21 protein-coding genes are annotated in these 42,928 nt (G+C 45.8%); 13 read left to right on the forward strand and 8 right to left on the reverse strand.

The genetic code is table 11. The features are described 5' to 3' along the window. Nucleotides 1–289: 289 nt before the first annotated feature. From QZ135_RS15925 to QZ135_RS15960, 8 genes are all read left to right on the forward strand, one after another. Nucleotides 290–2,824, forward strand: a complete 2,535-nt coding sequence (locus QZ135_RS15925; protein WP_294611378.1) for a hypothetical protein — start codon at nucleotides 290–292, stop codon at nucleotides 2,822–2,824. Between the two features lie 176 nt (nucleotides 2,825–3,000). Then, nucleotides 3,001–6,255 (forward strand): TonB-dependent receptor, encoded by a 3,255-nt coding sequence (locus QZ135_RS15930; RefSeq protein ID WP_294611381.1) that lies wholly within the window; start codon nucleotides 3,001–3,003, stop codon nucleotides 6,253–6,255. Nucleotides 6,256–6,266: 11 nt separating this feature from the next. Further along, the gene (locus tag QZ135_RS15935; protein WP_294611384.1) at nucleotides 6,267–8,213 is read left to right on the forward strand and encodes a RagB/SusD family nutrient uptake outer membrane protein; all 1,947 of its coding nucleotides are present in this window, start codon (nucleotides 6,267–6,269) and stop codon (nucleotides 8,211–8,213) included. 24 nt (nucleotides 8,214–8,237) lie between these two features. Then, nucleotides 8,238–8,993 carry a DUF3823 domain-containing protein gene (locus QZ135_RS15940; RefSeq protein WP_294611387.1) on the forward strand — a complete coding sequence of 252 codons (756 nt, stop codon included), beginning with the start codon at nucleotides 8,238–8,240 and terminating at the stop codon, nucleotides 8,991–8,993. Nucleotides 8,994–9,085: 92 nt separating this feature from the next. After that, nucleotides 9,086–11,299: a glycoside hydrolase family 76 protein gene (locus QZ135_RS15945; protein WP_294611390.1), complete on the forward strand. Its 2,214-nt coding sequence runs from the start codon at nucleotides 9,086–9,088 to the stop codon at nucleotides 11,297–11,299. 14 nt (nucleotides 11,300–11,313) lie between these two features. Next, nucleotides 11,314–12,339 (forward strand): hypothetical protein, encoded by a 1,026-nt coding sequence (locus QZ135_RS15950; RefSeq protein ID WP_294611393.1) that lies wholly within the window; start codon nucleotides 11,314–11,316, stop codon nucleotides 12,337–12,339. Between the two features lie 31 nt (nucleotides 12,340–12,370). Then, on the forward strand, nucleotides 12,371–13,498 hold the full coding sequence (locus QZ135_RS15955; protein WP_294611396.1) for a glycoside hydrolase family 43 protein: 1,128 nt from the start codon (nucleotides 12,371–12,373) through the stop codon (nucleotides 13,496–13,498). 72 nt (nucleotides 13,499–13,570) lie between these two features. After that, the gene (locus tag QZ135_RS15960) at nucleotides 13,571–14,560 is read left to right on the forward strand and encodes a family 43 glycosylhydrolase (protein ID WP_294611399.1); all 990 of its coding nucleotides are present in this window, start codon (nucleotides 13,571–13,573) and stop codon (nucleotides 14,558–14,560) included. Nucleotides 14,561–14,669: 109 nt separating this feature from the next. Here QZ135_RS15960 and QZ135_RS15965 read toward each other — a convergent pair whose 3' ends face one another. From QZ135_RS15965 to QZ135_RS15985, 5 genes are all read right to left on the reverse strand, one after another. Continuing rightward, nucleotides 14,670–15,932, reverse strand: a complete 1,263-nt coding sequence (locus QZ135_RS15965; RefSeq protein ID WP_294611402.1) for a glycosyl hydrolase family 8 — start codon at nucleotides 15,930–15,932, stop codon at nucleotides 14,670–14,672. A 148-nt stretch (nucleotides 15,933–16,080) separates the two neighbouring features. Continuing rightward, on the reverse strand, nucleotides 16,081–18,672 hold the full coding sequence (xyl3A, locus tag QZ135_RS15970) for a xylan 1,4-beta-xylosidase (RefSeq protein WP_294611405.1): 2,592 nt from the start codon (nucleotides 18,670–18,672) through the stop codon (nucleotides 16,081–16,083). A 161-nt stretch (nucleotides 18,673–18,833) separates the two neighbouring features. After that, on the reverse strand, nucleotides 18,834–20,063 hold the full coding sequence (locus QZ135_RS15975) for an SAM-dependent methyltransferase (RefSeq protein WP_294611408.1): 1,230 nt from the start codon (nucleotides 20,061–20,063) through the stop codon (nucleotides 18,834–18,836). Between the two features lie 48 nt (nucleotides 20,064–20,111). Then, complete coding sequence (locus QZ135_RS15980; protein ID WP_294611411.1) at nucleotides 20,112–21,269, reverse strand: M50 family metallopeptidase; 1,158 nt, start codon at nucleotides 21,267–21,269, stop codon at nucleotides 20,112–20,114. Nucleotides 21,270–21,331: 62 nt separating this feature from the next. Beyond that, on the reverse strand, nucleotides 21,332–21,997 hold the full coding sequence (locus QZ135_RS15985; RefSeq protein ID WP_294611414.1) for a M15 family metallopeptidase: 666 nt from the start codon (nucleotides 21,995–21,997) through the stop codon (nucleotides 21,332–21,334). Between the two features lie 167 nt (nucleotides 21,998–22,164). Between QZ135_RS15985 and QZ135_RS15990 the strand changes: the two genes are divergently transcribed. Then, nucleotides 22,165–23,631, forward strand: coding sequence for a catalase (locus tag QZ135_RS15990; RefSeq protein ID WP_294611417.1), 1,467 nt, complete (start codon nucleotides 22,165–22,167; stop codon nucleotides 23,629–23,631). A 669-nt stretch (nucleotides 23,632–24,300) separates the two neighbouring features. Here QZ135_RS15990 and QZ135_RS15995 read toward each other — a convergent pair. Beyond that, complete coding sequence (locus QZ135_RS15995; RefSeq protein WP_294611420.1) at nucleotides 24,301–27,183, reverse strand: glycoside hydrolase family 2 TIM barrel-domain containing protein; 2,883 nt, start codon at nucleotides 27,181–27,183, stop codon at nucleotides 24,301–24,303. 351 nt (nucleotides 27,184–27,534) lie between these two features. Between QZ135_RS15995 and QZ135_RS16000 the strand changes: the two genes are divergently transcribed. The 4 genes from QZ135_RS16000 to QZ135_RS16015 all read left to right on the forward strand — a co-directional run bounded on the left by QZ135_RS16000 (nucleotide 27,535) and on the right by QZ135_RS16015 (nucleotide 39,450). Then, nucleotides 27,535–30,666: a TonB-dependent receptor gene (locus QZ135_RS16000; RefSeq protein WP_294611423.1), complete on the forward strand. Its 3,132-nt coding sequence runs from the start codon at nucleotides 27,535–27,537 to the stop codon at nucleotides 30,664–30,666. Nucleotides 30,667–30,686: 20 nt separating this feature from the next. After that, nucleotides 30,687–32,285: a RagB/SusD family nutrient uptake outer membrane protein gene (locus QZ135_RS16005; RefSeq protein WP_294611426.1), complete on the forward strand. Its 1,599-nt coding sequence runs from the start codon at nucleotides 30,687–30,689 to the stop codon at nucleotides 32,283–32,285. 249 nt (nucleotides 32,286–32,534) lie between these two features. After that, nucleotides 32,535–35,084, forward strand: a complete 2,550-nt coding sequence (locus QZ135_RS16010) for a glycosyl hydrolase family 28 protein (RefSeq protein WP_294611429.1) — start codon at nucleotides 32,535–32,537, stop codon at nucleotides 35,082–35,084. Between the two features lie 97 nt (nucleotides 35,085–35,181). After that, a complete protein-coding gene (locus QZ135_RS16015; protein ID WP_294611432.1) occupies nucleotides 35,182–39,450 on the forward strand; it encodes a hybrid sensor histidine kinase/response regulator transcription factor in 4,269 nt (1,422 codons plus the stop codon). 35 nt (nucleotides 39,451–39,485) lie between these two features. On the opposite strand, the gene QZ135_RS16020 is transcribed toward QZ135_RS16015, so the two are convergent. Then, entirely contained in the window at nucleotides 39,486–42,083 is a 2,598-nt protein-coding gene (locus tag QZ135_RS16020; RefSeq protein ID WP_294611435.1) for a glycoside hydrolase family 2 protein, read from the reverse strand. Between the two features lie 241 nt (nucleotides 42,084–42,324). Beyond that, nucleotides 42,325–42,928: sodium ion-translocating decarboxylase subunit beta (locus QZ135_RS16025; RefSeq protein WP_294611438.1), on the reverse strand; the 604-nt coding region annotated here is incomplete at its 5' end.

Raw genomic sequence — 42,928 nt, forward strand, 5'->3', positions numbered from 1 at the left:
GCATGGAACCTTGTTCCCTTGTCAACTTGTCCCCTCGTCAACTGATTCAAATCCGAGAAGAAATGAACCAATATAACCTTCTGATTCCCCTGTTTGGATAGAAACAGCACTTTTTTGGAAGAATAGAGCGCATCACCTCTTATCCCCTTCCGGAAGCTGTTTCAGGCCTGTTTTGTAAATAGGCAGATTAGAGCAATTTTTTGGAACAGCAGGGACGGTCGCTTATTCTATTTCACGTTAGATTTGCATCATCAAAAAACGAATGTTACATCGTAATCGAAATACTATTATGAAAACGCTGAATCTTCTTTTCTTATTAAGTTGCTTGTTTCAAAGCTCTTTTGTTTTCTCCCAAGAAGCATCCCTGGCATCCGGTGACGTTACACTGAATGTTACCCGACAGAAAGATAACACCTATAATGTGACCTTTTCCGCATACGGCAAAGAATTCAATGCAGGTACCGATATGAACCCTGCTCTGATGATTGATGTCAAGATGAATACTTTTTATCCCACTTATACCTCTTACATGAAGTCAGACGGCAAAGTAGAGTTAATAGCAAATCTGGTTGCTGCTCCCCGGACTACTGTTTTCGAAATAAATGATGTATATATCGCAAACGGAAACGGAGAATTTGAACTGAAACGGAGTGTGGAGGTGGTTGAATTGGGAGCTGATTCTTATGACGATGGTTTCTCTTCATCCTTTGGTTTGCAATTTGCTCCGAAAGATGTGCTGGCGAACAGTGAATACTTCATTCCCGCTGTTTGGTACAAAGGTAACTTCGAGAAAGAAGGAAATATCCCTTCCGGTATTCCGGTAGCCACCGATCTGAACTTCCTTTATAGAGAAGACCGTATTCCTCTCCCGGTAGTGATGATGCGTGAAAAAGCAAGTGGATTGACTTTTACTTTAGTGCATAAAGACTCTAAATGTGAAACTGTGCTGAACGACTCACGCGGTGTAGCAACTGATGCGAACTATCAGTTTGGTGGCGTGGGTGTTGTCAACTGGAAGAAGTCCGACACTTTTGCTGCTGTAGTCACTTATCCGGGTTCCGACTTGCGCACCGGCGGGCTGGGTAGACGCATGCATCCCATAACGAAGGGGTTTGATAAACATGCTTATAATGTATATTTCAAGATAGACAAGACTTCCAACTATGCAACTGCCGTAAATGAGGCATGGGAACTGGCTTTCAATCTGTATAATCCGAAGATTTATGATGTCAATCTGACTTCTGCTTATCAGGGATTAATAGAAACCGTCAACCATTACTATTTGGACTCTTCAGTTGATAAGGCTGTAAAAGGTCCCGGATTCCCATGGAGTGTAAAGCTGACCGACTTCTCTTTAAATAAGAATACCTATGAGATAGGTTTTGTAGGTTCGCAGCCAGTGGCCGGTTATGCCCTGTTTCGTGCAGGTGTGGAGACTGGTAACGAAGAATATAAGGTAAGAGGAACCAATGTGCTGAACTTGTGGGCTTCTGAAAGCTTATCAGAATTAGGACTTCCCAAGACACGTTATGCTGCCCTGTGGGGTACATGGGATGATTGGGCACTGACCTCTATGCGCCAGGCTTGCAACGGAATGGTAGGATTGTTGAATGCATGGTGTTATGCCAAGCGTAATGGAATCGATATTCCTTCATGGCTGGCTGCCAGCAAGAAGTTCGGTGACTTCCTGGTAACCAATCAGAATGCTGACGGCAGTTACTATCTGGAATACGATCCTTTCAAAGTCGTGAACGGCAAGCACCCGGCAGGTAATCAGAACAAATTCCTCACTATTTGTGCTGTTCGTTATCTGGTGGAACTGTACATCGCTACCAACGACGAACGCTACAAAACGGCTGCCGTGAAAGCTGCTGAGTTTTCTTATGCCAATATTCATGAGAAATATCTGTATGTGGCTTGTGTAGTAGACAATCCGCAAACTATCGATAGTGAATCCGGTCAACAAGCCATCAATGGTTTCCTTGCTATTTATGATCTAACAAAAGACCCCAAATGGCTGGTTGCTGCAGAGCAAGCGGCTACCTACACCGAAAGCTGGAGCTATATGTTCGAGGTACCTGTAGAAAAAGATCAGACAGCAAAAACCGATTGGCCCAAAGACAGAAGCATCGTCGGACAGCATATTATTGCCATCGGTCATTCGGCTACTGATTTAGGCTTTGCCTGGTCTTCATTCGTGTACTATCGTTTGTACTTGTTGACGGGTAAGGAACACTATCTGCACGTTGCACGTATCAGCGCCCACAACACCAAGCAATCCATGAACTTGGGGCAGGAACTTTATCCCGGACAACCTGAAGGTTTGCAACAAGAAGCTTTCCAGGTAAGGGTAACCAGTGGTGCAGGACGAAGAATGAATTCCATCATGGAAGCATTGACCTGGAATTTTGCTGCTCATTTAGATCCTATGATTCGCTTTAAGGATGCTTTTGGCACCTATGACTTGGAAGAGGTGGAAGCAATGCCTAAATCGAAAGTGCAGGAGTTGAACAATAGATACTCACTGTATCAGTCTTCCGATTACGGACAGGACCCGGAGACCGGAATCGAAACAATCGACAAGAACGCCTTTTCAGTGTATATTTCAGGCGATCAGCTTTTTCTGATAAACAAAGGCAAAGAAGATATTTCAAAGGTAGAATTGACAGACTTGGCAGGCAGACGGTTGTGGACTGAAGATATAAAGGTGGCGAATGAGCAATACACATTTCCGATGTATGGAACGTTCTCCGGGTTCTATATTTTGGATGTACGTCTGGCCTCGGGGGTACAAAAGGCATTTAAAGTTTATAAGAATAAATGAATATTCACTTTTTTAGGATCAGGAAAGGAGGGAGTTACGTGACAATTGAAACAAACGTGATAATAGGATAATCATATTAGGGTAAGATAATAAGTTTTCAGATAAGTTCTCATTTTTCAGTTTTCAATATTACACAGATAGATAACCAATTTATGTTTAATTTTAAATAATAACTTATGAAGCACTTTTTAAATGAGTTAATCTCAGCTGGTAATAGAAGGAAGAATTTCTTCTTATTATTAGTTGCTTTAGTGTCTTCCGCAATGCTTCAGGCACAAAATACAAGTGTGTCGGGTATAGTGAAAGATGTTACAGGCGAATCTTTGCCTGGAGTAAACATTATGGAGAAAGGAACTACCAATGGAACGATTACCAATCTTGATGGTAAGTTTACACTTTCTCTCAAAGGAGCCAATCCTGTTTTGACGGTCTCTTTTGTGGGCTATGCATCACAGGAGATCAGCGTAAAAGGAAAACGAAACTTCGACATTACACTGAAGGAAGATACGGAACTGCTTGACGAAGTTGTGGTAGTGGGATATGCTACACAGAAAAAGGCTACAGTGGCTGCGGCAGTAAGTTCGGTGAATAATAAAGATTTATCCCGTTCTACGTCTACTTCGGCTGCCAATGCTTTGGTAGGTAAGGTTTCAGGTATCACGGCACGTCAGAAGTCCGGTCAACCGGGAACTTCTACTAATCTTGAGATTCGTAACATGGGTACGCCTCTTTATGTTATTGACGGTATCATGAAAGATGAGACAGCATTCAATGCTCTGGATATTCATGATATTGAGAATGTATCTATTCTGAAGGATGGTGCGGCTGCTATCTATGGTGTAAAAGCTGCTAATGGTGTGGTTTTGATTACTACAAAAACCGGTAAGAAAGGACAGAAACCTCAGATAAACCTGAATGCTCACATGGGCTGGCAAGGATGGACTAAGTATCCTGAATTGTTGAATGCTTACCAGTGGAAATGGGGTAACTACATGAAGCAGGCCAATGATGGCAACCTGACTGGAGCTGATAACATTGCCAATGCCAAAGCTGATTTGGAGAAATGGAGAACTGGATATTATAATCCGGCTACAGGTGAAGATTATCGCGGCTACGACTGGAAAGATAACTTTGTGAGCAATTCTGCTCCTCAGTATTATGTAAATGCTAACATCAGCGGTGGTACAGAGAAGACTGATTACTATATTTCAGTAGGACATATCGATCAGGATGCCGTATTCAAGGAATATAACTATAACCGTACGAACTTGCAGGCCAACTTCAATATGCAATTGACTGATAAGTTAAAGGTTGGTTTTCAGACTCTGGGTAAGATAGAACAGAATGTCAATCCGGCACTTCCGGGCGGTGACGACTACTTCCAGATGCGTAACTCTATTTTCAACTTGATTCCGACCATGCGCCCTTATGCCAATGATAATCCGGATTATCTGAATTATATCAGTCCGACCCATGATGGTGCCCGTAATATGGCTGCTTATACAATTGATAATGCAGGTAAGCATCAGAAAGACTTCCGTACTATTCAGCTTAGTGCAAATTTGGAATATAAGACACCGCTTCCGGGATTAACAGCTAAAGGTTTGCTGTCTTACTATTATGAAAATATGCGTCAGGAAGATAATGAGAAGAGCTGGAATGAGTATAGATATAATGCTGCAACGCAGGAATACAAAGTAGCCTCTACCAAAACGGATACTTATCGTGGAAAGGAGACGAACCAGAAAGTTGAAATGATGGGGCAGTTCACTTTGAACTACGACCACATATTTGCTAAGGATCATCATGTGACGGCTGTTGCCGGCTTCGAGTTCTTCAAAGAAGATATCAAAAATTTAAATGTATATCAGAGTCCGGTAGAGAATCCATTTGTGAACGTAATTACGAAGAATGCCAATAATGATGTGAAAGAATATCTGCGTACCGTTACTACGGCCAGTTTCATTTTTCGTGCAGGCTATTCTTATAAAGAAAAATATATCATTGATTTTGCTGGTCGTTATGATGCTTCCTGGCGTTTCTTACCAGGTAATCAATGGGGCTTCTTCCCGTCAGTTTCCGGTGCATGGCGTCTGTCTGAAGAAGAATTTTACAAAGATTCTAAGGTGGCTGATTGGATTTCCAGCATTAAGTTGAGAGCTTCTTATGGTGAAATGGGCGATGACATGGCTAGAAACTTTAATGGCAGTTATCGGGATTTTGCCTACTTGCCTGGCTATACATTTAACAATGGAGGAGCTATCATAAGCAATAACCCTTTGGGTAATGGCCCAGATGCTTATACTACAGGTTCTGCTTACAGAGGAATTCCTCAAACCGGACTTTCTTGGATGAAGATTTCCATGATGAATGTCGGTTTCGATATGGGTTTCCTGAATGATCGTTTGAAACTTGAAGTGGACTTCTTTAAGAGAAAAAGAAGTGGTATTCCTGCTGAACCGACTGATATTATCTATCCTTATGAAGCTGGCTATGGTGCACAGAAACGAAATCTGAACTCCGACCAGGTAAGTGGCATTGATGGTATGGTGAGATGGAACGACCGTGTTAACGATTTCAACTATTTTGTAGGCGTAAATCTGACTTTGGCCCGTCAGAAGACGATTAACAACTACGGTGAACTGTTCCTGAACGGATGGGACCAATACCGTTGGGGACAAGCTAACCGTTGGTCTAATGTGAAGAACGGTGCAGTATGGATGTGGGAAACTATCGGTGTGTTCCAGACTCAGGAAGAGATTGATAATTATCCGGTGAATATCGATGGCGCCAACAACGTGAACCTGCGTCCGGGTGACTTGATTTTTAAGGATGTTAATGGTGATGGACTGATCGATGATTATGATAAACGTCCTTTAGGATATGCAGCTACCGACTATGATTGGGATAACGGCAATGCCAACAAGAATCCTTTGCTTTCAATGGGTATCAACTTAGGTTTCGAATATAAAGGTATTGACTTTGCAGCCGACTTTGCCGGCGGTTTCATGAATACATTTATCGGTGACTGGCATGTGAAGTATGGTATCGGTACTGACCAGATGGGATATGTATACAACGTAGTAGATTCCTGGCAGCACGAAGACATCTTCGACACGAAGTCTGCTTGGAAACCCGGTAAGTTCCCCGCTGTTCGTAGCAATAACCCTTCTATCAGAGACTGGAACGACTTTTATGCAAAGGAAATCAACTATTTGCGTCTGCGCAACTTAGTGGTAGGATATACATTGCCTGTTAAGTGGACAAAGAAGGCTTTGATACAGAAGCTCAGAGTTTACTTTGAAGGTTCTAACCTGCTTTGCTGGGATAGCTTGAATGACTTTGGCTTCGACCCTGAAATTTCTTCAGTTACCGGATTCGACTATCCGCAGCACAAAGTGTACACTGTTGGAGTAAACGTAACCTTTTAATTGAACGTAACATGAAAAAAAATAGATTATCAATAGCATTATTATCAGGCTTATTGCTTTTCTCCTCTTGCGACAATTGGTTGGAACAAGAGGATAAGATGTCTTTTACAGAAAATCAGGCCTATACATCGGAGGTTGGTATTAACAGTATTGCTGCCAATTTGTATGGGCGCATGAAGTACTGGCAGGATTTTGGAACTGATGGCGATACTTATGATCTTACCCGTTGGGATGAAGCATCCAATAACAGTCAGTATTGGGCATTTGCAGGAAACGTAGGAACCGATTACAGAAACTATTATGATTATGGTTTTATCCGTGAGTTGAACCTCCATATTCGTAATCTGAATACGGTGTCTGCCGGCTCGATTGCTGCCGATAAGTTGAAGTATTTTCAGGCGGAAGCCCGTTATCTGAGAGCTTATACTTATTTCAAGATGGTCATTCAGTATGGTGGCGTGCCTTTGGTTACTGAGGTAACAGAATATATGGAGGACCCGAAGCCATTGGCTGTGCCCAGAAATAAGGAATCGGAAATCTACGATTTCATCATCAGTGAGATGGATGCCCTAAAAGAGGATTTCGGAACTGCCCGGGTTAAAACCCGTGCTACAAAGGGGGCTGCTATGGCTTTGAAGTGTCGTGCAGCTCTATACGCCGGAACTTTGGCATACAATTATGATAAGAGTGCTACCAAAACGTTGAACTTGTCGAGTGGTGCTACAGGTATTGAGAAAAGTAAAGCAGAAGGTTATCTGAAAGCTTGTCTGGATGCTTGTGCCGAATTGGAAACTATGGGCTATCAACTCTATCAGAAACAGGCGGATCTGGCAACCAACTATGCAGAAGCATTTATTGCTAAACATGCCGAAAACCCGGAACTGATTCTCTGTAAGGCGTATGATGGTGTGAATGTGATGAATAACTTTACTACCCGCACCCTTACACGTAAGTTAATACGTGTTTCAAATAATAAGGCAGGTTGTGAGGTTAATCCGGTATTGAACTTGGTAAATGATTATGAGATGCTCAACACGCACGAGGCGAAAGAGATGGATGCCTATGTGGGTGATGAAGTGATAGAAGACATGAATGTGTATACGTCTACTTATCAATATAACCTGTACAATAAACCGGAAGATATTTTTGCAGGACGCGATCCTCGTCTGTCTGGTACGGTTCTCTATCCGGGAAGCTCATTCAGAGGTGTTCCTGTCGATCTTCAAGCGGGTTTGGCTATTCCTACTGCCGATGGTTATAGGTTTGAGACTGCACGTACCATACAGGAGGTTGATACTAAGTTGTACAATGATGTAGGTCCGAAATTGACCGGAGAAGACGGACCGCTTCGTGGAGATGATGGTAGTAGTAACTGGTACATTTCACATTCCGGCTTCTTGCTGAGAAAGTTTGTTGATACTGCCGCTGGAAGTGAAATAAAGGGTAATAGCTCTGTTCCTTATATCGTGTTCCGCTATGGCGAAGCTTTGCTGAATGCAGCTGAAGCTGCTTTTTATCTGAATGAACTGGGAGTAGCCAGCTATAACGGACGTCCTACAAAGAGTCTGGCATTGGATTATATCAACCGCGTACGTCAGCGTGCAGGTGGCGATGTGTTCAAATTGACTGAAAATGAGCTGACATTCGATCGCATCGTAAACGAAAGGCGCGTGGAGTTGGCATTCGAAGACCATCGCTATGAGGACTTGAAGCGTTGGAGAATAGCCGATGAAGTGTGGTACAATGATCAGGCCAATAAGAGTGCTACTATCTATGTGTTGTGGCCGTACAAGATTTATGCTCCGGGCACGCCCGAAGATGGTAAGTGGATTTATCGGAAAATGAAAGCTCAGAACAGAGCAAATAATGCTATTTTGTACTTCGACAACAAGATGTATTATAATGGATATCCGATGAATGAAGGTAACCCGAATATTGAGAAGAATCCTAACCATTAATTTACCAACTAAAGCTTAAAAACAATGAAACTAAAATCTATAATTGCAGCAGCATTTGTCGTATTGGGTTTTGTTATGACATCCTGCGAATATGATAATTATGATGCTCCGTCTTATGTTTTCAGCGGTCAGTTGAAATGTGACGGTGAGAACTTCCCTTTTGATTCGAATAAAGGACTATTAAGAGTCTTCCAGAGAGGTTATGGTAAAGTGGACGGCGGCGGCACGGGGATACGTGTCGATGATCAGGGACACTACCAGCAACTCTTCTTCGATGCAGAGTATAAAATGACACTGGTAAATGAAACATTGCCTTTTGAACTTCCTGATTTTGAATCACTGGGTGCAGGTAAAGGTTATGACTCCATTGCCTATCATTTTAACTCGAATGTTACAAGAGACTTTGAAGTGCGTCCGTACTATAAATTGAAGAACCTGAAGGCTGAACTGAAGAACGGCAACATCGTCGCTACTTTCAACATCGAAAAGATGACCAATACGGTGAAGGCAGCTCCGAAGATTGTAAAGACCCGTATTTGGCTGAGCACAAGTTCTTTGGTGAATAGTGGCATCAAGTGTACACGCAGTAGCGATGTGGAATACATCGATGATACTACCTTGCAAGTATATATTCCACTATCTGAGTATCGTAAGAAGGAAAACTACGTAGATAACTACCGTACTTATGCTTTCTATCGCGTAGCTATCGAACTGGAGGGAATGAACCAGTATTTCCTCTTCTCAACGATACAGAAGATAGAAAACCTGCCGGTAGAGTAAACTCTATATTTTGATATGAAGACTCTGTCGGTTTGTACCGGCAGAGTCTTTTCAACTCAATTATTTATTATATCTCTGATAATATCTAAAACATGAAATATCTATTTATACTAATCAGTTTTCTCTCATCCGTCCAGCTTTCCCAGGCTGCTGAAAAAGAATATGCATTGCAGAGTGGCGATGCCGGTCTGTCCATAGCCAAAGACGGAAAACGCCTGAGCTTGCAAACTGATGACGCCCATTATTTGAGTTTAAACGCTCCTTATGTAGTTACATTGGAAGTGAATGCGGAAACGTTGAACGGTTACTATTCTTCTGTGAAGGAAGAAAAAGGATTACTGGTCTGTGTCGCAAAGTTAAAGTCAACTCATGGAACCGTATTTCATGTAAAAGATGTGTTCACCCCCGATACGGAGAACCATTTTCGCATAGATAGGGAGGTGACGATTGACAAAACCGGAAAAGGAGACGATTACTTCAACTCTTATTTCGGACTGACCTTGCAACGTAAAACACAAATAAACGATTTCGAGTTCTTTGTTCCGGGCATCTGGTACAGGAACAACGAAAGCCTCAGACGCGGCTCACTTGCCAGCGATTATACCGATAATTATTTCTATTTCCGCGAAGACCGTTTGCCCTTGCCATTGGTATCTGCCCGTGAGAAGGCTTCCGGATTAGCTATTGATATGATACACCTCAATGCTAATCCTGAAACTTTCTATGGCGAAAACGGAGTAAACAGAATTGTGGATGAACGTATGCAATTTGGTAGCCTGGGTTTCACAGAGACAGATTCACACTCTATTCTCTTTGTCTTCCCCGGAATTGAGGGAGAAACTACTTATGTAGGTCGCCTCCCCGAACAGAAAAGAAAAGGCTTCGCCTATCGTAGCCATCCTGTGAAAGCCGGAGTTAAACATGCCTATAGCCTGACCTTTGGCTTCAACCGGACCAAGAACTTCCCCGAACTGGTGGAAACCGTATGGAAGCAAGCTTGGAATAAATATACCCCTGCTGTGCATAAAGTAGACGTAAAAGACGCCTATGAAGCCAGTATCGAAGTGCTGGATGCTTACCTGCTGAACTTGAATGGTGCACCTGGCTGGCCTTTCTCCGTCTACCTTCCCAACGGCATAGCCCGTGCCTATAACTATCAGATGGGCTTCATCGGCTTCCAGATTTCCAATGCTTACTTCCTGTTGCGGAAAGGACTGGAAACAGATAATAAAGAGTATGTCCGTAAAGCTTCGGAGGTCGTTGATTTCTGGGTGAATAACTCTCAGCTTGAAAGTGGCATCGTGCGTCCCTGGGCAGATGCCTACGTAGACCGCAAAGCAACCTGGCGCGATTATGAAGCCTACATGCGTGTCACCGGTGGAGGTATGGAGGGTATGATGGGCGCATGGAATACCATGAGGAAACATGGCATCGACAAACCCGAATGGCTAGCTTACTGCAAGAACTTTGCCGGTTGGCTGATACGGACTCAGGAAAAGGACGGCAGCTTCTATCTCCGCTATGACTGGAGGACCGGAAAACCCATCCATGACAGTAAATATACCACAACCAATATTATCCGCTTCCTCATAGAACTTTATTCAGCCACGCAGGATAAGCAATATCTGGATGCTGCCCTCAAAGCAGGCGAATTCAGCTATGACTTTATCCACCACGACTACCTTTATGTAGGCGGAGTGATTGATAATCCCAACGTAAAAGACCGCGAATCCGGTCAAATGGCTATTTATGCTTTTCTGGCACTTTATGATGCCACTGGTGATGCCAAGTGGAAGGAGGCTGCCATACAGGCCGCCCGCTATACGGAAACCTTTATGTTTGCTTACCATGTGCCGATGGCCATCAATGATACACTGACCGATTTTCCTAAAGATGTGAGCATCGTAGGGCAAACCCTCATTGCCACCGGACATTCAGCTATAGATAACGGACTGGCTTTCTCCTCCTTTCAGTACTACCGCCTGTACCTGATGACGGGGGATATCCATTTCCTTGAAATGGCAAAGATAATCCAGAACAACACCCTCTCCATCATGGACCTGGATGGTGACATGCGCTACCGTTACAGAGGTTTGCTGACAGAATGCTTCAACCCGCAATCCAATCGTGGACACAGCGTGCGTCAGCAGCTTCCCTGGAATCAGGCTTCCATTCTCGAACCTATGCACCGCTTTATGGATGCTTTCGGCGAGTGGGATATCGACGTCATAGAACAGTGGCCGATGGAGAAGCGGCAAGAGATGATAGAACGCTATGCGCGTACACAAGGTTTGGAAAAAGAATAAAAAAAGAACGCACTATGAGATACTATATCGTAACCATGCTATTATGGGTTGGAGCCGTACAGGCCTTTGCACAGCAACCCCGTTTGAAACAAGTGGACGAATATCTGGCAGCAACCGGGCAACCTGTTGAAGTCGGTAAACCGTTGGAAAAGGAGTATTGTCTGTTGTCTACTCTTTATAAAGGAGACAAAAGTCTGATGCTGAATTTGCCGAACTTGGGAGATTATGGAACGCGCGAAGTCATCCCTTTCGGGTTCAGACTGAACGAGGCTTCTGAGTTGGAACTTACCAGCCGGGAGGGTAACAAGGCTGAGAGCACTGTCCGTTCGTTCTATAGCCAAAGTATGTTTTCCGGAGTTTCCTATCAGTTCTGTGATAGTGTAGTATATGGAATTACTTTATACTATGATAATCAGGACGGAGTGAAACAGGATATACATCAGAATCTGCTGAAACACTTCAAACAGGCTGATTATGTGCAGGGAGAGATCACGGTATATTCTGATCCCGACTATGTGGTAAGAGTATTGCCCGGTAAAGTGGAATTTTACTCTTTGTTTCATTTCCCTATAGTTGAGACTTTCTATCCGGGAGTGTCCCATAAAATATGGTACGGGCCTTACAATTATGAAGCGGACGGCGCATCTGTGATGCTTGCTTTCTACAACCAGGAATCCAAGGAGAATAATATCCAGTCCGCCTTTAAGGTGAGCTATAAGTATCCTGCCGGCAAGCCTTTTAAAATGAACCTCATCCGCTTCATTCTTGACGACGAGACGATTGAACTTCCTTTAGAAGTGGAATATGCTGATATGGTAGACGGAGGAAAGTCGATAGAAGAACGTGATACGCGCACTTTCGTCTTCCCCGAAGTGTTGAAAGCGATAGACCGCTCGGCAGAGGTCGGTGTGGAACTGGTGGGCGAGGGTGGACGTTTCCTCTACAAGATGCCTGCCTTCCAGCGTGCATCCGTTCATACTGCCTATGAATATTTCCGTTGGAATGTAACCAATCCGATGGCTAAATATAGGGCCTGGTAGAAATAATATAACTCTAATATCATAATTGAAGATGAAAATTAAGAATTGTTTCGTAGTGGTGCTGGGAGTCGCAGCATTACTTACCGCAACTTCCTGCGGAAACACCAAAGTAAAAAAAGACGCGTCGGCAGAGGCTGATTCACTTGCAACTACGTATGTTAATCCTCTGTTCCCGAAGGGACCCGATCCCTGGGCTTTGTTCCATGAAGGTACTTACTATTATATGCATACCCTGCAAGATAGTCTGGTACTTTGGAAGACAACCGACATTACCGACGTACAGAACGCTCCCCGGAAAACCGTTTGGATTCCTACCGAGCCTTCCAATAAATACCATCTCTGGGCACCGGAGATACATAACATTGATGGAAAATGGTACATCTACTATGCTGCCGACGATGGCAATACGGACAACCATCAGATGTATGTGCTGGAGAATGTGAACAAAGACCCCTTCGACGGCGAGTTCGTGATGAAAGGCCGCATCAGCACAGATAAGGACAACAACTGGGCCATCGACGGCTCCGTATTCCAGAATAAGGGTGAACTGTATATGGTATGGTCCGGCTGGCAAACCCGCCGCGTGGATACCGAAACCCAATGTATCTACATCGCCCGCATGGAGAACCCCTGGACGCTTGGTTCCGAAAGAGTACTCATCTCTAAGCCAGAACTGGAATGGGAAAGACATAACAAGAATGAAAACGGCTGGAATCCCAGCTACACCATCTATGTGAACGAAGGTCCCCAGCCTTTGAAGAGCCCTAAAGGAAAGTATATCCACCTGGCTTACTCGGCAAGCGGTGTATGGACTCCGTACTATGCACTGGGCCTGTTGACTGCAAGCACCGACAGCGATTTGCTCGATCCGAGTTCGTGGTCCAAATCACCACAACCGGTATTCCATCAATCACCCGAAAACGGAGTGTACGGCACAGGGCATAATAGTTTCTTCCCCTCTCCCGATGGTACGGAGTCTTATATCCTTTATCATGCACGCGATACACAGGTAGACCCCGAAGGGGCCGGAGATACCCGTTCACCCCGTGCGCAGAGATTCGTGTGGCTTGAAGATGATTATCCCGACTTCGGAACTCCGCTTCCTACCTCGACTCGCCTGAATAAACCTTCGGGGACGGTAGTAACTTTTGCGAAGTAAAACCGTCTTATTGTAGGAAGAGCTTCTCGTAGCTCTTCCTTCGTAAGAGATGATTTTAAAACCATAAATTATATGAGAAAGAGTACTATTGCTTTAGCCCTATTGATGTCTGCACCCCTCTGTTGGGCGATAAATCCCGGTGTACCGCCTGAAGGCGAGAATCCTGCCATGCTGTTTGCGGATAGCACTCGCACAGGTATACCTTTTTCAAAAGACCCGCATGTTGTTCCCTTTCACGGGAAGTATCTGATGTATTATTCGGTACCTCCCAAAGGTGGTTCGGGCTGGGGCATAGGCATAGCCGAAAGCCGCGACCTTGAGCACTGGAAACCGATAGCTGCATTGTCTCCTGCTGCCGATTATGAGGCTAAAGGACTATGTGCTCCCGGTGCATTGCTGCGCAACGATACGATTCACCTGTTCTATCAGACGTATGGAAATGGAAAGAAAGATGCCATCTGTCATGCCTGGTCGGTGGACGGAGTTCATTTCACGCGCAATGCCACCAATCCCATCTTTGCACCGAAGGCTGGTGACTGGAATTGCGGACGGGCGATTGATGCGGAAGTGGTGTTTGCCAACGGGAAGTATTTTCTTTATTATGCCACCCGCACTCCTGACTATGAAAAGCAGATAGTGGGTGTGGCTACAGCTCCTGCCGGTACTAACTTTAACCGGGAGGCATGGACGGAAGCTTGCGACCGGGCTGTCCTTGTTCCCGAATGGCCTTGGGAGGAAACTTGCATAGAGGCTCCTTCGGTGGTGGAAATGGATGGTACGTTGTATATGTTCTATGCCGGGGCCTATAATAACCGTCCCCAGCAGGTAGGTCTGGCAACCAGCAAAGACGGTATTCATTGGAAGAAAGCATCAAACAAACCTTTCATGACGAATGGAGATCCGGGTACGTGGAATTATTGTGAATCCGGTCATCCCCATATCTTTAAGGATAAAGATGGGCAGACTTATCTCTTTTATCAGGGTAATAAGGACTTTGGTAGAACCTGGTTCCTGTCACAACGGAAGGTGGTCTGGAAGGATGGGATGCCACAACTGAAATAAAAGAGAGGCGTATCAGGACAGAGATTCACATCTCATCCTGATACAGCCTCTTCTCCATTCAAACCTAATTATAAACCTAATCTATAAACCTAACTTAGTGACTTTTTATTTATTCTTCCGGGAAAATAATCCGGTAATTTCCGCTCAGATGCATGAAGGCGAAAAGACGGAGCAGTCCGTCATAGTATGCATCGAAGTAACCATCCTCATACGGCTCATGTCTGGCATTCCATAGCTTATCTACAAATTCCCGACTCTTCTCGTGCGTACACATTAGCGATGCGGCGGCAGAAGTGGCAACCAGACCTAATGAGTGTCTCAACGCCTTATATCCTCCGGCTCCGAGAGTGTCTTTCACTTGGGTCCCGTCTACATTATACTGGTCTACGAAAGTGTCGATGCCCTGGCTGTAGAGGAAATCTTGAATCTTATTCCCGTATTCTTGTTGCCATTCTTTGTCGGCACATGCCCAGGAGTAATCTAAAGCCATGTTCATGGGTACGCGCCAGGAGTCGAAGCGGAAGGCGTCACCGATGATACGGTTGTTATTCAGCAGGGTGCCGTCATAGTTATTGTAATCGGGATTTAATCCGGTCACGGGATGGATGCTCTTATGCAGATACTCGCGGCTGCGTTCGGCACACTCCCGCCAGAGGTCGGCTCTGCCGTCATTGGCCCAGCGCGCCCATACTTCGTAGAAGGCGGGAACGTGATAGGACGGGTCGGTGAAGAGTCCGCCGCGTATGTCGGGAACGAAGGTGATGAGCTTATGTTCCAGGTTGATGAATGGCATTACGCGGTCGGTTCCGTCTTTCTGCATGGAGCAGTCCAGGATGTTCCGGGCTTCGGCAAGGTAATCGATACCAGTGTCGTTTCCCCAGAGGTTGGAGGCGAAGATGAGGGCGGTGACGTAATAGAGTTCCCCGTCGGAGGCGGGACCTTGGGAGTTACGGGTTCCGTCTACCTGGCAACTCCAGGCGAAGTAGCCTTTCAACGGGCCTTCCTGGTGCTGCATGTGCTTCTTGCCCCATCGCCAAAGGCGGTCGAAGATGTCCTGGCGATTGAACTGTACGGCAATCATTAGTCCGTAGGACATGCCTTCGGTGCGTACATCGTGGTTTTTGATGTCACTGATGTAAGCCATAGAGTCGCCCACTTCAAAGTAAACTTTGTTGGGACCATAGAATACATCGTCGAAGGCCGACTTGAGTTTGGCATCTATATCCGCTTGCTTATACCCCATCTCGGCGAAGAGGTTCCGGTACTTCTGTGTTTCGAAAGCGCCTTTATCCCAAGGCTTTGTCGGGTCTGCCTGCTGCGAACAGGATGTTCCAGCAATGAGGCAGAGGAGGAGGTAAAATAAGTTCTTCATAAAGGAACGTTTTATATTATGTGATTTTCAAGATGATGTAGTTAAGTGATAATTTAATGAGGAATGAAGAATGAAGAATTACCTTGCGGCATGTTCGCATAGCGCAGCCCAATTTTTTATTCTTCATTCCTCATTCTTCATTAAATTGTCATTTAACAGTGACTGGTATTGCCTTCAACTGTTTCAGCTCCGACGTACCACCATAAAGTATTTCATAATCACCTTCTATCGGGCGCATCGTGTTGGTTTCCGTATCGAACCATTCGAAATCTTCTTTGCTTAATGATACGGTCACATTGTTGGTTGCCCCTTTGGCGATATTTACACGCTTAAAGGCGCGGAGTGCATGCGACGGACCTTCTTTATCGCTCGGACGGCGGAGATACACCTGTACCACTTCTTCCCCGTCGCGTTCACCCGTATTGCTCACGGGGATGGTCAGGATGGTTTGTTCTCCATCTTTCACTTCTTGTGTATTTAAAGAAGCGTCTCCGTAACGGAATGTGGTATAGCTCAAACCATGCCCGAAGGGGAAGAGCGGAGTTTCCGTCATGTACCGGTACGTGCGCCCTTTCATGGAATAATCTTCAAAGCCAGGCAGTTGGCTCGTGCTTTTATAGAAAGTAATCGGAAGTCGTCCTGCCGGATTGTAATCTCCGAAAAGGACATTGGCGATATCCGTACAACCGGCCTGACCTGGATACCAAGCCTGTAAAATGGCGTCGCATGTCTTTGTTTCCGGTGTCAGGGCGATGGCGGAACCGGAGAAGTTGACGAATACCACCTTCTTTCCGGCTTTCTTTAATTCGGCAAGTAGGCGGCTTTGGATGGACGGAAGTTCGATTGTTTCGCGGTCGCCTCCTTTGAAGCCAGGGATGTTGACGTGCATTTCTTCACCTTCCACAGCTGGGGATATGCCGCCGGCAAAGACGATGACATCTGCATTTTTCACCCGGGCCACGGTCTGATTCAAGTCAACCGGTATCTCGCGTCCCATGTCGAAGTTGAGGGCTGCGTCGCGGAAGCGAAACATGAAGTCGATTTTGATGCGATATTCCTTTCCGGCTTCTGCCTGAAGGGTATATATCTTGGCGTTGTTTTTGAAATTGACACCACCTGCCACTTCTTCGCCATCGATGGCAAGCTTCGTGATGCCCTGTGTCTGGAAGCGGAAGGCGATGTCTTCGCTCTTTTCAGGACGGAATACGGACTCGTAGCTGGCGGAGAAGTCGGTGAGGTTGACACCCGCTGCAAAGGCGGTGGCCCCAGTAGTGATGAAGTGGAACGGAGTGCTGATTTGTGTGGTCACATCAGGGTCTCCTTCCTGTTTCGTATTGTTCCAATACTTGGCACTGAAACCTTGCTTGCCGTCTATGCTGCACTGCTGGAATACGCTTTGCAGGGTGACGTCGGAAGTCAGGTCGCAACCCGGTTCGTAGATGATTTGCGCTTCGGGCAGATATTGGCGGATGCCTTCGAGCAGGGTGACGGTATGTCCCGGAAAACCGTTATAGTTGCCCCATTGCATCACGGAGTCGTTGGCGTTGGGACCCACTACAGCTACTTTCAGGTTCTTGTTCAGTGGCAGTACGTTTTGGTTGTTTTGCAGCAGTACGAGGCTTTCGCGTGCCATGCGCAGTGCCAGTTCGCGGTGTTTTTTGCTGTCTACCACGCTGTAAGGAATCTGTGCCCAGGATACCAGTTCCGGACTGTCCATTTCGCCCAGCTCAAAGCGTGCTTTCATCAGGCGTTTCAGTGATATGTCTATTTTCTTTTCGTCAATCAGTCCTTGTTCCACGGCTTGGGGCAGTGAAGCATAGCTTTCTCCACATTCTACGTCCGTTCCCGTCAGGACGGCTTTGGCGGAAGCGTGTTCTTTGTCCGGTTCCGTTTCGTGAGCGCCTTTATTGAAAAAGTCGTTGATTGCCCAACAGTCGGATACGATGATACCGTCGTAGGCCCATTCGTCGCGGAGTATCTGCACCAACAGGCGATTGCTTCCACAGCAGGGTTCACCTTCGAAGCGGTTGTAGGCACACATCACTTCTTTTACGTGTGCTTTCTGAACGAGGTCTTTGAATGCGGGCAGGTAAGTTTCCCACAGGTCGCGCGGGTCCACGTTTTCGGCATCGAAGCTATGGCGGTTCCATTCGGGACCGGAGTGTACGGCAAAGTGCTTGGCGCAGGCGTGCAGCTTATTATATTTTTCCTCTTCGGGACCTTGCAAACCGTGTACTACTGCCATACCCATTTGTCCGGTCAGGTAAGGGTCTTCACCGTAAGTTTCCTGTCCCCGTCCCCAGCGCGGGTCGCGGAAGATGTTGACGTTGGGAGTCCACATCGTAAGTCCCTGATAGCGTTTCAGTCCGCCTTCTTTGCTGAACTCTGCGGTCTTGGCACGGGCTTCGTCGGAGACTGCCGTAAATACGTCGTAGAGCAAATCGTTGTTGAAAGAGGCTCCCATACCGATGGCTTGCGGAAATACGGTAGCCAGCCCGGCACGACCCACTCCGTGCAGTGCTTCGTTCCACCAGTCATAGGCTTTGATGCCCAGTCGGGGGATGGCGGGAGAGGTGTTTTGCATCAATGAAGCTTTTTCTTCCAACGTCAGTCTGCCTACCAGGTCGGCGGCACGCTCTTCCGGTGTCAGTGCCGGATTTTTGTAAGGGGGTTGGGAACATGAGAGGAAGCATAAACATAGGCATCCAATCCCGGTGAGTAACTGAAATTTCTTTTTCATTGTATTAGTGCTTTTACTATTATTAATAGACTCCTGTTTCGCCGTTTGTATGGCGCTTACAAAAATAGGAAGAAAAAGAGATTCGGGGGAGAAATGTTATTTCAGATAGTTGAGTCTATGTTACAGATTTCTTGTGTATGTTACATCTTCTTTCGCTGAGGTTACATCGGGAGGGAAATGGCCTTTTCACACTTGATAAGTACTTTCTGTTCATTATTCAGGGTAGTGGCAAATAGGTAGACTTCTCCACCTTCGGACAGCTTAAGGCGTTTTCGCAATTCCGCCACAGAAGCGGGGAAGTTACGTACCGTAATATTGGCTTTCCTGATGTCTCCCAATGCGGCTTTTATTTCTTTCTTATTCAGCGTGCACAGTCCTGTTATCCGAAAACTCCTTCCGGGGAAGTCCTCTATCAGTTCGCCGGAAGTGTAAAGATGGCTGTTAGGATGCAACTTCTCCACCTTATATATATGGGTGATGTTGCGGAAAGCACCCGCTTTGAGGATTGAGGCATTCGGTTCGTACAGATACTTGCCGGGGATATCCGTATATTTACCCGTACTCGACAACTCCTGGCCGCGTGTAAAGACGAACGCTTGTCCGTATCCTTGTCTGCTCTTTCCTTCTTTAGTAGTCAGGTTGATGCAATGAATGGGAATGTTTTCCGGTGCAACAGTACCATGCCCCAGTATCAGTAACAGCTCTTTGCATTCATTATTGACAGAAACGATGTGTGCTTCCTGCACATGCTTCAGGTCTTGAATTGCCAGAGTCAGGTCGAGCATAGGGGAGAGTTTCACCATGACGTGCCGGGCCTTGGCAAGCAATAGTGCTTCCAGTTCCGCTACGTCCGGTTCACAGTCGGCAATGGCGACGGTCTTCCCTCCGTGCCCGTCCCGGCGGGCAGGGTCGATGAATATCCAATCTACGGGAGACATTTCTTGCAGATAAGAAACTCCGTCGGCGTTTACTACTTGAATATGGTTCAGCCCCAATAATGGAAAATTGTGTGTGGCAATCCTGCACAGCGCTTCCTGACGTTCTACGTAAGTGGCTTGCCGGAACTTCGTCGATAGAAAGGCGCAGTCTATTCCAAAACCTCCGGTGAGGTCGGTCAGTGTGCCGGATGAGGCTTCGGGGATGATAGATGCTTTATATTGCGCAGTTGCCTCTGAGGAACATTGTTCCAAGGACAGGTGGCGGGGATACAGAATACCGTCCATCGCATGCCATGACGGTATTTTCTCTGCCGCAGCCTGCCTGCCGGCTATCTGTATCAGTGCTGCGGGCATATCCACACCGGGATGCTTCTGCGCCTGCAAAGCCAGACTACGTACATCGTCGTTGCGGTGCTCGCGGATAAAACGGAGGGTTTCGTCATTCAGTTCCATCGGGGGGACAAAGATAATTATTATAAAGTAATAATGTAAAAGTAATAATTACAACTGCACTCCTGCCTCCCGGAGCATCTTCTCCATGATTTCCAAATCAGCGATAACCTCTCCCTGTTGCAAGTATCTGTCCCGGTTGCGGGCGACTTTCCCGTAAATCTCTTTAGCTTTCTCCGGTTGGTTATCATAATATAAAGCAAGGGCGCACAACAGGCGTTGCTTGGAAGACATCATATTCTTGTATCGGAGGGCATATCCCTTTAGCTTGTCTGTATAAAGCCGCTCTATTTCTTCTTTTCTCCGGGCACCTGCCAGTTCGAGGAACAAGAGCTCGCAAGAGATTTCCTTTACGAACAATCCCGCTATCTCTCCTTCGTGCTGCATCAGTTCTCTAAAGACCTTCTCTGCTGCTGCAAAATCTCCCCGGTCGATATGCAACGAGCCGTAAGCAGCTTTGGCGGATACTTGGAAAGTGTTGCCGTAATCTGTTATTTCATCATCCGGGAACCATGCTTCCGGCATATCTTTCAGCCTTGTACCGGTCATGAGGGCGGCATTGATGGATAATTGCTGTGCCAGATACTTCCGGGTCTCAGGGGCTTTGGACATGAATATCAGGTTGTAAGCATCATTGGTGATGCCGGACATTTTCAGTGGTATGCCGTTCATCAGTGCCAGAAAGAAGCCGCAGATAAAAAAGAGCAGCAGAAACATATGCAATGCCATCGGTGCTCCGGGAAACATTATCCAGAGGATGAGAGCAATGATTGCCGTCAGCAGATTCATCAGTACACCGCCTGCATTGTACCAGAAATAAGGCAACTGACTGTAAGGCCGGTCCGGTGGAGAAAGCAGGCATTGGCCGCCCGTGCCGGAGATGGAGAAACGCTTGAAGCGGAAGCGCCCTTTGTCCTTTATCAGTGTGATGTTGCCCACACGGAAAGACACGAACCGGTAACCGGTGGCAAGTCCGAAAACCAGATGCCCCGCTTCGTGCAGGATGATTTGCGCGAATACGGCAAGGATGAGGCAAACCATTGACAGGACACAGGACAGCAATAGGGTGGCTATCTGCACATTTCCCATTTTCCCTAAGAAGTCGCTTACGGAAGTGCCTGTAAACATGACGATGCAGAACATCACTGCCCCGAAACCGATGCATGCACCGAACAGGGTGGAAAGTATAAGTTTGAGAGCTTGTTTCATAGTTGTTCCTGTATGAGTTTTTACCTTGTTTCTCTGCACAAATATAGGGAATATAGGGGATTTTACGGTATAACCCTGTATTTTTGTTTGGCTTCCTGACGGCTGCACCAGTTGAAGTGCCACCATTCGCTGGGCAGAGTGCGGAAACCTGCGGCGCGCATAACAGTGCGCAGCAGTTGTCGGTTCTCCTGTTCCTGTTTCGTTATTTTTCCACTTTGCACCAATGCGGCTTCGTTCGTGATGTGGGCTTCGGAACCCAGGTGGTCCACTTTCGTACCCATCGGCAGAGGGGCACCCGCTTCATCCAGTATGCTGATGTCTACTGCCAGGCCGTAGTTGTGCAGGCCCCCGCCACGAGCCGGGTTGGAGACGTAGATATATTTGGAAGTGCCTTTCACCACGTTCCACATCTTTTGCTGTACGCTCATGGGGCGGGCGGCGTCGTAAACAATCAGTCGGTAGCGGGGATGTCGCTTCTTTAATTCCTGTTGCGCCCGCAGTAATCCTTTCAGGGCGTCGGAGTGCAGATAGGCCTCGTGCAAATCTTCGTATAACACCCGTCCGGTGAAGTTATCGGCGCGGGTATACATCAGGTCGATGGCAATGGTGCTGTCCGCTTCGGCAATGTTTACGAAACCGAGACTTTCCATGTGGCGGGCAGTCTGGCTTTGCTGCGCTGTGAGGGGCATGAACCAGAAGGTTATTAAAAGATAAAATAGATGTTTCATACAATTCTTTTAGGGGTTGCAAAGGTACGAATTCTCAAGGAATTACCTATATTTGTGAGATACATAGATTTTGTCTATCAGTGTATAGATTCTGTCGGTTGGAGGTAAACTTAAGAAGAACTACTTTTGTTACATAAATAATTCATTCATTCATTAAACAAAATCCCATGGAAGAGAAAAAACTAACCGCTGCTAATGGTCGACTAATCGCCGACAATCAGAACACCCAGACAGCCGGGCAACGTGGTCCGGTCATGATGCAAGACCCCTGGTTTCTTGAGAAACTTGCCCACTTTGACCGTGAAGTGATTCCCGAAAGACGTATGCATGCCAAAGGCTCCGGTGCTTATGGTACGTTTACCGTGACACATGACATTACGAAGTACACCCGTGCCGCCATCTTCAGCGAAGTAGGCAAGCAGACGGAGTGCTTTGTCCGTTTCTCCACCGTAGCCGGTGAACGCGGGGCTGCCGATGCCGAGCGTGACATCCGTGGTTTTGCCATGAAGTTCTATACCGAAGAAGGCAACTGGGACCTGGTAGGAAATAATACTCCTGTATTCTTCCTGCGCGATCCGTTGAAATTCCCCGACCTGAACCACGCCGTCAAGCGTGACCCGCGCACCAATATGCGTAGTCCGAATAACAACTGGGATTTCTGGACTCTTCTGCCCGAATCTCTCCATCAGGTGACTATCACTATGAGTCCCCGTGGCATTCCTTATTCTTATCGCCACATGCACGGTTTCGGCAGTCATACCTACAGCTTCATCAATGCCGATAACAAACGCATCTGGGTGAAGTTCCACCTGCACACCCTGCAAGGCATTAAAAACCTGACTGACCAGGAAGCCGAAGCCATCATTGCCAAGGATCGCGAATCACATCAGCGGGATTTGTACGAGAGCATCGAGAAAGGCGATTTCCCGAAGTGGAAGTTCCAGATTCAATTAATGACTGAGGAAGAAGCGGATCATTACCGCATTAATCCATTTGACCTGACGAAGGTTTGGCCGCATAAAGATTTTCCGTTGCAGGATGTAGGTATTCTGGAACTGAACCGTAATCCCGAAAACTACTTCGCCGAAGTGGAACAAGCTGCCTTCAACCCCCAGAATATTGTAGAAGGTATCGGCTTCTCTCCCGACAAGATGCTACAAGGACGCCTCTTCTCTTATGGCGATGCCCAACGCTATCGCTTGGGTGTAAACTCAGAACAAATTCCGGTGAACAAGCCCCGTTGTCCGTTCCATGCCTACCATCGTGACGGCGCCATGCGCGTAGATGGTAACTATGGCTCAGCCAAAAGTTATGAACCGAACAGTTATGGCGAATGGCAGGATTCTCCCGAGAAGAAAGAGCCGCCCTTGAAGGTTCATGGCGACGTTTATAACTACAACGAGCGCGAATATGATGATGATTACTACAGCCAGCCGGGCGACCTGTTCCGTCTGATGCCTGCGGACGAGCAACAACTATTGTTTGAAAACACTGCCCGCGCCATGGGTGATGCCGAACTCTTCATTAAGCAGCGCCATGTGCGCAATTGCTACAAGGCGGATCCGGCTTATGGCACAGGTGTAGCCAAAGCTTTGGGTATTGACCTGGATGCAGCTTTGAAAGAGACGCGATAGGTATGAATTGTCTTTTGATGAATGACAGGTTATAACTATCAATTCTAAATCGTTTTTTGTCATACTTTGCCTACATCCTACACCAATGTCCGCTTTCTATTGATTGTCAATTAGATATCGGAGATGTAAAAGGGTGTAGGCAGATGTATGAAATCTTCTGCCTACACCCCGAAACATGCCTTGAAGTGCATGGATTACTCTGTAACTTCTTTATTATCAGCTGTTGTGAATGCTTTATGTGCATCTTGCCAGTTTATGTGCAAATATCCCTTTTTCTCAAGTAAATAGAGGATATTTAGCCCTTTCTTCTTCGAAAAGTCAGTAAACAGTGGCAATCTTTTTACGATATGCGTGTATAAAGAGGGCAATTCTCCGTTACTAATCCCCCATTGCCCCTTTCCTTTTCCCCTTTTGCTTTAAAGAAAATGATGTTATGCCATAGGCAAAACCTCGTTTCTCAATTGCGGGCTGTCCGGTTTCCACTTGCGGGCCGTGCAGCTCCCGATTGGAAACTGTACGTCCCGCAAGTGGAGGACGAAGTTTTGTTACTGGCAAAAGGATAAAAACAATAAGGCAAAGTATAGTTTTCAACCTATCTTATTTGAATCTTTGTTGTTGTATTGGGATGATAATGAAGCGGGATATTCCAATAAGAGTGAAGTAAAGGAATTACTTCTGATTAGCTCTTAATGTAATACTGAACTCGCCAACGAAAGGCTTACCTGTATCCGTGCTCAATTGCGGGACAGATTCTTCTGCCTTGCGTCCCTTTTCCGGACGGGCGAATACACCGGATAGGATATACATAGTTTCGGGCCTTGATGCATTGTGTTCCATATACCCGATACTTGCAATGCGCAGACAGCCTATAGCACCCGTACGTTCTACCCAACGGGTAGCCTTTATCCCTGTTGTTTCTGTACTGCCGGCTTTTCCTCCCCATAGACCGAGAATTGGGGCTGCCTGTTTATTGGGATAAGCGTCACAGGGACCGAGTCCTAACCAATGCAGTTGGTTGAGTTCGGAAGCAGATTGAACAGCCATACCTACTATAGGTAGCCAGGGTATGGCTACATTAGTCAGGATCTGATAGCTGACATCTAAGCGGCCGTCTGCTCCAATGGTATAACGATAGGTGGTGGTGAAGCGATTGTTTGTATCCACGGTATAATTTACCTCTGTTTTAATTACTACGTTGCTTTCACTTTCTTCTATCTTCCAGGATTTTACAGACTGGGTATATTTATTGAGATCGACAGCTTTCCGCACATTCTCTTTTCCGAAAGCGGAAGTTTCGCTACGGTCAAGGGTACGCCATATGACGGGACGCAAGTCTGTAATCATTTGCTTCCCTTGAATATCGGCAGAGGCCAATTGCCCGGTTCGAGGGTTGAATATGTAACGTATATCATTGGTTGCAACTATAACTGATTCTTTGTCTTTGCTTACTATTAATTTCCCGTTAGATACAGCCTGTACTATTTGTTCTGCCTGAGGACAAAGTTCAACAGCTTCGCGGGTAATCTCCGATCCGTCTGCACGGGTGAAGATAAATCGGATGAAGTATGTTTTTCCCGGCTGTATGGTTTTCAGTTTGCTGATGGGCAGTTTGAGTGCTGATGTAGCATGCGGCTGACCATTGATAGAACTGTTGCCTGAAGATAGTTCTTGTCCGTCTTCCCATATAGACCAGTTAATTTTCACGGTATTAAGATCTGTGAAGTCAAAGTCATTCTGAATGGGAATGCGTATAGAATCCTGGCCGGGAACGAAATACATCTTGTCTATAGCCGGATAAACCTGGGCATAAACAGCTTTAGTTTCCAGATAATCTCTCGTCAGATTGCGGTAAGAATCTACGATACCATCCCATCCGGCATAGTCGATGCGCAGATACTTGTCGCCTTGGCTGATGTCATCTTCCGAGTACTTGGCTTTGGCTACCGGAGTCTTGATTCCTTGGTCTGCCCACATCCAAATGGCGGCTCCGGTTCCTGCCGGATGCTTGGTCAATGCTTTCCAACGGGCTTCCAGTCCACCGAAACCATCTACGCCATAGGCATGGGTGTATTCGGTAGAGATAATCGGACGGTCGGAATGGCTTGCCAGTTGGTCGTATTCACGGTCTTTCCAGTAATGAGGGGCAAGGATATCAACCTCTTTGGGCAACCATTCTTCGTGACGCCAGGGTAGCAGGACAGGTCGGGTAGGGTCAAGTGCTTTCACATACTTTACCGAAGCCATGTGCAATGTAGTCAACGGGTCTTCATTGCCAATAGACCAGTAGATGACGGAAGGGCTGTTGATATCGCGTACAACGGTTTCGTAAGAACGTTGCAGCACGGCATTGGAGAATGAGGGATCGTACATCAGATTACCCGCACCTCCCAGTGAAATTTCATTGCCTACATACATGCCCATTTCATCGCATAGTTCGATGAAACCTTTAGCGGGAGTGTAATGCGAGAGTCGGATATAGTTAATATTGGCTGCTTTCATCAGTGTGATATCCTGTAGCCAGTGAGCACGGGTGGTGGCTCTGCCTACGTCCGGGTGCTCATCGTGACGGTTTACGCCACGGAGTTTCACTGCCTGACCGTTGATGCGGAATACCCCTCCGGTGGTTGATATCTGTCGGAAACCGATCCGTTCGGTTCGTGTATGTGCTACTTGGCCTTTCTCCAGCAGATCGATGCGGAGGTTGTAGAGATTGGGAGTTTCTGCCGTCCAGTGTAGAGGAGACAGTATGCGCAAGGTAAAATCAGTCTCACGGTCGGTCGAAGTATGTGCAGGAATGGTAATCTGCTGGCTGGCAACTTCTTGTCCTTCCTTGTCGGAGAGCGTGAAACGGAGATTATAAGGCTCTCCTGGACTTGGATAATTGCCCGGAAGCGTGTTCTTATGCTTGTCACTGACCATCACACGCACTTTGAGGTCGGCATCTTTGAAGTAGTTGTCGAAGGTGGTTTGTGCCACTACGTTATCAATCCAACGTTTGGCGGGCATGGCTTCGAGTGTGACATCCCGATAGATGCCCCCCAATGTCCAGTCATCAAAGACATCGAACTTATACTCCCTTGTCACTTGTCTTACACGGACGGCAAGCCGATTGATACTGTCTGTCTTTAACTTGCCCGTAGCATTAAAGGAAAAAGAGGTATAACCGCTGTCATGACGACCCAAGTATTGCCCATTCAACCATACTTCGGCTGATGACCATACTCCGCCGAAGTGCAACAACACTCGCTTCTCATTCCAATCTTTGGGAACGGTGAAGGTATGCAAATAGAAACCTTCACTGGCTATGTCTTCTTTGAATCCGCGGTAAACGGGTTCTTCGTACCCCAGTACAGCCCAGTTTGATGGAACGGGAACGGGCTTGAAGTCATTGTTTGTAAACTCGGGAGCATGGAAGTTCTCTAAACGTAGGGCTTCTTCTCCTGTCTTGGCTAATGCAAAATCCCACGTGCCGTTCAAGCTTACCTGCTCTTGGGCAGATAGTCGGAGGGCAGCAATCAGTAGGATGAATGATAAAATACGTCGTAAATTCATGGTATATATGTATAAGATATAGTAATTTCAGATTATCAACATTTAAGTTTGATACAAACTTATGCCTTATTTTTTTCTGCTACAAAATGATTGGATGAATGTCCATAAGAATGGAAGATTGTCCATGTCTTAGCATAGTGGGATGCAAGGTGTGGATATTCGTGAGATGCCTTAATGGAAAATAATCCATATAAACGGAATATTATCCTTTTAGGAGTTTGAAGGGCTCTCTACATTTGCAGTGTCACTTCGGCAAGCCAAAGTGATAGCTGAAAATAACCATTAAAGAAATCTGATACGAAGCGAAATTGGAATTTAGTATTACTATAATTAAACTTTGATTTTAGAACAATGAAAAACAAAAAAGAAAAGGAAAGGAACGTTCGTTGCATGTCGCTTAAGTTAGCGTTCCTGTTTATTTTAAGTTTAGCGACGACCCTCAGTGCATTCGCACAGAATAAGACTGTCACCGGTACTGTTTTAGATTCTACAGGTGAATCTATCATTGGTGCTAATGTAATGGCAAAAGGAACTGCTAATGGAACGATTACTGATATTGACGGGAACTTTTCCTTATCTGTTCCCAACACCGCCAAGACATTGGAAATCTCGTTTATCGGTTACGAAACTGCCATCGTTACTATCCCTCAGAATAATCAGGTAAAAGTGATCTTGAAAGAATCATCAATCGTTCTGAACGAAGTAGTTGCTATCGGTTATGGAGTTCAGAAGAAAGGAAGCGTAACCGGCTCTATTGCAAAGGTGAACTCTGAGAAATTGGGTGACCGTCCTATTTCAGATGTGTCTTCGGCCTTGCAAGGGCAGATGGCCGGTGTTGAAATCCGTACTACTTCGGGCGAACCGGGCAAGGATATTCAGATTCGCGTACGTGGGGCAGCTTCTATCAATGCTGACTCTGATCCGCTTTATGTAGTGGATGGAATTCCCGTTGATAATCTGAATAGCTTGAATCCCAGTGATATCGAGTCGATTGAAGTCTTGAAAGATGCATCTTCATCTGCCATCTATGGTTCACGTGGCGCAAATGGAGTTGTGCTGGTTACCACTAAGAAGGGTAAAGAAGGCAAGGTTAAAGTTGAATTCTCTGCAAATGTAGGTCTGCAACAGATGGAACGGAAGATGGATATTCTCTCTTCCGAAGAGTGGATTGATTTTAAATCATATTATAATAATACGAACTATGTTCAGAAGTATGCTGGTAAAGGTGCTACGATCAATGATGATTGGGACACCCGTAAGGCAATTATTGGAGGAGTAGACTATAATAGTATGCTTGATCCCAGATGGTCGGAACCTAATTATGGCGGTTTAAGGCTGATTGACTGGCAGGATGAGTTCTACCGTACGGCTCTGATGCAGGATTATCAGGTTTCAGTATCGGGTGGTACTGATAAGACCAATTACCGTTTTTCTGTGGGCTACCTGGATCAACAAGGTATTGCTACCGGAACTGATTTCAGCCGTTTAAACTTGCGTACCAATATCGAATCGCAATTATCGGATCGTATCAAAGTTGGTTTGATTATTGCCCCTACTGTTTCCTGGGCTAATGGTGGTCGTGTAGACGGAAAAGATTCCCAGTCGCATATCACTCTGTCAGCAGCTCCTGTTGCTGAGGCTGAAGCGGGAATTTATACCGGTGCCGAGCCTTACGAAAGATACATGTGGGCGGGTGGTGCAGTCAGCCCGGTGGCTTATATGGAAGAATCGACCAATGCTACTGATATGGTTCGTATCAACACTTCCGCTTACTTGCAGGCCGATTTAGGTAAGGGATTCAAAGCCGAAGTAACCGGTTCGTGGAACTATTATGATAAAGAAAACCGTTCTTTTGTTCCAAGTTCCGTAACGAAGAACTGGAATCAGGGCGAAGGTGTACAAACTACTGCCGCCAGAAGCAATGAGAAAGAGAACAACATCATGTTTCAGGCTTTGCTGCACTATAATCAAGTGTTTGGAAAGCATACAGTAGGTGCCATGTTGGGCTACTCTATGGAAGAATCCAAAGGTTCGTCTTCTTCATTGAAAGCAAAACAATTCCCTAATAACTCGTTGGAAGTATTCGATATGTCGTATACCACCATCACTGGTGCTAAAGCCGATTTATCTACACCCGTCCGTTTGTTGTCTTACTTCGGACGTGTGCAGTACGACTATGCCGATCGTTATTTGCTTACTGCCAGTTTGCGCCGCGACGGTTCTTCCAAGTTTGGTCAGAATAATCGTTGGGGATGGTTCCCGGCGGTATCAGCTGCATGGCGTGTTTCCAATGAGGCATTCTGGCCGGAAGATTTCGTAATCAATTCTTTGAAACTTCGTGGAAGCTGGGGTATGAATGGTAATAACTCTATTCCGTCTAATGCGGCTCTTAGTGCTTTGGGCAATGCTAATTATGCATTCAATGGCTCTTTAAGTTCCGGTTTTTCTCCCACTTCTGTTGCAAATCCTGATTTGGGTTGGGAGAAAACACATAGCTGGAATGTAGCTTTTGACTTGGGGCTGTTCAATAATCGAATTTATCTGTCGGCCGATTATTATGTAAAACGTACGAAGGACTTATTGTACAAAGTAGCAGTTCCTTCTATCTTGGGATATTCTAATGCATGGGGAAATATCGGTAGCCTTGAGAATAAAGGCTTTGAAGTGGAATTGACAACCCAAAATATGGTCGGCCGTTTCAATTGGTCTACTTCTTTGAATTTGGGCCTGAATAAAAATGAAATCCTTAGTTTGGGTGCTGATAACGCTACTGTGTATACAGGTTATTCCAATACGCAAGTCTTGCAGGTAGGTCATTCGTTGAAGGAGTTCTATATGTATAAGGCTGTCGGAGTATATCAGAAGCAGTCTGAAATAGACGATCCTAAAGTTGCCAAGATGAAAGGACAGAAAGTGGGTGACGTTCGCTATGAAGACGTCGATAGGAACGGTGTGATTGATGAGCGGGACAGGACTTATGTAGGAAAACCTTCTCCCGACTTGACCTTTGGTATAACGAACACATTCAAATATAAGAATTTTGATTTATCCGTTTTGGTAACCGGACAGACGGGTGGTCAGGTGTATGGCTTGCTGGGTCGTGCCATCGACCGTCCGGGAATGGGAGCGAGCGCCAATGCTTTGGGCCGTTGGAGAAACATGTGGCGTTCGGAAGCAGAACCGGGTGATGGCAAGACGCCGAGCATATTTTCTTCAACTACCAGTACGCTTTATGACACACGCTGGCTTTATGATTCGGACTTTATCAAGATTAAGAATATAACATTGGGCTATCAGATCCCTGTGCGCAGATATTTCAGTTACGCTCGTGTATATGCTTCAATTGAGAATGTGTATATGTGGGATAAATATGATGGTGGCTATTCTCCCGAATCCAATAATGGCGGCTCGGGCGGCGATTATGATTATGGTGCTTATCCTCAAGCCAGAACTTTCTCATTGGGTGTGAACTTAACTTTTTAATATGATAAATAGATACAGTTATGAAAATGATTAAATATATAGTAGGGCTTTCCATTGTAGCGACTTTGTCGTTTACTTCCTGTAGCGATTTCTTGGATGTGGAATCAAGAAATACACAAACAACAGATACCTTTTATAAGACAGAAGGTCAGGCAGACCAAGCATTGACAGGTGTTTATCATGATCTTCTTCCCATGTCGTTATACTCTCTGATGTTGTCCGAAGTTCGTTCCGACAATACTTATAAAGAGAATGATGGTGCTCAGCGTGACTTTTCCTCTATTGGCAGATTCGAGAAGAACATAGCTAATCTGTCGATGTTGAGTAATGCGTGGGATGATTATTATAAACTGGTTTCCGACGCTAATACTTTCCTTGAGAAAGTGGAGAACATCAGTTTTGCAAACGAAGATATCAAGAAGCAGTATATGGCTGAAGTTCATTTTCTCCGTGCTTTGGCTTATTTTGATCTGGTTCGTTATTGGGAGCATATTCCGATAGTTACAAAGACTATCTCGCAGGCTGAAGCATTGGCTCTTCCCCAGTCCGAAGCTAAAGAGGTTTACGAACAGGTGATTATTCCCGATCTGGAGTTTGCATGCGCCAATCTGAATAATTCTCCTAAGAACTATTTAGGAAAAGCGGTTGAAGGACATGCTACCCAAATAGCTGCAAAAGCATTATTGGGTAGGGTTTACTTAACGATGGCCGGTTTTCCGTTGAATGATGGTTCGAAGAAGGACCTGGCAAGATCTTTGTTTAAGGAAGTTATTGACTATGCTGATGCAAATAAAAAGTATTGGGCAAAAGATAGCGAAGAGTGGAAGCGTATCTGGATTAGCGACAATGACAATAAATATCATATTTTTGAGATACAATACCAGAATGGAGGTCTCGGTCTGGGTAACCGAATGATATTCGAAGCTTGCCCCGGTTTATATTCCGCTTATACAATTGTTCGCATCTTCGGTAATCATATCTATTGCGAACGCCAGTTAAGTGATGAGTTCCAGAAAACGTACAATAAGAAGATGGATACTCGTTGTTTGGCGACTATTGACACCACTAAATTTGTAAATACAGATGGGGCTACTCCCGTTAAGTATACAGGTGGCGATTTCTTTATAAAATTTCTGGAACACAAGATGAAGCGTACTCAGTTAGGTTATAGTGATATTGACAACTCTATAGTTGACTATAACGATTGGCCTATCAATCATCCCATTATCCGATTGGAAGATGTCATGTTGATGTATGCCGAAATTGTCGGGCCTACTACGGAAGGCTTGAATATGGTGAACCGTATTCGCACTAGAGCAGGTATGGATGCTATCCCAGCTTGTCCGGATGCAGAATTCCAAAAGTATGTGGAGCGGGAACGTCGTCTGGAACTGGCTTTCGAAGGTATTCGCTGGCACGATTTAGTGCGTCATAATAACTTGCAGGCGATACGTGATATGTATACACGTTATGCAACCAATGAGGAGACAGGGCAGGTTAATGCTGATATCCTGGCGTTTGCTCAAAACGTGAAAGATAATATGTACATTTATCCTATACCGGAAGCACAAATGAAGGTGAAAGAAGGATTATATAAGCAGAATGAAGCGTATAAGTAAATTGAGTTGAATAATTAATAGTTTTTTTATTGAGAAAACAATGAATAAACTATGATTAGCAGGCTTATCGAATGCTGCCATTATCTGTAAACTCTTGTTTGCCATCTCGCTCTGGGGTCGATGTGACTACTATGGAATAGGTATGGGAAAAGTTCTCTCATTCTATCCTTCGTTTTGATAGTTTAAACTCCATAGGGCGAGTTTGGTTGATAAAGTTGGAATATATTAACCAAATAAATAATTAAGTTTATGTCATTAACAAGTATCATTTGTGGTATAGCATTGTTGACAATAGGTGAGGTTGGACCGAAAAATATGCCTAACGCCATAGAACCTGTTGAAGCACCGTTCGCTATGCCTGCATTTCAGCGACCTGTTTTCCCTGAACGTACCGTACAGGTAAGTATGGAACGGGAAGGAATGTCCACTAAAAATATCCAAGAAGCTATTGACAAGACAAGTTGCCAGGGCGGAGGTACAGTAGTGATTCCTGCCGGCATATGGCAGACGGGGCGCATTACTTTGAAGAGCAACGTAAATCTACATCTCTCGGAGGGAACAGAATTGCATTTCAGCGGTCACATAGCAGACTATCTCCCGGCTGTCTTCACACGTGATGAGGGTGTGGAGGTATATTCTTTGGGAGCTTGTTTCTATGCCAACGGGCAGGAGAACATCGCATTGACCGGAAAGGGAAAAGTAATCGGTCCGTCTACAGATTGCGAAATATACAAATGCAACGAGGGAATGTCTAGCGAAGAGGCAATGAAAAAGCCGCTTGCCGGGCGCATTTACAATGGGAAAGAGGGTAAAGGTGTGTTTCTACCTAAGACGTTTGCTCCCATCCATTGTAAAAACGTGTTCCTAGAAGGTATCACATTCGAACAAGGTCTGTATTGGAATATCGTACCGCAATATTGCGAGCACGTTGTCATCCGCGGTGTTACGGTGAACAGCTTCGGGCACGGACGTACCGATGGCATTGATATTGATTCGAGCAGTGATGTGCTGATAGAATATTGCTCGCTTGATTGTCAGGATGATTGCTACACTATGAAGTCGGGTCGGGGCGAGGACGGATTGAAGGTGAATCGCCTCACCCGTAATGTCGTTATACGTAAAAGTATAGCACTGCGGGGTGCGGGCGGCATTGTGTGCGGCACCGAGATTGCCGGTGGGGTGAGAAACGTATATATGTGCGATTGCGTTTTCGAAGGGACCGACCAGGCTTTCCGTTTCAAGACCCGTCGCCCACGAGGAGGATTTGTAGAAAATGTCTATGTGGAACGAGTGCTGGCCAATGTGAAAAGACAGGCTTTATATTGCGACATGCTCGGCTCTGCCCGTTGGGTGGGCGAGTTGGCACAGCGCTATCCAGCCCGTGCGGTAACGCCGCTTACGCCGTGGTTTGCCAATATTTCCATTCACGATGTGGAGATAACCGGATGCAGTACACTGGTGGATGTGTCGGGACTTCCGGAAATACCTGTGAAAAACTTCTTTTTTGGCAATGTCAAGGCACGCTGTAACCAGATAGGCAGGGTGCGCGATGCCACGAAATTCTCCATGAAGGATGTAAGGGTAGAAAGTAGCGACACCGTGATGTGCATTGACAATTGCGATTACGCCTCTTTTTTCGGCTTCAGCAATGTAGCTACAGACAGTCCGGTGAAGATAGAAAAGGCGGGAGGGGAATGCCGCTATCTGAATGTGCAGACTTATCCGCTTGCTCCAGTAAACTATCAATCTATCCGCCCTGGCGAGGTGTGGCTTGATACTGAAGGTAAACCTATTCAGGCACATGGATTTCAGGTGACTTTCCGTGACGGTAAATACTATTGGTATGGAGAAGACAAGACCCATACACTGTTTGGAACTAACCGTATGTTTGGTGGAGTGCGTTGTTACTCATCCACCGACTTTTATAACTGGAAGGACGAAGGAAGGATAATCGAACCAGATACCGAACTACATTCGCCTTTGCATCATTGCCAGAAATTGGAACGACCGCATATTCTTTATTGTGCCAAAACCGGTAAATATGTATGCTGGCTGAAATCGCAAAGTAATGATGGCTATTTTACCATTCTTGAAGCTGAACGTTTTATGGGACCGTATCATTTTGTCCGCAACTTGAAGCCTAACGGTTTTGCTGTGGGGGATTTTGATATGTATGCTGATCCCGAAACAGGAAAAGGTTATGTTTGGTTTGAGCGTCCGCATTGGGAACAGATATGTGCTGAACTTTCTGATGACTATACTAATGTAAATGGTCGGTACTCAGAACATTTTGTAGGAAAGGTTCCACCGTTTACGCGTGAGGCGGCGGCACATTTTGTAATGAATGGTAAACATTATATTTATACTTCAGGGACAACAAGTTATACTCCAAATCCTTCGGAGGTGGCAGTGTTCGATGATTATCATGGTAAATACACTGTGTTGGGCGATCCGCACATTGGCGACGAATATGCACATTCTTTCTGTTCGCAGATTACAAGTGTGATAAAGATTCCAGGAAAGAACCTTTATGTAGTTATGGCTGATCGTTGGCAACCGCATACTAATAAAACAGACATACCGAAGAAAGACTGGCAGTCGTTTTTGAACCGATATAAGGACCATCGTCCTTATCCCAAGGATTTTGAGACACCGAAAGTGGCTGATAGATTTTATACGCTCGTTAATCCTAACCAAGATGTATATAAGGCTACATATGTATTTCTGCCAGTAGTAGTGAAAGATGGCGTACCGATGATAGAGTGGAAAGATGAATGGAAGTTGGAAGACTATGAATAAATGTCTTTTGGTGCGGTAGCCTTGGTTTTCTCTAAACAATGATTTCCCGATTCCATTTTTTATCGTACTTTTGTGTGGTAATAATTTCCGCTCCATTATGAAAACACGTTTCTTTCTCCTTTGTATAGTCCTCCTTTCTCTCTTGACACTGAATGCATTTGCCTCCGTAGACGTTCGTTCTATTTTCATCACCACCAATGAGGGGCTTGCCAATAACTCGGTGCGTTATCTGTTCCAAGATAGTAAAGGATTCGTATGGATGGGTACTTTGGATGGATTGAGTCGTTATGACGGGCATTCATTCGTTACTTTTCGTCCGGGTATAGGCGATGAAATATCCTTGGCAGATCATCATGTGAAAGTTATCACAGAAGATAGAAACGGTTTCTTGTGGATATTTACTTCTCCCGAAATATTCAGTTGCTATGACTTGAAGCGCGATTGCTTTGTGGATTATACCGGTTGCGGCGAGTACAAGCAAGAGTATAAACGGAAACTGGAAACCTCTACAGGCGATATTTGGTTATGGCATAACGAGAAAAACGGTTGTAGGAAGATAACTTATAAAGATGGGCATTTTAGTTCGGTAATCTTTAATAGAAAGAATGGCAAGCTCTTTTCCGATTCAGTCAACTACGTCCATGAAGATGAACAGGGCAGTGTCTGGATTTGTACGCAGGCCGGACTGGTATGGGTAGCTGGAAACCAAACCCAACTATTCAAGAAAGAACTTTCTTTTGTGGCGGCCGTCGCTTATGCGAAGAAAAATTTCTTCCTCGCTTCCAACGGACAGATTTATGAGAAAACACGCGGGAAAGGTCTCCGTTTGGTAGCCCAACTTCCTTGGGGAATCTCTCCTGCCAAAGTTTACGAACATAGCCTTGTTCAGGACGATTGGGTAATCTTTTCTCCGAAAGGCGGAGCTGTCTTTCGGATGTCCGAAGGTCGATTGGTAGATGATCCTTCACTGAACCTACCTCTGGGACGATGCATAAGGGATAACCTCGATAACCTTTGGATATCGAATGGAACCGGCGAAGTTAACTACTTGAATATCCGTACGCGGGAACTAAAGAACTTCCGGCTAATGTCTTATGAGAAAGCGCAATTGGTAGCTGACGAACGTTTTTGGGTGGTGCAGGATGCACGCGGACTGATATGGATATCTACTTATGGTAACGGATTGTTTGTTTATAATCCCAAGACGGATGAAATGACCCATTATACGTATCATGTTGAGCGATTCAACCAGATAAACTCCGATTTCATTCTTTATATCATGGGAGATAGAACGGGCAACATCTGGCTGGGTTCCGAATATTCGGGCATTGCCTTGCTATCGGTACTCAATGAAGGTGCAACCCGCATTTATCCTGAGAATGATACGCTCGTAGACCGTTCTAATACCATACGTATGGTTACTTGTACCGAGAATGGAGATATCTGGGTAGGAAACCGTCGTGGCGGATTATTCCATTATGATACTAATCTGCAACTACTTGATAAGAAGAACTATAATCTGAGCGTGTTTGCCATAGCCGAAGATCATGAAAGGAAACTGTGGATGGCAACTCGTGGAGATGGCTTGAGTATCGATGGAAAATGGTATACGAATCAACCCAAAGATGCGAACTCGTTAGCCTATAATCATATCTATGATGTTTTCCGTGACTTTAAAGGGCGTATGTGGATAGGTACTTTCGGAGGTGGACTCGACCTGGCTATTCCTGTAAATAACAGTTATATCTTCCGTCACTTCCTGGCGGGTAGCTACAGCAAGAAGCAAGTGCGGACTATCACCGCCGATAAAAACAATTGGATGTGGGTAGGCACAAACAATGGTGTCTATGTATTCCATCCCGATTCTTTGATTGAAAACTCCAAGAGTTACTACACCTACAATTTTGATAACGGCAAACTGCGTAGCAACGAAATACGCAATGTCTTCTGTGACAGTAAAGGTTGTATATGGATTGCTACCACAGGAACAGGTTTTGCCTTGTGTTCCCCGGGGCAGGACTACAAGAACCTTTCGTTTCAGTATTACGATACGAATAATGGGTTGGTGAATAATGTGGTACAATCCATCGTAGAAGATATTGAAGGGAAGATATGGCTCGGCACTGAGTACGGTATGTCTTGTTTCGATCCTGCTACACGGACTTTCGATAACTTCTTCTTCTCGGCTGTAATGCCCGGCAATGTCTACTTGGAAAGTAGTGCCTGCACCACCAAAGACGGGAGGCTGCTGTTTGGCACCAATCATGGTTTGGTAGTAATCAATCCACAGATGATACAGTCACAGCGCATTGTTTCGCCGATTGTACTGACCGATTTAAAGATAAACGGTATTTCTGTTCGTCCCGGTGATGTGGATTCTCCGTTAACCACCGCATTGAGTTATACAAACGGCATTGAGTTGCAATACTTTCAGAATTCGTTCAGTATCGAATTCTCTACTTTCGACTACTCTATGGGTAATGATGCTAAATACATCTATCAACTGACTCCTTTTGATAAAGATTGGAGTACGCCTTCTTCACTGAATTTTGCAGCCTACAAGAATCTGTCTCCCGGGAGTTATCAATTGCACGTAAAGGCATGTAATGCTTCCGGCGTATGGGGAACGGAAGAAACGGTATTGCAAATTGTGATTGCTCCCCCTTTCTGGAAGACTATCTGGGCATATATGGTTTATGTTATTTTGATTTGCATTGCTTTGTATATCACTTTCAGGTTGGTACATAATTTCAATACTTTGAGGACACGCATTCAGCTCGAAAAACAACTGACTGAATATAAACTAATCTTTTTCACCAACATCTCGCATGAGTTTCGCACCCCACTCACCTTGATACAAAGTGCTTTGGAGAAGATAGAAGCTTCGGGAAAGAGGTCCAAAGAGTTAGCTTATCCCATCAAAATCATGGATAAGAGTACGCAGCGCTTGATGAGGCTTGTCAATCAATTGTTGGGGTTCAGAAAGATGCAGAACAATAAATTGTCTCTTTCTTTGGAAGAAACGGATGTTGTAGTCTTCCTGCACGACATCTTTCAGAGTTTCCGTGAGACAGCGGAGACTAAAGAGATGGAATTTGTATTTACCCCATCCGTCAACTCTTATTCCATGTTCATAGACAAAGGAAAACTGGATAAAATTGTCTATAATCTGATATCGAATGCTTTTAAATATACACCTGCGGGCGGTAAGATAACCTGCATCGTACAAGTGGAACAGGCTATCGGCAAACTGTTTTTCTCTGTAGCAGATACAGGTGTAGGTATTCCCAAAGAGAAGCGTTCTCAACTTTTCTCCCGTTTCATGCAGAGTAGTTTTTCTAATGATAGTATGGGCATTGGGTTGCATCTTACGCACGAATTGGTCAAAGTTCATAAAGGAACTATTGGCTATACGGAGAATGAGGGCGGCGGCTCAGTATTTACTGTTACTTTGCCTTTGGACAGTGCTGTGTACAGTGAGAAAGATTTCTTAGTCACTACTTCATTAATCGAAGAAGTGAGCACAGAGATGGAAGAAGTGAGTACGAAAGTTGCATCAGCATTACCGACTTTACATGAAGAGCAGAATTCTGCACCGCTAAACCACAAGAAGATACTTATCATTGAAGACGATACGGACATCCGTGAATTCTTAAAACGTGAAATCTCTGTCTATTTTGAAGTCGTGGCCGAGGCGGATGGTACATTGGGATTTGAACGGGCACGCACGTATGATGCTGACCTCATTATCTGCGATGTCCTGATGCCTGGTATGAATGGCTATGAGGTAACCCGTAAACTGAAAAATGAATTCAGTACCAGTCATATCCCTATTATCTTACTGACAGCAATGGGCACCACCGAGAATAAACTGGAAGGCGTAGAGAGTGGTGCAGACGCTTACGTCACTAAACCTTTCAGTCTTAAACTGCTACTGGCACGTATCTTCCAGTTAATAAAGCAACGTGAAATGCTTCGTGAGAAGTTCCTCAATGAACCGGGTGCGGAGCACGCTGCTGTTTATGCTTCGGATAAAGACAAACAGTTCCTTGATAAGCTTCAAGCTGTGATAAACAAGGAACTGGGTAATGCCGAATTTTCCATGGAAGATTTTGCTGCACGGATGAAGCTGGGGCGTACCCTCTTCTACAAGAAAGTACGAGGGCTGACAGGCTATACTCCGAACGATTACCTTCGGCTTTTCCGATTGAAGAAGGCTGCTGAATTGCTATCGGAAGGTAATTATAATGTGAGCGAAATCTCCTATAAAGTAGGCATCAGCGATCCACTTTATTTCAGTCGTTGTTTCAAGCAACAGTTCGGTGTTTCACCCTCGGTGTATTTGCATGGAAAGAAGGAAGAATAGATATTGAATCAAATCCAACTACTCATTTGCGTGTCTTAGTATTCATCGCTCAGAGACATTACCTTCAATTGTTTTTCAAACGTTGCCAGCGGTAAGTCTGTGTAGACTTCCACCTTAACTGAACTTCCGGGAAGTATATCGAAATAGTTGTCGCTGAACGAGCTGTTTGCGTCTCCGGTAGCAATGAAGACGGCACGGGCGAAGTTATCACTGCTAAGCGTTACCTCAAAACCTCCTTCAATGGGCTGTACACTGGTTGCAAGTTGGGCCTTGGGATAGTTTACCTCTTTTTGCTTCACCAGGAAGTAGTTGTTGGTATAGTTGCTATTCCCTTTATCCGTCAGGAGGACGGCATGGATGAAGACGTCTTCTTTGCGTGCTCCTTTCAGGACTTCATCCAGTGGAACGGAGAAAAGCGCCTTGCTGCTATTGGCATCCACTTTCACATTCCGTTTGTAGCTGTTGAGAACTTCCCCCGTCAGCTTCATAACTTTTACCTCAAGCCTACCGTTGCAAACCTTGTGGCGGTCGGAAACAATCTGAACCTTCAACTGCCCGTCTTCATCGGCTATGGGAGATACAAGGATGTCCCGGTAGGCTTTGCGGGCGAAGTAATGCTGCGCTTTCCAGCGACCATAATAGTCGCGACTTGCCCAGGAAGCCACGGGCCAGCAATCGTTATGCTGCCAGAAGAGCGTTCCCATACAGTAAGGCATATCCCGGCGGTGCGCTTCGATGGCGGTTTTGATGGCGTCGCCTTGCAACACATGGTTCATATAAAGAAATGCTTCGAAGTTTCTGGGCTTGCGGTATTCGTTCAGCAGATAGGTTTCAATCAACTCGTTGGCGTGCATGCCTCCCCGCTGGTGCGACATCATGACTTCCGAATAGATGTCCCAATCCTCCTGACGCGGCGCATAGCGTTTCACCGATTCAAATTCGGGGAAGGACTGGAAACCGTATTCGCTAAAGAAACGGCTTCTCTCCTTATTATACATATCAATCGGCTTCTTGCCGTGCCACACTTCCCAGTAGTGGCGGTCACCGTTGCGGTCGTCGCTGCCGCCATCATAGCGGGCGAAGGGGGAAGAAGGCCAGTAGAAGCTTTCGGGAGCATACTCTTCTACCACTTGGGGGAGTGTGACGTTGTACTGGTCGTTAAACTGTTTCCAGATTTTCTGTTCGTATTCGGGGTTCTGCGCTTTATACCGCTTCTGCCAGCCCCAGTTGAACCAAGCGTCGTTACATTCGTTGTTGCCGCACCAGAGGGCGATGCAGGCATGATTGCGGAGCCGTTTCACGTTGTCGATGGCTTCCTGGCGGATGTTTTCCAAAAGCTCCCCTTCGGCAGGGTAGAGGCTGCACGCAAACATGAAGTCTTGCCAAACGAGGATGCCGTAGCGGTCGCAGAGCCGGTAGAAGAGGTCGCTCTCGTAAGTGCCGCCGCCCCAGATGCGGAGCATGTTCATGTTGGCGTTGGCTGCGTCGAGGATAGTCTTTTCGTATTGTTCCGGTGTGACGCGCGGCAGGAAGTTATCCTGCGGGATGTAGTTGGCACCTTTGGCAAACACAGGGATGCCATTCAGTTCCACATAGAAAGTCTTTCCGTCCTTATCCGGACGATTGATGATTTTGAGTGAGCGTAGGCCCACTTCTTCTGTCCGTACATCGGATGTCTGATTATTGACGGTGAGGGCTGTGCGGAAACTGTACAGATGTTGTTCGCCCAGTCCGTTGCTCCACCATAGTTTCGGATTCTTGATGGAGAAGGGTAGGGAAATCTTGTTGATGCCCTTTTGCAGGGAAATGGCTTGCCCCGCCAGCACCCTGCCGGAAGCGGCTTCGGTGATGGTGACGTTTGCCTGGTCTATCTCCTTGTCTGCCAGTATCTCCACTTCTCCGATAAGGGATGCGCGGCTTTTGCTGACTTCCGGCTGGCGGATGAAGACATCGTTGATTCGGGCATTATCCCAGGCTTCCACATATACAGGTCGCCAGATGCCGGAGGTGACGAGGCGGGGACCCCAGTCCCATCCGTAGTGATAACCTGCTTTGCGGGCAAATACGCTGACTTTCTTATTGAATACTCCGCCGTTTTCGGACTGGTCGTTACCAGCCTCATACTGGTAAGGCAGAGCGTCCCATTTGGGAATATCCACTTTAATGGGGGAGTGGAAATAGATTTTCAGTATGTTCTCACCGGGTTTCAGGTCGGGTTTGATGCTGGTTTTCCATTCGCGGAACATGTTGTTGGCTTCCAGTATTTTCTTTTCATTCAGGTATACGTCGGCATACGTATCCAGTCCTTTGAAGATGAGGTCGATGTTTTCCCTTCCCATCATTTCGGGGGTGAGCTGGAAGGTGGTCTGGTATATCCAGTCTTCTTTGTCAATCCATTGCATGCCGCGCTCGTTGAGGCGGAAGAAAGGGTCTTCAATGATTTTGTTGTCCATCAGGTCGGTGTGCACCACTCCGGGTACGGTGGCGGGATACCAGTTGCTTAGTCTGGCTTGCTTGAACTTCCATCCTTCATTCAGTTCTTTTCGAAGGGGGACGGCTATCAGAAGGGCACTGCATAGTAACGATGAGGTCAGTAGCGACACTCGTTTCAGATTAGAATCGGGCTTTTTCATACGTATTATTCGTTTGTTGAGGTTCGTCTGCCCAAAGATAATAATAATAGATGCGGGTTACACAGATTGCACGGATTCTTTTTTATCGTTTGATTCAATTGACGAGGGGACGAGTTGACAAGGGAACGAGGCATTGCGACGTGGTAGCCGGGCGAATCATTATTCGCTTACAGACATAGCGCAGCCCCTTGTCTCTTGTCAACTCGTTTCCTTGTCAACTGAATTTGCTTCATTTGTCCTTTTATAGATATGGAATAATCGTAATATAAATACCTGTAATGATAGCCGACGTGATAACTCCCGAAATATTAGCTCCTAAAGCATCCCCCAGGATGAACGAATCCGGATTATCTTTACTCACCAACTTCTGTGCCACCTTTGCCGTAGTGGGTACGCAACTGACCGCCGCAATCCCGATTACCGGGTTATAATTTCCTTTCTTAATGAAGTACATGATATATCCGCCCATGATGCCACCTATGCCGGAGAATAACAGTGCTATAATACCCAATACTAACAGTTTCAGTATCTTCGGGTCGAGCAACAAGTGCGCATCACAAAGCACACCCAGCAACAAACCGAGCATGAAGGTAGAGCCATACAGCAGAGGGCCGCTAACAAAATCATAGATATGCTTCATTCCCGATTCGCGCACTGCTACCCCCAGAAATAGTGAGAAGAACAACGGCGAAGCCACCGGAAACAGGAAGCACAGCACCGCACAAAGTACAGCCGAGAACGCCAGTTTCACTTTGGCGTCATAATTCTTCGGAGCTTTCTTCGACGTCATTTTGATGGCACGCAGGCGTTTCGGTACCAGCAGTTTCACCAGATACGCCTGCGTG

The sequence above is a fragment of the uncultured Bacteroides sp. genome (genome assembly GCF_905207245.1).
GTDB lineage: Bacteria > Bacteroidota > Bacteroidia > Bacteroidales > Bacteroidaceae > Bacteroides.

What these genes read in the sequence shown, in the direction of transcription:
- QZ135_RS15930 (WP_294611381.1), top strand. Translation starts at nt 3,001, where the DNA reads ATGAAGCACTTTTTAAATGAGTTAATCTCAGCTGGTAATAGAAGGAAG.
- QZ135_RS15980 (WP_294611411.1), bottom strand. Translation starts at nt 21,269, where the DNA reads ATGAAACAAGCTCTCAAACTTATACTTTCCACCCTGTTCGGTGCATGC.
- QZ135_RS15990 (WP_294611417.1), top strand. Translation starts at nt 22,165, where the DNA reads ATGGAAGAGAAAAAACTAACCGCTGCTAATGGTCGACTAATCGCCGAC.
- QZ135_RS16010 (WP_294611429.1), top strand. Translation starts at nt 32,535, where the DNA reads ATGTCATTAACAAGTATCATTTGTGGTATAGCATTGTTGACAATAGGT.
- QZ135_RS15935 (WP_294611384.1), top strand. Translation starts at nt 6,267, where the DNA reads ATGAAAAAAAATAGATTATCAATAGCATTATTATCAGGCTTATTGCTT.
- QZ135_RS15940 (WP_294611387.1), top strand. Translation starts at nt 8,238, where the DNA reads ATGAAACTAAAATCTATAATTGCAGCAGCATTTGTCGTATTGGGTTTT.
- xyl3A (WP_294611405.1), bottom strand. Translation starts at nt 18,672, where the DNA reads ATGAAAAAGAAATTTCAGTTACTCACCGGGATTGGATGCCTATGTTTA.
- QZ135_RS16000 (WP_294611423.1), top strand. Translation starts at nt 27,535, where the DNA reads ATGAAAAACAAAAAAGAAAAGGAAAGGAACGTTCGTTGCATGTCGCTT.
- QZ135_RS15985 (WP_294611414.1), bottom strand. Translation starts at nt 21,997, where the DNA reads ATGAAACATCTATTTTATCTTTTAATAACCTTCTGGTTCATGCCCCTC.
- QZ135_RS16005 (WP_294611426.1), top strand. Translation starts at nt 30,687, where the DNA reads ATGAAAATGATTAAATATATAGTAGGGCTTTCCATTGTAGCGACTTTG.
- QZ135_RS15925 (WP_294611378.1), top strand. Translation starts at nt 290, where the DNA reads ATGAAAACGCTGAATCTTCTTTTCTTATTAAGTTGCTTGTTTCAAAGC.
- QZ135_RS15965 (WP_294611402.1), bottom strand. Translation starts at nt 15,932, where the DNA reads ATGAAGAACTTATTTTACCTCCTCCTCTGCCTCATTGCTGGAACATCC.
- QZ135_RS15950 (WP_294611393.1), top strand. Translation starts at nt 11,314, where the DNA reads ATGAGATACTATATCGTAACCATGCTATTATGGGTTGGAGCCGTACAG.
- QZ135_RS15960 (WP_294611399.1), top strand. Translation starts at nt 13,571, where the DNA reads ATGAGAAAGAGTACTATTGCTTTAGCCCTATTGATGTCTGCACCCCTC.
- QZ135_RS15955 (WP_294611396.1), top strand. Translation starts at nt 12,371, where the DNA reads ATGAAAATTAAGAATTGTTTCGTAGTGGTGCTGGGAGTCGCAGCATTA.
- QZ135_RS15975 (WP_294611408.1), bottom strand. Translation starts at nt 20,063, where the DNA reads ATGGAACTGAATGACGAAACCCTCCGTTTTATCCGCGAGCACCGCAAC.
- QZ135_RS16020 (WP_294611435.1), bottom strand. Translation starts at nt 42,083, where the DNA reads ATGAAAAAGCCCGATTCTAATCTGAAACGAGTGTCGCTACTGACCTCA.
- QZ135_RS15945 (WP_294611390.1), top strand. Translation starts at nt 9,086, where the DNA reads ATGAAATATCTATTTATACTAATCAGTTTTCTCTCATCCGTCCAGCTT.
- QZ135_RS16015 (WP_294611432.1), top strand. Translation starts at nt 35,182, where the DNA reads ATGAAAACACGTTTCTTTCTCCTTTGTATAGTCCTCCTTTCTCTCTTG.
- QZ135_RS15995 (WP_294611420.1), bottom strand. Translation starts at nt 27,183, where the DNA reads ATGAATTTACGACGTATTTTATCATTCATCCTACTGATTGCTGCCCTC.